The organism is Streptomyces sp. SID13726 (assembly GCF_010548375.1).
Lineage (GTDB): Bacteria > Actinomycetota > Actinomycetes > Streptomycetales > Streptomycetaceae > Streptomyces.
This window is the reverse complement of the sequence record NZ_JAAGLY010000038.1, coordinates 1-57,671: the sequence shown is the minus strand read 5'-3', so window position 1 is coordinate 57,671 and position 57,671 is coordinate 1. Positions and strand designations below refer to the sequence as shown.

The following is a 57,671-nucleotide window of genomic DNA, read 5'->3' as shown; positions in this document are numbered from 1 at the left end:
GGGTAAGAGTTCGGTGAGTCAGCGGGCGTCGACGAGTTCCTTCTCCTCCGCGGCCCGAGCGGCGGGCTCCGCGGGCTTGCGGCCCGGCAGCAGCACCGCGACCAGGACCGTGCCGACGCCGAGCACGATCGCCCCGATCAGGCTGGTGTGCGCGACCGCGTCGGAGAAGGACGAGCCGACAGCGTCCGCCATCTGCCGGGCCCCGGAGGCGAGTTGATCGGCCTGTGCCTTCAACTGGGCCACCTGCTGGGGGTCGGTGGCCTTCGCGGCCTGCGCGGCGACCTGCTGGGCCTTCTCGCCGATGCCCTGCGCCACGGTGTATCCGGCGCCGACGGAGTCCTGTGCCGTCTCCAGCGTCGACGCGGGCAGCTTGCTTCCGGCGGTGGCGTCGGACAGGTGGTCGGAGTAGGAGGTCGCCAGCAGCGAGCCGAGGATCGCGATGCCGAGCGAGCCGCCGAGTTCGATGGAGGTGTCGTTCACCGCGCCGCCGACGCCCAGTTCGGACTCGGGGAAGGCGCCCATGATCGAGTCCGTGGCGGGCGAGAGCGCGAGGCCGATCGCCAGGCCCAGGACGAGGAGGGGCGCGACGAGATCGCCGTACGACGAGCTCGCGTCGATCCGGGTCAGCAGCGCGAGGGCAGCCGTACCGCCGACCATGCCCGCGGTGACCGTCCACTTCATGCCGACCCGCGGGGTGAGGAAGCCGGTCAGGGCCGAGCCGGCGAAGACCGCGCCGGCGAGCGGGAGCATGCGCAGGCCGGTCTCCAGGGCGCTGTAGCCGAGGACGAACTGGAGGTGCTGGGTGAGGTAGTAGAAGGCGCCGAAGACCGAGAGGAAGAAGAGGGCCACGGCGAGGTTGGAGCCCGCGAAGGCGCGGTCGGTGAAGCGGCGGACGTCGACGAGGGGGCGCGGGTGGCGCAGCTCCCAGAGGACGAAGAGGACCAGGCCGACGGCCGCGACCACGGCGGCGGCCAGCGCCTTCGCGTGCCAGCCGAAGTGCGGGCCCTCGATGATCATGTAGACGAGCGAGCCGATCCAGACGACCGACAGCAGGCCGCCGACGTAGTCGATACGGCCGTGTCGCGCGGCCTTGGACGGCGGGACGAGGGCGAGGGCGGCGACGAGGGCGACGGCCGCGATCGGGACGTTGATCAGGAACGTCGACGTCCAGGCGTGGTTCTCCAGCAGCGCGCCCGCGACCAGCGGACCTGCCGCGATGGCGACGCCGGAGGTGGCGGTCCAGACGGTGATCGCCTTGGCGCGTTCGCCGCGCGGGAAGGTCGCGGCGAGCAGGGAGAGCGTGGCCGGCATGATCATGGCGGCGCCGATGCCCATCACCGCGCGGGCCGCGATGACCGTCGTAGCGCTGTCGGCGAAGGAGCCGAAGACCGCGCCGCCGCCGAAGACCCCGAGGCCGAGCAGGAGCGCGCCGCGGCGGCTGTACTTGTCGCCGATGGCGCCGAACAGCAGCATCAGGGCGGCGTACGGGACGGTGTAGCCGTCGATGACCCACTGGAGGTCGGCGCTGCTCAGGCCGAGGTCCTCGGTCATGGCGGGCGCCGCGACCGTGAGGGCGGTGTTCGCCATCACGATGATCAGCAGGCTGAGGCAGAGGACGAGGAGTGCCCACCAGCGGCGGGCGTAGGGGCGCTCCATCTTCTCGACCGGTTCGGTCATGACGAGTCGCATGGCAGGGGTGGCCTTCCTCAGCGGACTTGCACAGTGACGTGCATTTGCTCAACGATGAGCAATGTACGCCTGCTGCACAATGCTGTGCAAGTCAGTGCGGGAGGGGGCACAATGGCGGCCATGACCACGGGCCACTCCAGTCGCGCCGACGCCAACCGCCGCCGCATCCTCGAAGTCGCACTCGCCGAGCTGCTGCGCGACCCCGACGCGTCCATGGACCAGATCGCGCGCGCCGCGGGTGTCGTACGGCGGACCGTGTACGGCCACTTCCCGAACCGTGAGGCGCTGATCGGGACGCTCGTCGACGGGGCCGTGGAGGCGGTGGCGGCCGCGCACGCGGCGGGGCGCGAGGGCGCCGAGGACCTGGCGCAGGCCGTGGCGGGCTCGGTGCTCGCGGTCTGGGAGGTCGCCGACCGCTATCGCATCCTGGTCGCGCTCGCCCAGCGCAGCGTCACCGTGCAGGGCATCAGGGAACGGCTCGCCCCGGTGCGCGCGGCCTGCACGGAGCTGTTGCAGCGCGGCCTGGACGAGGGCGTCTTCGTCTCCCCACTGCCCGCGCCCGCACTGGCCTACGTCCACGAGCAGATGCTGTTCGCGGTCATGGAGGCGGTGAACGACGGGCTCCTGACAGCGGAAGAGGCGGGCCGCTCCGCCGCGGTCACGACTCTGACCGCGGCGGGCGTACCCGCCTCGCTGGCCACGGCGCTGGTGGCGAAGCTGAGCGATTGATCTTGGGGACTTCTTGGGGGGGCGGGGGGCTTCCGCGCGGGGCTTCCGGGGGCTTTCCGGGGGGCTCCGGGGGCTTTCCGGGGGGCTCCGGAGGCTTTCCGGGGGGCTTCCGCAGGAGTTCCCAGGTAGCTTCCGAGGACTTTCCGGGCGCCTCTCGGGTGCCTCCCGCGGGACCCCCCAAGCAACTTCCGAGGACCGCCCCGGATGCCCTCCGCGGGACTTTCCGGGCACCTCCCGGACGCCTTCCCCGGGACCCCCCAAGCAACTTCCGAAGACTCTCCCGAGACACCTTCCCCCGGGCCCCGGGACTTCCCGGGCAGCTTCCGAGGACTGTCCCAGGTGCCTACCGGGGCTTCCCGGGGGTTCCCAGGGCTTCCCGGGACCCCCCGGTGCCTCCCGGGACTCCCCTGGCGCCTTCCGCGGTCACGCGAGGCGTGGGGCCGGGCGGCCGAGCAACGGGGGAGTACTCGGCCGCCCGGGGTGGGTGAGCCGGGCCCGGGTTCAGGTCGGGCCCGGCCCTGCTCCGGGGGGCGCTCAGGCCTTGGTGAGTTCCTTCTCGCCGCCCTGCTCGGGGAGGTCGGCGACCGGGGCGCCGTCCTCGCCCTCGTCGAGGAGGGTCTTCTCGTCGAAGGGCAGGTGACCGGCGAGGACCTGGTCGACGCGCTCGCGGTCGATCTCCTTGGTCCAGGTGCCGATCAGGACCGTGGCGACGGCGTTGCCCGCGAAGTTGGTGAGGGCGCGGGCCTCGCTCATGAAGCGGTCGATGCCGACGATCAGGCCGATGCCGTCCACCAAGGCGGGCTTGTGCGACTGGAGACCGCCGGCCAGGGTCGCGAGACCGGCACCGGTGACACCGGCGGCGCCCTTCGAGGCGACGAACAGGAACAGCAGCAGCGGGATCTGCTCGCCGATCGACATCGGCGTACCCATGGCGTCGGCGATGAACAGCGAGGCCATGGTCATGTAGATCATGGTGCCGTCGAGGTTGAACGAGTAGCCGGTCGGGATGGTGATGCCGACCACCGGCTTGCTGACGCCCAGGTGCTCCATCTTCGCGATGACCCGCGGCAGCGCGGACTCGGAGGACGAGGTCGACAGGATCAGCAGGAACTCACGGCCCAGGTACTTGAAGAGCGACAGGATGTTGAGGCCCGCGACGAGCCGCAGCAGGGTGCCGAGCACGATGAAGACGAACAGCACACAGGTGGTGTAGAAGCCGACCATCAGGAGCGCGAGGTCCTTCAGGGCGTCCACACCCGCCGAACCCACCACGGCGGCCATCGCACCGAAGGCGCCGACCGGGGCAGCCCACATCACCATGCCGAGGACCCGGAAGACGAGCCGCTGGATGTGCTCCACACCGCGCAGGACCGGCTGCCCGATCGGGCCCATGGCCTGGAGCGCGAAGCCGACGAGCAGGGCGATCAGCAGGGTCTGGAGGACCTCGCCCTCGGTGAAGGCGGAGACGAAGGTCGTCGGGATGATGCCGAGCAGGAACTCGGTGGTGTCCTTGGCCTCCGCGTCGACCTGCGCGTGGCCCACGTCCTTGACCGCGTCGGTCACGGCGAGGCCGGTGCCCGGGTCCAGGATGTTGCCGACGACCAGGCCGATGCCCAGCGCGACCAGCGACATGATCGTGAAGTAGATCAGCGCGATACCGCCGACCGCTCCGACCTTGGCGGCCTTGCGGACCGAACCGATGCCGAGCACGATCGTGCAGAAGATGATCGGCGAGATCATCATCTTGATCAGGTTCACGAACCCGGTACCGATGGGCTTCAGCTCCACCGCGAAGTCCGGCGCGACCAGACCGACGGTGATACCGATGGCGACCGCGACGATCACCGCGATGTACAGGTAGTGAGTGCGGTCTTTTTTGACTGTGGGTGCCGTATCGGGGGTGCTGGCGGCCACGGCTGCCCTCCTTGACGTCTTCGTCGGTATGACCGGCGTGCGGCTCACGTCCGGGCTATGAGGAATGCCGTGACTATCTCCTGCCCTGTGAGGGCGGTCACCCTTCCGTTCATTTAGTTCACAATCGGCCATGGGGGCAGACTGACGACATGCGCATCCCCGTACCGAGACCCCGCAGCCTGGCCGCGCAGCTCTTCGCGATGCAGGCCGTGCTGATAGCCGTGGTCGTGGCTGGATACGCACTGTTCACGTATGTCAGTGACCGGGGGCAGGCGGAGGACGCGGCGCGCAGTCAGGCCAGGGCGGTGGCGCGGGCGGTCGCGGACTCGCCGTCGGTGCGGTCGGCCATACACACCGCGCGGCCGACGGCGGAGCTGCAGCCGTACGCGCTGCGGGTCATGGCCGACACGGACGTCGACTTCGTGACGATCATGAGCCCGCAGGGCATCCGCTGGACCCATCCGGACAAGGAGCAGATCGGCCGGCACTTCCTCGGCAACACCGAGCGCGCGCTGAAGGGCGACACCTTCACCGAGACGTACACCGGCACCCTGGGCTCCTCGGTCCGGGCGGTGACCCCGGTCGAGGAGGACGGGAAGGTCATCGGTCTGGTCAGCGCCGGGATCAAGGTGGAGGAGATCAGCAAGCGGGTGCAGGGGCAGCTGACGGCCCTGATCGCCGTCGCGGGCGGTGCGCTGGCGCTGGGCGCGGTCGGGACGTACGTCGTCAACGCCCGTCTGCGCCGCCACACCCACGGCATGAACGCGGCCGAGCTGAGCCGTATGCACGACTACCACCAGGCCGCCCTGCACGCCGTACGCGAGGGGCTGCTGATGCTGGACGGGCAGTACCGTGTCGCGCTGATCAACGACGGCGGACGGGAGTTGCTGGGTGTGTCGTCGCAGGACGAGGTGATCGGGCGGTCGGTGGCGGACCTCGGGCTGCCGGCGCCGCTGACGGGTGCGCTGCTCTCCTCGGAGCCGCGGGTCGACGAGGTGCATCTGACCGCGGACCGGGTGCTGGCTGTCAACACCTCACCGGTCTCCGGCGGGGAGCGGCGCGGCACCGTGGTGACCCTGCGCGATGTGACCGAACTCCAGTCCCTCATGGGAGAGTTGGACTCCGAGCGCGGCTTCACCCAGGCGCTGCGCTCGCAGGCCCACGAGGCGGCGAACCGGCTGCACACCGTCGTGTCGCTGATCGAACTGGGCCGCGCGGAACAGGCGGTGGACTTCGCGACCGCCGAACTGGAGCTGGCGCAGGCGCTGACGGACCAGGTGGTCGCCGCGGTGGGCGAGCCGGTGCTGGCGGCACTGCTCCTGGGCAAGACCGCCCAGGCCAACGAGCGGGGTGTGGAGCTGGTGGTGTCGGAGGACAGCCGCCTCGACGACGGACTGCTGCCGTCGTCCCTGCCCGCGCGGGATCTGGTGACGATCCTCGGCAACCTCATCGACAACGCGGTCGACGCGGCCCAGGGCAGTGTCCGGGCGCGCGTGACCGTGACGGCGTACGCCGACCCGGACCGCTCGGAGCTGGTGCTGCGGGTGTCCGACACCGGGTCCGGGGTGGACCCGGCGCACGCGGAGGCGGTTTTCGAGCGGGGCTTCTCGACGAAGCCGGCGGGTCCGGGTGGCCGGGGCCTCGGTCTCGCCCTGGCCCGCCAGGCGGTGCACCGACAGGACGGCACCCTCTCCGTGGCGGAGGCGGACGGGGGCGGGGCGCGGTTCGAGGTGCGGTTGCCCCTGAGCGGTACGGCCGTACGGTCCGCGGCGGTGCCGGGAGGCGGGGCATGAACGGCGTACAGCCCATTCGGGTCCTGGTCGTGGAGGACGACCCCGTCGCCGCGGACGCGCACGTCATGTACGTGGGGCGGGTGCCGGGCTTCACGGCGGTCGGCAAGGCGCACACCGGCGCGGAGGCGCGGCGGATTCTCGACCGTACGGCGGTGGATCTGCTGTTGCTCGATCTGCATCTGCCGGATGTGCACGGTTTGCAGTTCGCGCGGTCGCTGCGGGCCGCGGGGCATCACGCCGACGTCATCGCGGTGACCTCGGCCCGGGATCTGACCGTGGTGCGGGAGGGGGTGTCGCTCGGGGTCGTGCAGTACGTCCTGAAGCCGTTCACCTTCGCGACGCTGCGGGACCGGCTGGTGCGGTACGCGGAGTTCCGGGGCGCGGCGGGCGAGGCGAGCGGCCAGGACGAGGTGGACCGGGCACTGGCGGCCCTGCGCGCACCCTCACCGGCGGCGCTTCCGAAAGGGCTGAGCGGCCCGACGCTGGAACGGGTCACCGGAGCGCTGCGGGAGGCCGGGGAAGGGCTCACCGCGGCCGGGGTGGCCGAGGCGGTCGGGATCTCCCGGATCACCGCCCGGCGGTATCTGGAGCATCTGGTGGACGCGGGGCGGGCGGGACGCAGTCCGCTGTACGGGCAGGTGGGGCGGCCGGAGTTGGTCTACCGGTGGGTTCCGGGGCGGTGAGCGGGCCGGTGGGTTCCGGGCCGGTGAGCGTGCCGGTGGGTTCCGGGCCGGTGAGTGTCCCAACGCGACTCCGGGCCGGTGAGTGTCCCAACGCGACTCCGGGGCCGTGAGCGTGCCGGCGCGGCTCCTCGAACTCCCCGCGTTCACAAGCCAGTCGGCGCCGGTCTCGCGTACCGCACCACCTGCGAGGCGAGCCCGGTCACGGCCAGCGCCTCCAGCACCGACACCGCCACCAGCGCCACGCCTCCGTCGGTGTCCGCCCAGAACACCGTGAGCGCGGCCAGTGGCACCACGCAGAACGCGGTCAGGTCCACCAGCAGCTGGATCGCCTTGCGGGACCTCCGCCTCGGGTCCCCGCGGTGTCCGGTCTCCCAGGCGAACGCCTCGAAGGAGCCGTCCGGACGGGCCAGGGCGGCGAGCCGGGGGCCGAGTTCGTCGCGGACATAGGTGCCGATCGCGGAGATCTTGTCGTCGTTGACGAGATAGGTCCATCCGAGGACGACGCAGACCGGCGGGAGCGCGAGCAGCATCGACGTCCGCTCGGCCTGTGCCGCCGCAGCGATGACGGCGGCCACGACGGCGAGGGTCACGTACAGGAGGTTGTCCCGGAATCCGATCCTTGCCTTCTGCTCGTCCTTGAGGCTCTGGTACTCGGTGAGCAGCAACTGCCCTACGGTGACGTTCTGTTCCGGCACTCGGTCCCCTTTTCCCGGCGTACCTTGTGAGTGTGCCGGAGATTGATCCCGTGTCCGACCCTGTATCTGATCCCGTGTCCGACCCCGTGGTGGTGATCCTTACCGCCCTCGCGCTCGAATACGCGGCCGTGCGCACCCACCTCACCGGCCGAGAGGAGTTGGTCCACGCGGAGACCGGCACCCGTGTGGAGCGCGGTCGCCTGGCGGGGGCCGACTGGGCTGTCGCGCTGGCCGAGTTGGGCGAGGGAGCCCTGAACACCGCCGCGCTCACCACCCAGCTCGTCTCCTGGCTGCGCCCGCGGGCCGTGCTGTTCGTCGGGGTCGCCGGCAGCCTGAAGGAGGACATCGGGATCGGTGACGTGGTGGTGGGGACGAAGGTGTACTCCGTGCACGGCGGGAAGCAGACGCCCGAGGGTTTCCTGGTCCGGCCCGAGGCCTGGCCCGGTTCCAACGCCCTTGTGCAGGCGGCGCGTTCGGCAGTCCGTGAGCTGCCGGGCGTACGGGCGCACTTCAAGCCGATCGCCTCGGGAGACGTGGTCCTGGCGGACTCCGGGTCCGGCCTCGCCCGGCATCTGCGCGAGCACTACAACGACGCGGCGGCCATCGAGACGGAGGGCTCCGGTGCGGCCCACGCGGCCCACCTCGACGGCCGGGCCGAGGCCCTGGTGATCCGCGGCATCAGCGACCACGCCGACACCGGCAAGCCCGCCGCCGACGCCTCGGGCTCCCAGCACTGGGCCGCCGAGCAGGCCGCGGCGGTCGCGGCGGAGGTGCTGCGCAGGTACCGGGTGCGGAGGGATGCGACCGAGGGTCCCCACCGGGTCGGGTGGTACGGCGGCGACCACGTCGACCTGCGGAACGGCACCTTCTACGGGACCGTGATCGGCAAGCGGACCGGGCCACCGCGCTGACGTCTCGCGGGGGCCGGGACGCCTTGCGGGGGCCGGTTGGGCTTCGTCCAGGTCGCCGACACCGAAGGGCCCCCGCCGGCCAACCCGCGCACACGCATTGACCTGAGCAGACCACCCCTCCTACCTTCACCGGGCAACCACCCAGGCCACAACGACGTGCGCCCGCAGGAGGTCATGCCCGTGCGCCCCACCGCCGCAACAACCGCCCTGCTCACCACAGTTGTCACCGCCGCAGCGACCCTCACCGCCTGCGGCGGCGGTTCCGGAAGCGATCCGGACACCGTGAAGGTGTCGTTCAAGCAGTCCACGGACAACTCGATCCATGTGATGGACGCCTATCTCGCGGACATCAAGAAGCAGTTCGAGAAGGCGAACCCCGGCAAGAAGGTCGAACTCGTCCCGATCAAGGCGCCGGACTCGGAGTACTACACGAAGCTCCAGCAGATGCTCCGGTCCGCGAAGACGGCCCCCGACCTGGTCTACGAGGACACCTTCCTCATCAACTCCGACATCACCAGCGGGTACTTGAAGCCGCTCGACGCCTATCTCGCCAAGTGGCCCGACTGGGACCAGTTCATCGACACCGCGAAGGCCGCCGCGAAGGCCGAGGACGGGAAGACGTACGGCGTCCCGGACGGCACCGACACCCGTGGACTCTGGTTCGACAAGGGGATCTTCGCGAAGGCCGGGCTGCCCGCCGACTGGCAGCCGAAGACCTGGGACGAGGTCCTCGACGCGGCCCGCACCATCAAGCGGAGGGTCCCGGACGTCACGCCCCTGAACGTCTACACCGGCAAACCGGCGGGCGAGGCCGCCACCATGCAGGGCTTCGAGATGCTGCTGTACGGCACCGGGGACGGCCGGAGCGACCCCCTGTACGACGACTCGGCCAAGAAGTGGATCACCGGCGGCCAGGGCTTCGAGGACGCCCTCTCCTTCGTCGAGACGGTCTACCGGGAGAAGCTCGGCCCGGACGTCTCCACCGCCCTCGACCCCAACATCCAGACCATCGTCCGCGGCGACCTGCTCCCCCAGGGCAAGCTCGGCATCAACCTCGACGGCTCCTGGCTCCCGCAGGACTGGCTGGCGGGCAGCGGACACGAATGGCCCGAGTGGTCAAGTGAGTTGGGGCTCGCGTACATGCCGACCCAGCACGGCCAGGCCCCCGGCAAGGTGAGCATGTCCGGCGGCTGGACCTGGGCGGTGCCCGCGAAGGCGGCCAACCCGGACCTCGCGTTCGAGTTCGTCAGGACGATGCAGACCAAGGCCAACGCGCAGAAGTGGTACGTCGCCAACTCCGGTATCTCGGTACGGAAGGACGTCGCCGAGGACCCCGCGTACGCCGACGCGCAGCCCGGCATCCGGTTCTTCACCGACCTGGTCGCCAGCACCCACTACCGGCCCGCGTACCCGGCGTATCCGAAGGTGTCCACCGCGATCCAGGAGGCGATGGAGGGCGTGACCACCGGTGACACGTCGGTCGAGGACGCGGTGAGCGGCTACGACGACACGCTCAAGGAGGTCACCGACGGCCAAGTGACCGCCCGGTGAACGTCCGTGCCCTCACCCGCGCCCTCCCCGTCGCCCCCGCCCTCGTCCTGCTGCTCCTGTTCCTCGCCGGGCCCATCGCCTACTGCGCCTGGATCGCCTTCACCGACCTCCAGTTGACCGGTCAGGCGGAGTCGTCGTTCGTCGGCTTCGAGAACTTCCGTACGGCCTTCCGGGACGAGGAGTTCCTCAACGCCGTATGGCTGACGCTGGTGTTCACGGTCGTGTCGTCGCTGCTGGGGCAGAACACCCTGGGGCTGGCGCTCGCGTCCCTGATGCAGCGCGCCTCGAAGCCGGTCCGTACGCTCACCGGCGGGATCGTGATCACGGCGTGGGTGCTGCCGGAGGTGGTGGCGGGCTTCCTGCTCTACGCCTTCTTCCGCAAGGAGGGCACCTTGAACGCCATCCTGGACTGGCTCTGTCTCCCGTCCCAGAACTGGCTGTTCACCCTCCCCATCCTCGCGGTGTCCTTCGCGAACGTGTGGCGCGGCACCGCCTTCTCGATGCTGGTCTACACGGCGGCGCTGAACGAGATACCGAAGGAGATCACCGAGGCCGCGGAGGTCGACGGCGCGGGCGGCTGGCGGCGGATGTGGCACATCACGCTGCCGATGATCCGCCGTTCGATCGGCACGAACCTGATGCTGAACACCCTTCAGACGCTGTCGGTGTTCGGGCTGATCTGGGTGATGACGAGGGGCGGGCCGGGTGACAGGAGCCAGACGCTGCCCCTGTTCATGTACGAACAGGCCTTCCAGAACAGCATGATCGGCTACGGCACCGCGGTGGCCCTGCTGCTGCTCCTGGTCGGTTCGCTGTTCTCGTTGGTCTACATGCGGCTGCTGCGGACGGAGGTCTGAGGCCGTGTCCGACCGCCGCCGCAACCGCCGACTGGCCGCCGACGTGGGGCTGTTGGCGCTCGCCGCCACCTTCCTGCTGCCGCTCGCGTGGGTGGTCCTGTCGGCCCTTGACCCGCACGCCGACCTCAGGGTGAAGGTCCCCGACGGGCTCACCACCGCCAACTTCGACGCGATCCTGACCGACGAGATCACCTTCACCCCGCTGCTCAACAGCCTGATCCTGTGCGGTGGGGCGACGCTGCTGACGGTGGTGTGCGCGGCCCTCGCGGCCTACCCGCTGTCCCGCTTCCGCTCCCGCCTGAACCGTCCGTTCCTGCTGTCGATCCTCTTCGCGACCAGTCTGCCCATCACGGCGATCATGGTGCCGGTCTACGCCCTGTTCGTGCAGGTCGACCTGATCGACACCCTCCAGGGCACGATCCTGTTCTTCGCCGCCTCCCAACTCCCCTTCGCCATCTGGCTGATGAAGAACTTCATGGACGGCGTCCCGAAGGAACTGGAGGAGGCGGCCTGGACGGACGGCGCGGGCACCCTCCAGTCCCTGCTCCGCATCGTGCTCCCCCTCATGGGCCCCGGAGTCGCGGTAGTGACCGTCTTCTCCTTCGTCATGATGTGGGGCAACTTCTTCGTCCCCTTCATGCTGCTCCTCACCCCCGACCAGATGCCCGCCTCCGTCAGCATCAACGAGTTCTTCGGCAACCGCGGAATGGTGGCCTACGGCCAACTCGCCGCCTTCTCGATCATCTACTCGACCCCGGTGATCCTGCTGTACGTACTGATCGCACGGCGACTGGGAGGAGGGTTCGCACTGGGCGGGGCGGTCAAGGGGTGACTGGAGCCGGGTGCGCCGGCTGGACGGGCATGTGCGGAGCTACGGGGCCTCGCCTGGAAGGGCGCGTGCTGGGCGGGGCAGCCGAGGGGCACCGGATACCCCATCGCCCCGGACATCCCGGCGCACCCTTCGACGCCCGATCGGCCACCCTCGGGCAACACCGGCACCGGCACGGACGCCGTGACCGCCCGACCGGAGCCGGGTGCGCCTGTCGCACCGGTCGTTCACCGAGCGCCGACAAGATGAGCGCGGGCGAAGCTACGGGGCCCCGCCAAGAAGGGGGGCGCGCCCTCGGCGGGGCGGTCGAGGAACGACGGGTGCCCCTTCGCCCCTGATGCCCTGCCCCCCCCTCGGCGCCTGATCGTCCCTCCTGGCCCGCCGACGACGGCCACGCTCGGGCAACGGCACTGGCACGAACACCATGACCGTCCGGCCGAAGCCAGGTGTGCCTGCCGCATCGGTCGTCCGTCGAGCGCGGGCAGGGTGGGCGCCGGCGGAGCTACGCCCCCGCCTGAGAAAGGGCGGGGCAGTCACGGGGTGACGGTGCCCCTTCGGCCCGCGCATACCAACTCACCCCTCTGCGGGCGAGTCCGCCGATCACGGGCACGCGCGGGCGCCTTGGGCATCGGGCCGGACCAAGGGGCGCCTGCCGCGCCGGTAGTCCACCGAGCCCGGCGCAGCCCGCGAGGGCGGACAGGGTTACGAGGCCCCCGCCGCCGGCCTCCACCGCAGGCCCCCGCCGCCCCCGCCGCCCCGGCCAGCAGGCCCGCTCCCATCACCCGCGCGAGACCCTGTGTCCCTCCCACTCACGCGTCCGGCAACACCCCCACCACCCAGCGCGCGGCCGAACCCGAGGCGCTTGACCGTCCGCCGACCACTGAGGCGGGCACGCGCAGGGCTCCATGATCCCCGCCATGCCCCCCAACTCACCCGCCCAGCAGGCCACGCCCTACCCGACACCCCCGCTCACTCCCCCGGCAACAGCCCCGGCCGGAACGGCTCCACTCCCACCACCCTGCGTACCTTCACCGGCTCGATGAGCAGCATCACTCGCCGCTCCCCCGCCAGCAGCCACGGATACCGGTCCTCGCCGATGTACTTCTGGGTGAGGCGGTCCATGGAGCGTTCCGCCTCCTCGCCCTCGACGAAGCGGACGACCCGGCCCCGGATCTCGACGCGGTCGTAGGGGTTCTCGGGGTCGTGGTGGGAGAGGGAAACGTTCGGATTGCGCCGCAGGTTTTCCTCCTTCACGCGGCCGATCGCCGTGTTGACCATGACGTACTCACCTTCGAGATCCGCCCACATGGGCGAGACCTGCGGCGCTCCGTCCGGGCCGACGGTCGCGAGGTGCCAGAAGTTCGGCGCCTCCAGCCGCTCGCGAATATGCCCCTCTACCTTGCCATTCACTTCGTACACGAAGATCACACCTCTTTCCGGCCACCCGTCCGGGCACCCGGCGCCATCCTCGCCACCCCGCCCGCGCCACCGACAGACGATCTTCAGCCAGCCCGAATACGCGGTCGAAACCGTAGTTTCCTACAATCCGTGTTCCTGGCCGAACAGACCGTAGTCACCGGCTGTTCGCTTCCCTAACTTGTGGGCCGTGCGCCGACCCCCAGCTCTGCCGAACCAGCCCGGACCGCCCTTCGACAACCTCACCGCCCGCAGACTCCGTGTCGCTCTCGGCATGGGTCCCGAGCACGTGGCCTACGGGCTGCGCGTCTCCTACGGGCTCCCCTACGTCACGCCGGATCTCGTCGTCGCCTGGGAGCGCGGGATCGTCTGTCCGACGAGTCCTGAACTCACCGCTCTCGCGGGCGTGTTGTGGTGCTCCCCCGGCGAACTCATCGGCCGCCCCCGCACCTTGCGCGAGCACCGCGTCGCCCGGGGCGTCGCCCCCGAGGACGTCGCCCGCGTCGTAGGGCTCGAACTGCTCGTCTATCTCGGCATGGAGGAGCACGACGAGTGGCGCGGCACCGACCGCCAGTCCGCCCTCCTCGCCGACCTGCTGGAGCTGACCCTGCCGGACTTCGTCGCCGTCACCGGGCGGGAGACACGGCTCGCCGAAGCGCTGCGCGGCGCGGTCAGCACCCGTTGGCAGGCCTACGTCCGTCAGGTCGCGAAGATCGTGCCGCTGGACCGGCACCTCCTGGAGGACACCCTCCAGGAGCTGCACCGGCAGTACCAGGGGCAGATGGTGTCCACCCTGAGCTGGGGCGGCGGCGGCGAACACGCCGGCTCGGCCGGGCGGGACTTCCTGGACGAGATCGTGGAACGGTTCTGGGAAGCGGTGGAGAGACGGCCGTAGAGCCGCCCTCAGACCCTGGTAAGCCTTCGCCGACCGGCCTAGAAGACCGACTCCGCCTCGTCCATCCGGTCCTTCGGGACCGTCTTCAGCTCGGTGACCGCCTCCGCGAGCGGCACCATCACGATGTCGGTGCCCTTGAGCGAGGTCATCCTGCCGAACTCGCCCCGGTGCGCGGCCTCCACCGCGTGCCAGCCGAAGCGGGTGGCGAGAACACGGTCGTACGCGGTGGGTACGCCACCACGCTGGACGTGGCCGAGGATGACCGGCTTGGCCTCCTTGCCGAGGCGGCGCTCCAGCTCGTACGCCAGCGCGGTGCCGATGCCCTGGAAGCGCTCGTGGCCGAACTTGTCGATCTCGCCCTTGCCGTAGTCCATGCTGCCGTCGGCGGGGTGTGCGCCCTCCGCGACGCAGACCACGGCGAACTTCTTGCCGCGGGCGAAGCGCTCCTCGACCATCTTGACCAGGTCGGCCGGGTCGAAGGGCCGCTCGGGCAGGCAGATGCCGTGGGCGCCGGCGGCCATGCCGGACTCCAGGGCGATCCAGCCCGCGTGCCGGCCCATGACCTCGACGACCATCACGCGCTGATGGGACTCGGCGGTGGTCTTGAGGCGGTCCATCGCCTCGGTGGCGACGCCGACCGCGGTGTCGAAGCCGAAGGTGCGGTCGGTGGAGGAGATGTCGTTGTCGATCGTCTTCGGGACGCCGACGACCGGGAGACCGGCGTCGAACAGCATGCGGGCGGCCGTGAGGGTGCCCTCGCCGCCGATCGGGATCAGCGCGTCGATGCCGAACTGGTGGATCATGTCGGAGGCGCTCTCGCAGGCCTCGCGCAGCCGGTCCCGCTCCAGCCGGGAGGAGCCGAGGATGGTGCCGCCGCGGGCCAGGATGCCGCTGACGCTGTCCAGGTCGAGGGCGCGGTAGCGGCCGTCCAGGAGGCCGGAGTAGCCGTCCTCGAAGCCGATGACCTCGTCGCCGTAATGGTCGACCGCTCGGTGCACGACCGACCGGATCACTGCGTTCAGACCAGGGCAGTCGCCGCCTGCGGTGAGAACTCCGATGCGCATCGTGCTGTGTCTCCTGCTCGCTGTTGATACCGGTGAGCCGCTTCCGATTCTTTCACGTCCCGTACGCCCCGGCGCACCCGTGCTGACGGGCGCCTTGACCAGCGCCGGAGGTACTGTCAAGGGGATTCCGCTCACCCCGGTGGGCGCATCTGTGTCGCCAAGGACGTCACCGAGGAAACGGAGTGAGCAGCGTGACCCGCAGCGTGTACGTGACCGGGATCGACCGCGGCGACGGCCGCCAGGTCGTCGAGCTGGGGGTCATGGAGCTGCTGACCCGCCAGGTCGACCGGGTGGGGGTGTTCCGGCCGCTGGTGCACCACAGTCCCGACCGGCTCTTCGAGCTGCTGCGCGCCCGCTACCGGCTCTCCCAGGACCCGGCCACCGTCTACGGCCTCGACTACCACGAGGCGTCCGCGCTCCAGGCCGAGAGGGGCACCGACGAGCTGGTCTCCGAGCTGGTGGACCGCTTCCACGTGGTGGCCCGCGACTACGACGTCGTCCTGGTCCTCGGCACCGACTTCGCCGACACCCAGCTCCCGGACGAGCTCTCCCTGAACGCCCGGCTGGCCAACGAGTTCGGCGCCTCCGTGATCCCGGTGGTGGGCGGCCGCGCACAGTCCGCGGAGTCGGTGCTCGCCGAGACCCGCAACGCCCACCGGGCCTACGACAGCCTGGGCTGCGACGTCCTCGCCATGGTCACCAACCGGGTGGCCCGCGAGGACCGCGACGAGATCGCCGAGCGGCTCTCCGGCCGGATGCCGGTGCCCTGTTACGTCGTACCGGACGAGCCCGCGCTCGCCGCGCCCACCGTCGCGCAGATCGGACAGGCACTCGGTGCCCGGGTGATCCTCGGCGACGACTCCGGGCTCGCCCGGGACGCGCTGGACTTCGTCTTCGGCGGCGCGATGCTGCCGAACTTCCTCAATGCCCTCACCCCCGGCTGCCTGGTGGTGACGCCGGGCGACCGCGCGGACCTGGTCGTCGGCTCGCTCGCCGCGCACAGCGCCGGCACCCCGCCGATAGCCGGTGTGCTCCTCACCCTGAACGAGGTGCCGAGCGCCGAGGTGCTGACCCTCGCCGCCCGCCTCGCCCCCGGCACCCCGGTGCTCTCGGTGGCCGGCAACAGCTTCACCACGGCCACCGAACTCTTCTCCCTGGAGGGGAAGTTGAACGCGGCCACCCCGCGCAAGGCGGAGACCGCGCTCGGTCTCTTCGAGCGGTACGCCGACACCGCCGACCTCGCCCGCCGGGTCTCCGCGCCGAGCAACGACCGCCTCACCCCGATGATGTTCGAGCACAAGCTCCTGGAGACGGCCCGCTCCGACAAGCGCCGCGTCGTCCTGCCCGAGGGCACCGAGCCGCGCGTCCTGCACGCCGCCGAGGTGCTGCTGCGCCGGGGCGTCTGCGACCTCACCCTGCTCGGCCCGGTCGACCAGATCCGCAAGAAGGCCGCCGACCTCGGCATCGACCTCGGCGACTGCCAGTTGATCGACCCGGCGACCTCCGAGCTGCGCGACGCCTTCGCCGAGAAGTACGCGGCCATGAGGGCCCACAAGGGCGTCACCGTCGAACTCGCCTACGACGTCGTCTCCGACGTGAACTACTTCGGCACCCTGATGGTCCAGGAGGGCCTCGCCGACGGCATGGTGTCGGGGTCCGTGCACTCCACGGCGGCCACCATCCGGCCCGCCTTCGAGATCATCAAGACCAAGCCGGACGCTTCGATCGTGTCGTCCGTCTTCTTCATGTGCCTCGCCGACAAGGTGCTTGTCTACGGCGACTGCGCCGTCAACCCCGACCCGAACGCCGAGCAGTTGGCCGACATCGCCATCCAGTCGGCCGCGACCGCCGAGCAGTTCGGCGTGGAGCCGCGGATCGCGATGCTGTCGTACTCCACGGGTACGTCCGGCTCGGGCGCCGACGTCGACAAGGTGCGCGAGGCGACCGAGCTGGTGCGTTCCCGCAGGCCCGACCTCAAGATCGAGGGGCCGATCCAGTACGACGCCGCGGTCGAGCCGACCGTCGCGGAGACCAAGCTGCCGGGGTCCGAAGTCGCGGGCCAGGCCAGCGTGTTGATCTTCCCCGACCTCAACACCGGCAACAACACCTACAAGGCCGTGCAGCGTTCGGCCGGCGCCATCGCCGTCGGCCCGGTGCTCCAGGGTCTGCGCAAGCCCGTCAACGACCTGTCCCGGGGCGCGCTGGTCTCGGACATCGTCAACACCGTCGCCATCACGGCGATCCAGGCCCAGAACCCCAGTGAGAAGGCTTCCCAGCTGTGAGCGCCTCCCGCGTCCTCGTCCTCAACTCCGGCTCCTCCTCGGTGAAGTACCAGCTGCTCGACATGCGCGACAGCGGCAGGCTCGCGCAGGGGCTGGTCGAGCGGATCGGTGAGCAGTCCTCGCGGCTCAAGCACACCCCCCGGGGCGGCGAGTCGCGTGAGTGGACCGGCCCGATCGCCGATCACGACGCGGCGCTGAAGGCCGTAGCGGAAGAACTGGCGAGGGACGGGCTCGGTCTGGACTCCCCCGAGCTGGCCGCCATCGGGCACCGGGTCGTGCACGGCGGGCAGACCTTCACCGAGCCGACCGTGATCGACGATGCCGTGCTCGCCGAGATCGAGCGGCTGATCCCGGTCGCCCCGCTGCACAACCCGGCCAACCTCACCGGCATCCGCACCGCGCGGGCGCTGCGCCCGGACCTGCCGCAGGTCGCCGTGTTCGACACCGCGTTCCACACCACGATGCCGGAGTCGGCCGCGCGCTACGCGATCGACGTGGAGACCGCCGACGCGCACCGCATCCGGCGCTACGGCTTCCACGGCACCTCGCACGCGTATGTGTCCCGGGCGACGGCGGAACTGCTGGGGAAGGCGCCGGAGGACGTCAACGTGATCGTGCTGCACCTGGGCAACGGCGCGTCCGCCTCGGCGGTGCGCGGCGGGCGGTGTGTGGACACCTCCATGGGGCTGACGCCTTTGGAGGGGCTCGTGATGGGTACGCGCTCCGGTGACATGGACCCGGCCGTCATCTTCCATTTGATGCGTGTTGGCAAAATGTCCACGGACGAGATCGACACTCTTCTCAACAAGAAGAGCGGGCTGATCGGCCTGTGCGGAGACAACGACATGCGGGAGATCCGCCGCCGGATCGACGAGGGTGACGAAGACGCGAAGCTCGCTTTCGACATCTACATTCACCGGTTGAAGAAGTACATCGGCGCCTATTACGCGGTGCTCGGCCGGGTGGACGCGATCGCGTTCACGGCCGGGGTCGGGGAGAACGCGGCGCCGGTGCGGGAAGCCGCCGTGGCGGGCCTGGAGGAGCTGGGACTGCTCCTCGACCCGGAGCGGAACGCCGTACGCGCGGACGGGCCGCGACTGATCTCGCGGCCGAACTCGCGAGTAACAATCGCGGTGGTGCCGACCGACGAAGAATTGGAAATCGCGACCCAGACTTACGCGCTGGTCGAAGAGAACCAAGGGGACAACTGAGCACCCCTCCCCTCATTTGTTTCTTCCACCAGACGGAATATTCCGCAGCGAAACAAACCGATAGGATCGCCCCATGCGCCGTTCGAAAATCGTCTGTACTCTCGGCCCCGCGGTCGACTCCCACGAGATGCTGGTCTCGCTGATCGAAGCCGGCATGAACGTGGCCCGTTTCAACTTCAGCCACGGCACGCACGCCGAGCACCAGGGGCGGTACGACCGCGTCCGTGCCGCGTCCAAGGAGACCGGCCGGCCCATCGGGGTCCTCGCCGACCTCCAGGGCCCGAAGATCCGTCTCGAGACCTTCGCCGAGGGGCCGGTCGAGCTGGAGCGCGGTGACGAGTTCGTCATCACAGTCGAGGACGTCCCGGGCGACAAGACCATCTGCGGGACCACCTACAAGGGCCTGACCGGTGACGTCTCCCGCGGCGACCAGATCCTCATCAACGACGGCAACGTCGAGCTGAAGGTCCTGGACGTCGACGGGCCCCGGGTCAAGACGATCGTCATCGAGGGCGGTGTCGTCTCCGACCACAAGGGCATCAACCTGCCCGGCGCGGCGGTCAACGTCCCCGCGCTCTCCGAGAAGGACGTCGAGGACCTCCGTTTCGCGCTGCGCATGGGCTGCGACATGGTCGCGCTGTCCTTCGTGCGGGACGCCAAGGACGTCGACGACGTCCACAAGGTGATGGACGAGGAGGGCCGCCGGGTCCCCGTCATCGCCAAGGTGGAGAAGCCGCAGGCGGTGGAGAACATGGAGGGTGTCGTGATGGCGTTCGACGCCGTCATGGTGGCCCGCGGCGACCTGGCCGTCGAGTATCCGCTCGAGAAGGTCCCGATGGTGCAGAAGCGCCTCATCGAGCTGTGCCGCCGCAACGCCAAGCCGGTGATCGTGGCGACCCAGATGATGGAGTCGATGATCACCAACTCCCGCCCCACCCGCGCCGAGGCGTCCGACGTGGCCAACGCGATCCTGGACGGTGCGGACGCGGTCATGCTGTCGGCGGAGTCCTCGGTCGGCGCCTACCCGATCGAGACCGTCAAGACGATGTCGAAGATCGTCGTCGCCGCCGAGCAGGAGCTGATGTCGAAGGGCCTTCAGCCGCTGGTCCCCGGCAAGAAGCCCCGCACCCAGGGCGGTTCGGTGGCCCGCGCGGCCTGCGAGATCGCCGACTTCCTCGGCGGCCGCGGCCTGGTGGCCTTCACGCAGTCCGGTGACACGGCCCGCCGCCTCTCGCGCTACCGCGCGTCGCAGCCGATCATCGCCTTCACCACGGACGAGAACACCCGCAACCAGCTCACCCTCAGCTGGGGCGTCGAGTCCCACGTGGTCCCCTTCGTGAACACCACGGACGAGATGGTCGACATGGTCGACCAGGAGATCGCCAAGATCAACCGCTTCAACCCGAGCGAGATCGTCATCATCACCGCGGGCTCGCCCCCCGGCGTGGCGGGCACCACCAACATGCTCCGGGTGCACCACATCGGTGGCGCGGGGCAGTAGCGGGCACTTGTACGACACTGAGGGCGCTCCCTGCGGCAGGGGGCGCCCTTGGTTGTTGGCGGGGGCTACGGGGCAGTTCGTCGGGCGGTCCTCCGGCACGAGCGGAGTGACTCCCGGGCGGGCCCGTACGCTCCAGGGTCCAGGCCCTCAGGTCCGGATCCCGCGGCGGTCACCCGGGACGCCGCGGTGTGGAGCGCGTCGGCGGCGGCCTGTTCGTGGCAAGCCGCCGCCCGGGTGACTCGGCTCAGCCGGTCCCCGCGGTCGTGTACACCTGCATCCCCGGGATGGTCAGGTCCCCGCCGAACTGCGCGGCCTGGGTGACCTTCACGTTGGTGAAGTAGATCAGGGGGATGTTCAGCGGCGGCGGGCTGTCCGGGCTGAAGGTGATCGGGATCAGGCCGAAGAGGTTGCCGGAGATGCTCTCCGTGTACATGGTGACCTTGCCGCCGGTGAACGTCGACGTCGAGCCCTTGGCCGCCTGCACGTGGTACGTGTTGCCCTGCTCCTTGACCAGCTGGTGCAGGTCGACGATGTCCGTCTTGTCGACGACGTACTTCAGCACCTTCTTCGTCTTGCCGTTGGCGGTCCTGACCTGGACCACGCCCTGGTAGTCGGCGCCGGTCAGGGTCAGCGAACTGGCCTGGAGGTACCAGGGGTCGTTCGGCAGCGGCACCTTGTTGTCGACGTCGCCGACGTCGTCCGTGGCGACGGGGCAGTCGTCCGGGTCGGTGGTGGAGCTCGCACTCGCCGAGGGGCTCGGGGAGGACGTGGCGTCCGCGGCCGCCTTCGTGGCGTCCTCCACGGCCTTCTTGGTGTCCTCCGCCGCCTTGGACGCCTTGTCGGTCGTGTCCTTCACGGTGTCGTCGACCGTGTCGGTGACCTTCTTGGTCGTCTCCTTGACGGTGTCGCCCGCGGAGTCCCCCGAGCCGCCGGCCGCGCTCTCGGACGCCGAGGCCGAGGGGGTCGGAGTCGGGCTGGCACTGGACGAACCGCTCGAACCGGAGCCGCCCGTGAAGATGTCGCTGAGCGCGTCACCGATGTCGGTGAGGAGGTTGCCGTCGTCGCTCGCGGACGCCGAGGGGGTCGGCGTGGCCGTGGAGCCGGAGCTGGTCTCCTTGCTCGCCGAGGCGGACGGGGTCGGGGTGGGCGTGGCCTTGTCGTCGGAACCTGAATCCGACGAGGAGGAGCCGCTCGATCCCGAGCCCAAGTCGCTGCCCGAGGCCGAGTCGCCGGAGGCCGAGGGGGACGGCGTCGCCGTCGTGTCGTCGTCGGCGTCCGGGGAGGTGCTCGGCGAGGCGGACGGGGACTCGGTGCCCGTCAGCGCGGCGACACAGTCCTTGTACTCGTCGGCCGTCAGGCTCTTCGAGGTGGGCTGGTCGTCGGCCAGGGCGAGCGTCGGGGTGAACCCGATGCCCATGAGCACCGCCGTCGGCATGGCCGCCAGGGCTATCGCCTTGCCGGCCGGCACGTGGAACCTCGTGAAGAGCGGCTTCTTGGGCGCCGCGTGCCGAGGTCCCGTTCTGACCCCCGCGGCGGCCGCGGGGCTCTCTCCCTGAAGCTCGTCAGCCGACACGGGACCCCCCGTTCGCGTCCCCGGTGGCCCAGGCGCTCTCGGGCGTCCCGTCCGCCGCTCCGCCGCTTCCGTGCTCCGACGTCCGGTACGGCGCGTCCTTCTCGTCCAGCACCGGGCGGAGGATCGCGGTGTCCGGGTCGGCGGCCCGGGGGGCGTCGCCCACGTCCGTGCCGTCCTCCCGCGCGGGCTGCGGGTTCGGCGGCGCACCCGGCGCCCAGGAGACCGCGAGCGCTCCGCCGATCAGCGCGAACAGGAAGCCGAGGATGAAGCCGCCGATGTTGGAGACCACCAGGGACACCAGGGAGAGCACGATGGCCGCGACACCGGCGAAGATCCGCGTGGCCTGCTGGAACCACATGGTCAGGCCCAGCGTGAACAGCAGTACACCGATGATGAGGGAGCCGGCACCCGCCGTGGTCGCCATCGCGACCGACATGGTGCCCAACTTGAAGGTGGCGTACGGGAAGTAGGCGATCGGCACCCCGCCGAGCAGGGTGAACACGCCTGCCCAGAACGGCCGGTTGCCCCGCCAGGCACGGAATCGCAGACGCAGCCGGGTGAAGGTCCCGGTGGTCTGGACCGGAGTCTCGGCACTCATGGAAAAAGCTCCCTGGGTCCGGTTGAGGTACATACCGGCTCGGCCGTACGTGTGGAAAAGCCGGAAAGTCTGAGTTTGTTGTCCGCCGTCGGGGCGTCGGACCCGGCAGGCGGGGCGGAGAAGCACGGCTTCCCCGCCCCCCTTTGGTCAACTCACGGCCGAAGCCGTCAGAAGCACTCCATGTCGGCACTCGTGCCGAGCTTCATCGACAGACCGCTGAGCGCGAACGTGCCGGCCGAGGTCGCCCACGCCGTCTGATCGACATTCGTCAGGTCGGCCGACTCCGCCTGCTGGGCGAAGCCGCCCGGCAGCGTCGACGCCGTGTCCTTCACGGCAGGACCACGGGTCTTGTCCTTGAGGGCAACGCCGATGTCGATGTTCGTGAACTTCGCATCGGCGTCCAGCTGGGACATGTCGATGTAGAGGTTGTGCGCCGTGACCGGCTTGTTCGGGTCCCCGCCCGCGTCAAGACGAAGGTAGAACGTCTTGTTGATGACAGGGATCGTCGTCTTGACCGACTGACACATCTTGGTCAGGGTCGCGTCGTCGAACGACGAGATGGCGACCGGAACCTGCGTCTGCTTGTCACCCGCAGTCGAGGTGTAGACGGTGTCTATGCCGCCGTACTGGGCGAACCCGTCACCGTGCAGCTTGTCGACATGCACCTTGAACTGCTGGCCGGACACGCTGAACGACGCGGCGAGCGCACCCTGCGCCAGCCCCACGCCCACACATGCGGCCGCGGCGACGCTGGGCACCATGACCACAGCGAACCGCTTCCATCTGGTCCCGCCACGCACCTGGGACTCCATATTTCCTCCTTCTCGGACGTACATCTCCTGACCCTGACTGCCCTGTCGAAAGGACGGCTCAGCCGGGCAGGGATGGGAGAAGTGCTACGTCCTCGGGAAGGGGAGCGCCTGCACTCGGAGGCGCGAACCGCGCACCGATCACCGGCGATCACCCCCGAGCGACAACCACTGGTCGCGCCTGACACGCATCACGCACAACCTTGCTGGACAGGCTTCGCCGGATGGGCGAAGACCCCCCTGTCCAAGGGCCGGCGCACCTGCCGCCGTCCCTGCTCGGTGGGGACCCAGAGACTCCCGCGGCCCGACCGGCTGTCGGGGTACGGGAATGGACCGAGCGTCGCCGATCGTGGTGCATTCTCGCCGCCCGCACAAGGGGCTTCGTTACTCGGTAGTAACGGCCGGATAACCGAACAACGACCCGCTGGTCTCGGTCGGCGACGCTGGGTGGCAGTAGAGGGGAGGACAAAGCTGTTGATCGATGGACAGAATCCGACAGAACAACGCCTCTGACTTACTGCAAGTAACAGCGGCCACGATTACCAAGTTTTGGTAAAGCGCGGCCGCAGTGACCCTACTTCGGCAATTTTTTCACTCGGGCAACACATGCCGGCGTGTTTAACGACTGGTCAGAACCGGCTCCCCGCCCCGCTCGCCGCCGTGGCTCAGAACAGTGCCCGCGCCAGCGCCCTGCGCGCCGCGGCCACCCGCGGATCCTCGGCGCCGACCACCTCGAAGAGCTCCAGCAGCCGCAGCCGTACGGCGTCCCGGTCGTCGCCGGCCGTGCGCCGCACGGTGTCGATGAGCCGCCCGAACGCGTCCTCGACATGACCGCCCACCAGATCCAGGTCGGCGGCGGCGATCTGGGCCTGCGCGTCACCCGGCTTATCGGCGGCGTCCTGACGGGTGCGCGCGGGGTCCAGGTCCTGCACCCGGTGCAGCAACTCGGCCTGGGCGAGCCCCAGTTTGGCCTCGGAGTTGCCCGGGTCGTCGTTCAGTACGTTCTTGTACGCCTGCACCGCGCCACCGAAGTCCCCCGCGTCCAGGGCGCGTACGGCGGCCTCCAGGAGTGCGTCGTACGGTCCCGCCGGCACCGCGGCGGGCTGCTGCGGGGCGGCACCCGGGTCGGCGTCGGGGTCGACCGTGAGACCGGTCAGCCCGAAGCGCTCCTCGGCGACCTGCACCAGCTGGTCCAGGGTCTGCCGGATCTGCTCCTTGCCGGCGGCCCCCTGGAAGAGCGGCAGGGCCTGCCCGGCGACGACGGCGAAGACCGCCGGGATGCCCTGCACCCCGAACTGCTGCATCAGCATCTGGTTGGCGTCGACGTCGATCTTGGCGAGCAGGAAGCGCCCGTTGTACTCGACGGCGAGCTGTTCGAGGACCGGGCTCAGCTGCTTGCAGGGCTCGCACCACTCGGCCCAGAAGTCGATGACGACCGGGACCTCGGTGGACCGCTGCAGGACGTCGCGCTCGAACCCCGCCTCGTCGACGTCGATGACGAGATCGGCGGGCGAGACGGCACCGGTGCCACCGCCCTGCCGGGCGGCTTCGGCGCGTGCCTGCTCCGCCTTCGTCTTGGCCTCCTGGGCCGCCTTCACCGCGGCGAGGTCGACGACTCCGCTCATGGACATGTTCCGTGGCTGCATGCGTCTATCCTCCCCCGTACCCGCGCGTGTGTGAAAAGCGTTGTGAAAGCCGGTCGTGCTGCGCGGCGTTCGGCGCCGGGTCCCCACCCCACGCCGTGCGTGCCGTCACCCGCGTACGTCTGTCGCGAGCTTTCGCTACGAGTCGTAGCGTAATGGCACTGGGTGCCCACCCGGTACCCCACCCCGGTGATCTCCCTCACTGCCACACAACTACCGCCGGTTATGGTCAAGGGATGCAGAGCCGCACCCCCGCCCCACGCGCCACAGGACGCCCCCGCAGCGCCGCGGCGGACACCGCGATCCTCGCGGCGACGAGAGCGGCGCTGGTGGAACTGGGCTGGTCCAAACTCACCCTCGGCGACGTCGCCACCCGCGCCGGAGTCGCGAAGACCACCCTCTACCGCCGCTGGGCCGGCAAGAACGAACTGGTCGTCGACGCGGTGGCCGAACTCTTCGACGAACTCGAACTCCCCGACAGCGGCACCCTCGCCGCCGACATCGAGGGGGTGGTCCTGCAGTTCGCGGCGATCCTGGCGCGTCCGGAGGCGAAGAGCGGCCTGATGGCGGTGGTGGCCGAGTCGATCCGCGACGACGCCCTGCGCGAACGTATCCGGGCCTCGATCGTGACCCGCCAGAAACGCCTGGTCCTGGAGGGCCGGGCACGCGCCCAGGCACGCGGCGAGCTTCCCCCGGAGCCGGACTCCCAGCAGGCTGCCCGCACGGTCGACCTGATCTTCGACATGGTGGCGGGTGCGGTGGTCCACCGCACCCTGGTCAGCGCGGAACCGGCGGACGAGGACTGGGTACGCGGCTTCACCCAGATCCTGCTGACAGGGCTGGCGGGGGCGAGCGCCGCAGCCGCCACCGAGTAGGGGGGCGTCAATCCCCGCATTGGCCGGGCGCGAGGGTCTCCGGAGTCGCGGCCCATGAGGGGCGGCATACCGAAGGCCTGCCGGCGTCGGCGTCCATGCCTCCGAAATTACTAGGACGCCCTAGTAATGGTCGACGAACAACCGCCGTACGCGTGCCGTACGACGGTGGGGGCGACGGGGGACTACGAGGGGGCTACGCCTTGACGGGCGCCGGAGCCGAGTCCACGATCTTGTTCTCGAGCTCGTGGCTGATCCTCCGCTCCACGAAGAACGCGGCCGTCGGGACCGTGCCGGCGAGCAGGACCCAGAGCTGCTTCTTCACCGGCCACTTCGCCTTGGCGCCCAGGTCGAAGGCGACGACGAGGTAGACCACGTACAGCCAGCCGTGCGCGATGCCGATGGCCGTCGTGAAGCTGTCCGCGCCGTCCATCTTGAGCAGGTACTTGGCGATCACGCCGAGGGTCAGCAGGACCAGCAGCACACCGGTGACGTAGGCCATGACCCGGTAGCGGGTGAGCACGCTCTTTTTCATGCGTACGAGCGTAACGACCTGTTCCGGGAGATCTTGGGCCGGGTCGGCCCTCCGCCGAGGCGTCCGGTCAGTCCTCGTCGAAGTCCCGCGCGGCGACCCGCAGCGGGCGCAGCATCGCGAAGATCTCGCCGCACTCCTCGGCGTCGTAGACGCCGAGGCCGAAGTCCATCGCCATGAGGTCGCGGGTGGCGGCCTCGACGACCTCGCGGCCCTTGTCGGTGATGGAGGCGAGGGTGCCGCGGCCGTCGTTGGGGTTGGGGCGCTTGTCGACCAGGCCGGACCTGACCAGGCGGTCCACGGTGTTGGTGACCGACGTGGGGTGCACCATGAGCCGCTCGCCGATCTTCGACATGGTGAGCTCGCCGGCCTTGGAGAAGTTGAGCAGCACCAGTGCCTCGTAGCGCGCGAACGTCAGCCCGTACGGCTTGACCACCGCGTCGACCTCGCCGAGCAGGATCTGGTGTGCGCGCATGATCGAGGTGATCGCGGCCATGGACGGCACGTTTCCCCAGCGCTGCTTCCAGAGTTCGTCGGCGCGGGCGATGGGGTCGAAGGGAAGACTGAGCGGCTTCGGCACGGCATCGACCTTACCGGCCGGTCACATCGTGGTCAGCACCGTCTCGCCCATCAGACGGGAGCTTCGGACGGCGGCTCGGACCACCGCTTCCGACCGCGCGCGAGCCATGTCCCTTCCCTTACGAATGGCTCCCTTATGTCACGATTGCTCACTGACTGTCACCTACGCCCCAGGGAGCAGCATGTCCCGGCTGATCCACACCGTCGCCGCGCTCACGGTGCTCGGGCTCGCGGCGGGCTGTTCGTCCGCGTCCCGGGTCGACGAGGCCTCCGTCGCCGGTGCCGCGTCCAGGAAGGCGAGCGCCGCCCAGCCCTTCTGGGTCGACCCCGCGAGCTCCGCCGCCCAGCAGATCCAGATGTGGCGGCGGGAGGGCCGTACCCAGGACGCCGACCTGCTGAAGCGCATCGCCGACGAGCCGGTCGCGCTGTGGCCGGCCGGGGAGATCGACCCGGCCCCGGTGATCAAGGCCGCCACCGCGTCGGCGTCCCACGAGGGGCGTACGGCGCTGTTCGTGGCGTACAACATCCCGCACCGGGACTGCGGCCAGCACTCGGCGGGCGGGGCGGGCGACGCGGACGCCTACCGGGCCTGGATCGGGAAATTCGCCGAGGCGCTCGGCGACGCGAAGGCGCTGGTGGTCCTGGAGCCGGACGCGGTCGCGCACATCGTGGACGGCTGCACGCCCGCCGAGAACGCCACCGAGCGCGAGCAGCTGCTCGGCGAGGCGATCACCCGGCTGAAGCAGCAGCCGGGCACCAAGGTGTACCTGGACGCGGGCAACCCGTCCTGGATCCGGGAGCCGTGGAAGCTGGTCGAGCCGCTCAAGCGCTCCGGCATCGCGGACGCCGACGGCTTCTCCCTGAACGTCTCCAACTTCCAGACGGACGCCGCCACCAGGAAGTACGGCCTCCAGCTCTCCGGCGACCTCGGCGGCAAGCACTTCGTCGTCGACAGCAGCCGCAACGGCAACGGGCCGCTGCCGGGCGCCTGGTGCAACCCGCCCGGCAGGGCCCTCGGCACCCGCCCGACCACCGACACCGGCGAGCCCGCCCTGGACGCCTATCTGTGGATCAAGCGCCCCGGGGAGTCGGACGGCACCTGCGAGGGCGGCCCGGACGCCGGTCAGTGGTGGCCGGAGTACGCGCTGGGTCTCGCGGGCAACTCCCGGGGCTGACGGCTCACTTGACCTGGATCCACTTCGCCTCGGACGGCGTGCCGTCCGCGTCCGTCACGAACAGCATGTACCAGCCGGGCGGTACGAGGGCCCGGTCCCTCGGCACCTCCACGGTCACCGAGTGCGTGTCCTTGGTCAGCGCGAGTTCGATGGAGCGCTGCTCGACGTCGGTGGTGTGGGTGACCGCGCTGGGCCGCATCAGCCGGGCCTTGACGACCCGTTCGGGGTGGTCGGTCCGGTAGGTCGCCCGGTGCCGCGAGTCCAGCAGCGCCGAACCGTCCTCCAGGACCGGCCTGTTGGTGGCGTTGCGGTGCAGCGCGGGCGGGGTGAAGATCTCCATGCGCTGCTCGAAGTGGCCGAGCTTGGTGTTCTGCTGGTCGTCGAAGAGCGGGTCCGAGCCGAAGGTGGCCACCCGTCCGTCGGGCAACAGCAGTGCCTCGGAGTGGTAGTTGCGGCCGACCGACGGGGACGCGGCCTCGCGGAAGACATTGCCCTTGGGGTCGTAGAACTGGGCCTTGAGGATGTTGCTGGCGCTGCGGCCGCGGTAGTCCTCGGAGCCGTTCGAGGTGAAGACGGTGTCGTCCGGCATGATCACGCTGTTCAAGTACCGGGTGCCCTGCGGGAGGTTGGGGCCGTCCTCGAAGACCGGGTTGTCCTTCTTCAGGTCCACGACGGCCGTGCGCGGGGTCGACTTCTTGGACTCGCCGACGCCTCCGCCGCCCATGATCATCACCTTCTGGTCCTGCGCGGGAGGCAGCAGCAGGGACGCGGAGGTCTCGGTCTCCTCGGGGTCGCGCAGGCCCGGCACCTTCTGGAAGGTGTTGGTCTTCAGGTCCCACAGACCCGGCTCGCGGCCCTGGTCGGCGGGGCCGTAACCGGCGTTGGAGGCCGGGTAGAAGAGCTTGCCGCCCTTGGTGAGGAAGAGCGCGGGGTAGGTCGGGAAGTAGCGCTTGGGGCCCCGGGTCCACTTCTTGGTCCTGGGGTCGTAGATCTCGTTGTCGCCGGGGTCGATCACGCCGACGTCGTCGAGGCCGGAGACGGCGAGGACGCGGCCGTCGTCGAGGCCGACCAGGGTCGGGTACCAACGGGCCTTGTCCATCGGGGCGACCGGGATGTACCGCTCGGCGGTCGGGTCGAACTCGTAGGCGGCGCGGATCCCCTGGAAGTCCTGCTTGTCCATGGTGATCTTCTCGCTGAGCCCGTACGTGTTGTTCGCGTCCTTGCCCGTCAGGCCGACGACCTCGTACTGGGCCTGCTTCTCGGTGACCGACATCGGCCCCTTCTCGGCGGCCTCGACGAAGACCCGCACCTCGCTCGCGGTCACCTTGGTCTGCCAGGGCTGCATCACCCCGCGCCGGTTGTAGGTGATCTTCTGGGTGCGCTTGGCCCGGGGCACGGTGACGTCGAACTTGCTGACGTACTCGACCCCCGCCGGTGAGCGGAAGCGGGTGCCCTTCTTCAGGAACATCGCCTTGTCGGGGCTCTCGTTCTTGACCCGCATCCCGCCGCCGGCCCGGTCGACCTCGCCGTCGAGGAGTTCGTAGCGGGCGGTGCCGCCGGCCACCAGGAGCCTGCCGTCGGGGAGTTGGGCGTGTCCGGAGCAGAAGAAGTCGTCGGGGGTGGGGATCTTCTTGAAGGTGTTCTTCACCGGGTCCCACAGGACGGTGTCGAAGGAGCCCTGGTCGAACTTCTTCTGCTCGTTGCCCGATCCGGCGACGATCAGCACCTTGCCGGTGTGCAGCAGGGCCGCGTGGATGGCGTTGGTGCGGTACTGCTCGGGGATGTCGATCTTGCTCCAACTGCCGTACTTCGCCTGGTACTCGGGCTGGGCGATCTTGTAGGCGTGGTACTTCTCGCCCGCGAAGTCGAGTGCGGCCGGGGCGTTCAGTCCGGCGAGGATCGCGATACCGCCGATGCCGAGAACGGTCTTCTTGGTCTTCTGGGACGGCTGGTAGGCCATGGCCTAGTTGCCCCCTGTCGAGGTGCCGGAGACGGAAGAGGAGGTGGCGAGGGCCGGTTCGTCGACGACCCGCGGGGCCGTCGCGTGCAGGGTCTGGCGTTCCCGGCGCTCCTTGAGCAGCGAGGCGGCCCAGACCCCGGCCGGCGCCAGCGATATCGCCATGGCGAGGACCGCCCAGGTGCGCATGGCCACGTGCGTGTGGTCGAGGACCACCGAGGCGGCGAGCGAGGTCGCGAGGAGGACCGCCCAGAAGAGGTGGATCCGGAAGGTCAGCAGCCGGTCGGGGCTGGTGTCCCCGCCCTTGGGGGTGACGACGAACCGGCTGGGCCTTCTGACGATCGCCTCGCCGAAGGACTTGAGGTAGATCGGCGCGGACAGCGCCGACATCGCCATGCCCGCGAGTCCGCCGGAGCCCTCGGGCTCGTGCGGGGAGACGTTGTGGCGCCGGTTCCACAGGTAGAGCCCGATCTGGAGGGCGGCCGCGTCGCTGTAGAGCATCAGCCAGACGGAGGCGGCGACCTGGGTGCCGGAGGCTCCGAACCAGAGGAACAGGACACAACTGAGGATGCCCAGCAGCCAGTTGACGGCCGTCATCGGGTAGTAGACGAGCATCAGGGTGTACGAGAACAGCCGCCCGGGAGGCATGGTGAAGGGCGCCTTCCAGTACTGCTTGAAGAGCGTCTCGTACGTCCCCCTCGACCAGCGCATCTGCTGGGTGAAGAAGTCCGTCCAGGAGGCCGGGCCCTCCCCCACGGCCAGCACGTCCGGGGTGTAGACCGAGCGCCAGTGGTGCTTCGTGAGCGGGTTGCGGCGGCGGTGCAGCTCGAAGCCGGTGGCCATGTCCTCGGTGATGGAGTCGTACAGGCCGCCGATCTGCTTGACGGCGGCGATGCGTACGACGTTGTTGGTGCCGACGAACATGGGGGCGCGGTAGCGGTTGCCGGCCCGCTGGATCAGGGCGTGGAAGAGGAACTGCTGGGACTCGGCGGCCTTGGTGACGGGGTTGTGGTAGTTGCCGTACACCTGCGGTCCCACGACGAAGGCGATGTCCGGGTCCCTGAAGTAACCCATCATCCGCTCCAGGAAGTTGGGGAGCGGGACGTGGTCGGTGTCGACCGAGGCGAAGAAGTCGTACTCGTCGCCGTGCATCGCGATCCACGCGTTGTAGTTGCCGTGCTTGGTGCGGGCCTTGTGGACGCCCTTGTCCCTGTTCCACTCCGGGACGCCGTGCCGGGTGAAGTGCCGGACGCCGAGTTCCGCGCACAGGGCCTTGGCCTGTTCGTCGTCGCCCTCGTCGAGGAGCCAGACGTCCAGGGGGCCGGTGTGGACGATCCTCGTGGCGCCTTCCAGGGTGGCGCGGACCATCGAGAGGGGTTCCTTGCCGGGGACGTACGTCGTGAGGAAGGCGACGCGGGTGCCGGTCTGGGGGGTGACGGGTACGGGGTCGCGGGCGACGAGGGTGGCGTGGGCGACGGATGCCACGTTGACCACCATGAACAGCTCGATGAGGCCGATGGCTATGAGCATCACGACGTCGAGGTGGACCATCCACTCCGAGCCGCCCTCGCGCTCCACCCAGTGGGTGGGCCAGACGAGGTAGACGAGGAGGGCGGCCGTGAGCAGCGGCGCGAGGCTCATGAGGAGGACGGCGCGTATTCGGCGGGGTTCCCTCGAGAGCAGCGAGGTGTACTGCACCTGGTACGCCGCGTCGGTGTCCGGCTCCGTGAGCGGGCCGGCGAGTCGGCTGTAGGTGTCGTAGTCGTAGCCCTCCGGCCGCACAGCGCCCTCCAGTTGAGTGAGGAGTTCTCGAACCTTGCGAGGGGTTCGATATCCACACAAAAGTGGAGATTCTTGGACATTGCTAGTTAGGGGGGTCCAGCCGAGTGCCGGTGCCTCCGGCGGTGGGGCCGTTGTTTGGCTGCGGGTTCGGTGGGGGCGGGCGTTTTTGCGCAGTTCCCCGCGCCCCTGGATGCCTGCGGCGGCCCGCTCGGCATCGGTGGGGGCTTGTGTAGCGCGTGCGGGTGTGTTGTGGGTCGGGGCCGGGGTGGGGGGTATCCGTCCTCGGTCCGGCGGCTCGGTCCATCGAAACAGGGCTCGGTAACGGACGCCGGCCGCTGCGGGCGGACACCCCCCACCCCGTCCCCTGCGCACCGTACGCGGCCAACGGCCCGTCGTGGCGCACGTTGGGCGCCGCGGTCGAGGGGGGTCGGGTATCGGCGCAGGCCGGCTGCAACTCCTCAGGGGCGCGGGGAACTGCGCGACCAGCCACGACGCACCCGCACCCGCCCCACAACCGAACCCGGCACCCCCTTAGGCACCCAACTCACCACCCCGCCAGTCGCCCGTCCCCCGGAGCCGGATAACCGCCTTACCCGAGGCGAGGTCCACCGTCGAGTGGGGCGGGGTTACGCCAGGGGAGGGCGGTGGAGCGGCCCGTGCGGAGGAGGAGTTGGTCGATGAAGGCGAGGAGTGTGAGAAGGACCACGAGGCCCGGCAGGGTCATGAAGAAAAACGAACTGCACAGGGGCTCCCGGAGGGCTTAGGAGGGTGACCCCCCAGACTCGCCTGCCCGGACTGTTTGTCACAATGGGCGAACGCTTGTGCGTTCGTTCACAAACTGAACCGAAGGTGACCCGTGGACCTCAAGACAGCCTCCGCCATCCGACGCCTCCGCCTGGTCTCCGGCCCCGAGGCGATCTCGTTCCTCCTCCTGCTCGTCTGCTCGGTGCTGAAGCGGACCACGGACTTCAATGCCGTGCCGGTGATGGGCATGGTCCACGGCGTTCTCTTCATCCTCTACGTGATCTTCTGGCTCGACGCCTGGAACCGCACCAAGTGGTCCACGAAGACCGGTATCTGGTACTTCGTCCTCTCCGTACTGCCCACCGGCGGCTTCTTCGCCGAGCGCAGGCTCAAGCGGGAGGCCGAAGACGCCGTGATCGCCTCCCGCGCCCGCAAGGAAGGGGCCGTCAGCGCATGATCGTCGCCTTTTCCGTGACCCCGCTGGGGGTCGGCGAGGACGTGGGTGAGTACGTCGCCGACGCGGTGCGTGTCGTGCGTGAGTCGGGGCTGCCCAACCGGACCGACGCGATGTTCACCTCGATCGAGGGGGAGTGGGACGAGGTCATGGACGTCGTCAGGCGTGCCGTGGCCGCCGTGGAGGCGCGGGCGCCGCGGGTGTCCCTCGTGCTCAAGGCGGACATCCGTCCCGGAGTCACGGACGGACTGACGTCCAAGGTGGAGACGGTGGAGCGGCACCTCGCCGGCTGACGGACGGCGTCCCGACCGGCGAAACCCCGGCCCGCGCGGGCCGGGGTTTTCTCGTGCCCCGATATTGAGCGGTCGCTCAAAATGCTGTACGTTCCTGCCCAGATTGTTTGAGCAGTTGCTCAAATAGCTGTCTCACCTGGGGGAATCAATGGGGCTCTACATCGAGACACGCATCCGCGCCGATCTCGAAGACCTCTGGAACCGGACGCAGGACCCCTCCCAGCACCAGCGCTGGGACCTCCGCTTCACCCGCATCACCTACCTCCCGCGCGCGGAGGGCGAGCCGCAGCGCTTCCGGTACGCCACCCGCGTGCTGCCCGGTCTCACCGTCGCCGGCACCGGTGTCTCCGCCGGCGAACGCGAACGCCCCGACGGCACCCGCACCTCCGCCCTGCGCTTCTCCTCCCCGCACCCCCTCTCCCTCCTCGCCGAGGGCAGCGGCTACTGGCGTTACGTCCCCGACGGCGACGGCGTCACCTTCCTCACCGGCTACGACTACCGCCCCCGCTGGGGCCGCGCCGGCGCGCTCGCCGACCGGCTGCTCTTCCGCCCGCTCATGGGCTGGGCGACGGCCTGGTCCTTCGACCGGCTGCGGCTGTGGCTGGAGCGCGGGATCACCCCGGAGCGGGCGCTGTACAACTGGCTCGCCGAACTCGTCGTCCGCGCCCTCGTCATCACCGTCGCCTGCACGGGCCTCGGCCTGGAAGGCCTCCTGCGCCTCTTCGGTCCCCTGGCCGCGTCGATGGCCTACGCCTCGCCCCTCCTCCTCGCCCTCACCATCTCCCTGGCCCTCTTCAAGTCCCCCCTCCCCTGCACCCCGGCGGCCCGCCGCTGCGTACGACAGCCCCCGGTCCGGGCACGGGCACCGCGGGTGCTGGGAGCCCTGAAGGAGCTGAGGTGACGGCGGGGCCCCGCTCCTCCCACCTCCCTCACGATCCCCGACCGACAGCCCCCGGAGACCGGCCATGACCTCGATCTTCCGTACGGCGATGGGCCCTGCCTTCGACCGTCTGCACCCCCAGCTCCAGCGCCGCTTCTCGGTCGGTCTCGTCAGCGGTGAGGCGTGCACCGGGCACGGTGTGATGGACCGCGTCTGGCACGGGCGGGCGTTCGTGAAGCCGTTTCTGGCGCTCGGGGCGACCCGGAACATCCTGGTGCCGAGGGCGGGGCGGGGTGTGCCGTTCGTGATCGAGAACGTGCCGTACCTGGACAGCTTCGGCCGTGAGACGGTGACCTTCGTGCGTACCTTCCAGCTCCCCGGCCGCCCTCGCCGCTTCGACGCCCAGATGGTCCTGGGCCCCAAGGGCGACCGTGTCCTCGACTACCTGGGCACCCACCAGCACCTGGCGAGCGACCTCCACTTCCACGCCGAGCCCGACGGCTCGCTACTGATCCGTTCCGGGGAGCACCGGTTCCGGGAGGGGGCGGTGGACGTGCGGGTGCCGGAGCTGGCCGGGGCGACGGCGGAGGTGAGGGAGTCGTACGACGAAGGGGCCGACCGGTTCTGTATCCAGGTACGGGTCGTGAACAGGTACTTCGGCCCGCTCTTCGGCTACGAAGGCTCGTTCCGGGCGACGTACAGCGACGTCGCGGCATGCGGGGTCCGCCCCGGTCTGCGCCCCGTGCGCGAGGAGGCCCGCGCGTGAGCCCCGAGACGGCCAAGTCGCTGGAGACGAAGACCAAGCTCCTGGAGGGCGCCCTGCGCACCCTCACCGACCAGGGCATCGCGAAGGTGTCGGCCCGCACGGTGGCCGCGGCGGCGGGGGTCAACCAGGCGCTGGTCTTCTATCACTTCGGCTCGGTGGACGAACTCCTCGCCGCGACCTGCCGGTACGGCGCGGAGCAGTCCGTGGCGCGCTACCGGACCCGCTTCGACGAGGTGCGGTCGCTGTCCGAACTCCTCGAAGTGGGCCGGGAGATCCACGAACAGGAGCGGGGCCTGGGCCATGTGGCACGCCTCGGCCAGCTGCTGGCCGGAGCCCAGACCCGCGAGAGCCTCGGCGCGGCGACGGCGGCGGGACTCGAACTGTGGATCGTCGAGATCGAGAAGGTCCTCAGGAGGGTCCTCGCGGGCACGCCGTTCGGGGAGTTCACCGACCCGGCCGGCCTGGCACGGGCGGTGGCCGCGTCATTCGTGGGCATCGAGTTGTACGAGGGGGTCGACGCCGCCGGGGCCACGGCCGCGTTGGACGCCCTGGAGCAACTGGGTGTGCTCGTCGCCGCGTTGGAGGACCTGGGCCCGGTCGCCCAGCGCGCGGTGCGCCACCGTCTCCGCAAGACCGGCCGCCGCTGACCCGCACCCCGGAGGACCCCGTGCCCGACAGCCTCTACGAGATCCTGGACGACCGCTTCCTTCCCTGCACCAAGGGCGACAGCAGACTGGAGGTCCTCCACGACGGCTGCCGCTGGGCCGAGGGCCCCCTGTACCTGCCCGCCTGGCGCCAGCTGATCTGGAGCGACATCCCCAACGACCGCATCCTGCGCTGGGACGAGGCCACGGGCGCGGTCGGCGTCTTCCGCTCCCCGGCCGGCAACAGCAACGGCAACACCCTCGACCGGCAGGGCCGCCTGGTCACCTGCGAGCAGGGCAACCGCCGCGTCACCCGCACCGAGCCCGACGGCACGGTGACCGTCCTGGCCACGCACCACGCCGGCAAGCGCCTGAACAGCCCGAACGACTCCGTCGTACGCTCCGACGGCACGATCTGGTTCACCGACCCCGACTTCGGCATCCTCAGCGACTACGAAGGGCACCGGGCGGACTCCGAGATCGGCGCGTGCCACGTGTACCGCATCGACCCCGGGACCGGCGAAGTCCACCTCGCCGCGGAGGGCTTCGACGGCCCCAACGGCGTCATCCTCTCCCCGGACGAGCGACAGCTCTACGTCTCCGACTCCCGGGCCGCCCGCATCCACACGTACGACGTCCACCCCGACGGCACGCTGTCCTCCGGCCGCGTCTTCGCGCAGGCCCCCTCCGGCGTCCACTTCGACAACATCCGCCTGGACGACGAGGGCCGCCTCTGGGCCGCCGCCCTCTCCGACGGCCTCCACTGCTACGCCCCCGACGGCACCCTGATCGGCCGCGTACGGGTACCGGAACCGGTGGCCAACGTGACCTTCGGAGGCGCGAAGGGGAACCGCCTGTTCATCGCGGCGACCAGTTCCCTGTACTCCCTGATGATGTCCGTGACGGGAGCGCCGAGGGTGTAGCGGTTGTGGCGTGCCCCGTCGGCAACGCTCTCGGCCGATGGTCACCCACCGCGTGACCAAGCCCAGCCGCACTCGCTCGGACATCCCGCTCTCGTAGGCGCATCGGCAGCCGCCTCCTGGACTTCGGGCCCGGTTGCGACGGGCTTTGATTGTGGTGCGGGTGGCGAACGGCGCTCCGGATGTTACTACCGCCGGAGTAACGTCGTGCTGTTTGTCTCCCGGGGGATGACGACCGCAGTACGACGAAACAGAACGGAATTTGGCCTAGCGTTGAGGCCATGCCGGAAACGGACGGGTGCCGCACCACACAAACGCCTGAGGAGAGACTGACGTGAATTCCATGGGACGCCGCAGTTTTCTGTCCGCCACGGCAGTCGGCATTGGTGCCGGCTTGTCCGCGCCTGCCATTGTCTCCTGCACGGCAGCGAACGAGAAAAAGACCTCGGACATAGCGCAACGAGACAAAGACCTGCCCTTCATCGGCACGGAGGAGACCTTTTCCACTCGCGAGTTGATGGTGCTGAACGACAGGCTGTTCCTTGAGGACACCGGTCTTGCCGAGATCGGCCCGCGCCGCATCGGTGCGATGGACGAGGCGGGGCTCAACGTTCAAATCCTCTCCGCACACACGCCAGGCGTGCAGAACGTCCCAGGTCAGAAGGGAATCGATTTTGCTTACCGTCTCAACAGGATGCTTGTCGAGGGACCGATGGGGATCTATCCGCGACGGTTCGAGGCATTTGCCACCTTGCCGCTGCAGAGTCCGGAAGCCTCGGCGGACGAGCTGGAGCGCGCGGTTCGGGAAGACGGATTCCTGGGATGTCTGACCAATGGGATCATCGGCAAGAAGTTCCTCGACCATCCCGACTTCGAGCCCGTACTGGCGCGCGCCGAATCCCTTGACGTGCCGATATACATCCATCCGGGTCTGCCGCCCGACGAGGTTTTCGAAATCTACTACAGCAATATGCGGCCGGAGTATCAGAAAGAGTTCCAGGACCAGGTCCTCAGCATCTCCGCATATGGATGGCACCAGGAAGTCGTCACCCAGTGCCTCCGAATGATCACCTCAGGGGTGTTCGACAGGCATCCCAAGCTGCAGATCATCATCGGCCACATGGGAGAGGGTCTTCCGTTCTTCTACGAACGCGTGGTGGAGAAGATGAGCGAAGTGACCAGGAAGAGCCTGGACAAGCCGTTCGAGCAGTATTTCCATGACAATTTCTGGTTCACCACCAGTGCATTCTTCCAGGATGACCTGCTCGATCTCCTGCTGAAGTACATCAGCGTGGATCGAGTGATGTTCGCAACCGACTACCCGTTTGCAGACATGAAGGACGGAACCGACTGGTTCCGGGCAGTCGATCTGCCACGCGAAACCAAGGAGAAAATCGCGTTCCGAAATGCGGAAAAACTGTTCGGAATGAAGGTCTGACCGCTGGACATCCCCCGCCGACACCGCCCCCTCCCCGGCGGTGGGGGTCGCCTCCGGCCATGCGTGACGATCGTCGCGGCCGGCGGTCTCCCGCAGGCGAACAGCGGCCCCACCGCCGGAGGCACTGTCGGCAAGGGCTTTCAGCCAGCTAAATTCACCCCGTGGCGATGTTTCGACTCCAAGGCAGCAAGGTGCTCGCCGTCGACATGACCGGAGACGCCGTGAAGGCGAAGAACGGCTCGATGGTCGCGTACGACGGACAGATGCAGTTCAAGAAGCTCAGCGGCGGCGGCGAGGGCATCCGAGGCATGGTGACCCGCCGCATCACCGGTGAGCAGATGACCGTGATGGAGGTACAGGGGCACGGCACGTGCTGGTTCGCGGACCGTGCCTCGGAGATCAACCTCGTGAGTCTCCAGGGGGACAAGCTGTACGTGGAGTCGAGCAACCTGCTCGCGACCGACGCCGGCCTCAGGACCGGCACCCAGTTCACCGGCCTGCGCGGCGCGACCCAGGGCAACGGTCTCTTCACGACGACCGTCGAAGGGCACGGCCAGGCCGCGATCATGTCCGACGGCCCCGCCGTGGTGCTGCGCGTGAGCCGCCAGTACCCCCTCACCGTCGACCCCGGCGCGTACATCGCCCACCAGGGCAACCTCAACCAGTCCTTCCAGTCCGGCGTGACCTTCCGCACCTTCATGGGCGAGGGCGGCGGCGAGGCCTTCCAGATCCGCTTCGAGGGCGACGGCCTGGTGTACGTCCAGCCCAGCGAGCGGAACACGATCGCGGGGGATGTGTGACATGGCGTTCCGCGAGATCAACTCGAAGATGGTCGAGGCGACCGTGCTGCCCGGCCAGCGCCTGTTCAGCCAGCGCGGCGCGATGCTGGCGTACAAGGGCGAGGTGTCCTTCACCCCCAACATCCAGGGCGGCCAGGGCGGCGTCATGTCGATGATCGGCCGCCGGGTGGCCAACGAGGACACGCCCCTGATGACCGTCGAGGGCAGCGGCACCGTGCTCTTCGGGCACGGCGGCCACCACGTCACGGTCATCAACCTCACCGGCGACACCCTGTACGTCGAGGCGGACCGGCTGCTCGCCTTCGAGGGCACCCTCCAGCAGGGCACCATGTTCATGGGCTCGCAGGGCGGGGTGATGGGCATGGTGCGCGGCCAGATCAGCGGCCAGGGGCTCTTCACGACCACGCTCAAGGGCCACGGCTCGGTGGCGGTCATGGCCCACGGCGGTGTCTTCGAGGTCCCCATCACGCCCCAGCGGCCCGTCCACGTGGACCCGCAGGCCTACGTCGCCCACCACGGCGACGTCCGCAACAAGCTGTCGACTGCGCTCGGCTGGCGCGACATGGTGGGCCGGGGCTCCGGCGAGGCCTTCCAGCTGGAGCTCAGCGGGAACGGCGCGGTGTACGTCCAGGCCTCGGAGGAGAAGCTGTGAGCCACTACCCGGGCGCGGGCCCCACCGTGTACGACCCGATGACTTTGCCGTCGGACGACAACGTCAACAACTACACCTTCTGCGTGGAGCTCAAGGGGAGCCAGTGGTTCCTGCAGAAGGGGAAGATGATCGCCTACTACGGCCAGATGGATTTCAACGGCATCGGACACGGCCGTCTCGACGGTCTCGTCCGTACGTCGTTCCATTCGCCTCTGCACGCGAGCGACTGGGTGGTGGCGCAGGGCTCCGGCAAGATGCTCCTCGCCGACCGGGCCTTCGACGTGAACTCGTACGACCTCGAAGACGGCAACCTGACCATTCGCTCGGGCAACCTGCTCGCTTTTCAGCCAAGTCTCGCGCTGAAGCAGTCGATCGTGCCGGGTTTTCTGACCCTCATCGGAACCGGAAAGTTCGTGGCCGCCTCCAACGGCCCGGTGGTGTTCATGGAGCCCCCGATCCGGGTGGACCCGCAAGCGCTTGTGGGCTGGGCCGACTGCCCCTCCCCGTGCCACCACTACGACCACGGGTACATGACCGGCCTGATGGGCGGTCTACGTGCGATGACGGGCCTCGGCGGGGCCTCCGGGGAGGAGCACCAGTTCGAGTTCGTGGGGGCCGGCACCGTACTGCTCCAGTCGACCGAGGTCCTGATGGCCGAGCAGGCCACGGGGGTGGTTCCGACCGAGCCCGGAGTACCCGGCGGTCATGGGGCGCCCACAGGGCATCCACAGCAGCCGGGGGTACCGCGCCTTCCCGGACAGCTGGGCGACCTCCAGCGTCGCTTCGGGCTGTGAGCGGTAGTCTGCGGAGTGTGACATCGAACGCGTGCGCACCGTCACACCACCCTCATTAGTTCGCCTTTCAACATTTTAGGTAGACTTCATTCATGGAGACCGAGACGGCCACGCGCTGGCTGACCGATGCGGAGCAGTGCGCCTGGCGCACCCACCTGGAGGTCAACAGGCTGTTGACGTATCAGCTCGAGAAGGACCTCCAGCCGTTCGGCCTGACGATGAACGACTACGAGATCCTGGTGAACCTCTCCGAGTCGGAGGGTGTGCGTATGCGAATGAGCGATCTCGCCTCCGCCACCCTCCAGTCCAAGAGCCGCCTCTCGCACCAGATCACCCGCATGGAGAACGCGGACCTGGTCCGGCGCGAGAACTGCGAGTCCGACCGCCGCGGCCTGTACGCGGTCCTGACCGAGCACGGCATGGAGACGATGAAGAAGGTCGCGCCCCACCACGTGGCGTCCGTGCGGAGGCACTTCATCGACCTGGTGCCGACCGATTCCCTGCCCGAGCTGGACAAGGCCCTGAAGCCGATCGCGGAGCACTTGCGAGGTCACAGGGGGCGCCCGTAAGGGCCTTCGGACAGACCGAGGCACCCCGACAGGTGTCACACGACCGGCAGGCGGAGCTCGAAAAGGGCCCCGCCTGCCGGCGCGTCACGCACCGTCAGCGTCCCCCCGTGCCGCACCGCGACATCCCGGGCGATGGCCAGACCGAGCCCCGCTCCCCCGTCGTCCCGGGCCCGCGCCTCGTCCAGCCGCACGAACCGCTCGAAGATCCGCTCCCGGTCCCCCGCGGGCACCCCGTCCCCGTCGTCGGCGACCTCCACCACGCCCCACGCCCCGTCCCGCCGCACGGTCACGGCGACCGCGGACCGGGCGTGCCGCTGCGCGTTGTCGAGCAGGTTGCCCAGCACCCGCTCCAACTGCCCCGGGGACCCGGCCACTTCCACCATCGCCGTCCCGACCGTGACCCCGTCCCGCCCCCGGCTCTCCCGAACGGCCAGCGCCCCCAGGTCGATCCGCCGGTCACCGGGCCCCTCCCCCGCGTCCAGCCGGGCCAGCAGCAGCAGATCCGCCGCGAGCCGCTGCAACCGCACCGTGTCCTCCACCGCCCCCTCCAGGTCCAGCAACTCCGGATGCGCGGCGGCGACCTCCAGCTGCGTCCGCAGCGAGGCGATGGGGCTGCGCAGCTCGTGGGAGGCGTCGGCGACGAACCTCCGCTGGCGCTCGACGGAGGTCTCCAGCGCGGCCAGCGTCTCGTTGGTGGTGCGGGCGAGCCGGGCGACCTCGTCGTGGGTGTCCGGCACCGGCACCCGGCGGGCGAGGTCCTCGGACGCGGTGATCGCGGCCATCTCGGCGCGGATGCCCTCGACCGGCCTGAGAGCCCGTCGGGTGACCAGCCAGGTCACCGCCGCGACGACACCGATCAGCAGCGGGAACCCGATCAGCATCACCGTCTGCGCGGTGCCCACGGCCCCCTGCTCGGCGTCCAGGGAGGCGCCCGCGTACACGGTCAGCGTGCCCTTGTCGGAGACCTCGACCTTCAGCGCGGCGAAACGGTAGTCCGCGGACTCGCCGTCGATCGTGGCGGAGCCGTCGGTGAGGGTGACGTCGTCGTCGATCTCGCCGGGTTCGAGGGACGAGTCGTCATCGTCGTCGTCCTCGGAGCCGGTCCCGCCCGCAGGCGCCTCCGGCTTCACCGCGCCGACGCCGGTGCCGCTGATCCGCTGGAGGTCCTCGCTGGCCGCGACCAGCCTGCCCCTCGCGTCGACGACCTGGACCGGCTCCTCGTCGTCGTCCAGCTTGAGTTCGCCGTACGGCGTCCCGGCGGCGAGGTTGGCGGCCACCTTGCGCGCGGTCCGCTCGGCCTGGGTGCCGGCCTGGTCGATGAGGTTGGAGCGCAGCGAGAGCAGTACGGCGGCCCCGGCGGCGAGCGGCGCGACGGCGACGACCAGCGTGGCGCCGAGCGTCGCCCGCGCCCTGACCGACCCGAACAGGCGGCTCATCTGCGGGCCTCCAGCCGGTACCCGGCGCCCCGGACCGTGCGGATCAGGCCCGCGTCCAGCTTCCGGCGCAGCGTGCTGACGTACACCTCGACGATGTTGGGGTCGCCGTCGTACGCGAAGTCCCAGACGTGCTCCAGGATCTGCGCCTTGGAGACGACCTCGCCGGCCCGCACCGCGAGCTGCTCCAGGACGGAGAACTCCTTGGCGGTGAGGGTGACCTCGGCGCCGTCGAGGAAGACCCGTCGGGCCGCGGTGTCGATGCGCAGCGGCCCGGTCTCCAGGACCGGCGAGGCCCCGGCGCCCTGGCCGCGGCGGCGCAGCAGGGCCTTGACGCGGGCGACGAGGACGACGTACGAGAAGGGCTTGGTCAGGTAGTCGTCGGCGCCGGTGTCCAGGCCCTCGGCCTCGTCGTACTCGCCGTCCTTGGCGGTGAGCATCAGGATCGGCACCTCGTGGCCCGCGGCGCGCAGGGCGGCGCAGATCCGGTAGCCGTTGAGGCCGGGCAGCATGATGTCGAGGATCACCAGGTCGTACGACCCCTCGCCGGCCCGGTGCAGTCCCTCCCGGCCGTCGTGGACGACGTCGACGGCATAGCCCTCGGCGGTGAGTCCCTTGGCAAGGGACACGGCGAGTCGTTTCTCGTCCTCGACGATCAGCAGGCGCATGTGTACAGCGTCGCAAAGCGAACCTGAAGACGCCTTCAGGGGCCTTCAGGTCCGCTTCAGCTGTCCTCCGGCAACTTGGTTCCCGTCGAAAGCGAACGAAGCAGACAGGCTCTGGAGGAATCCCCATGAAGCGCAACATCGTCATCGCCACCCTCACCGCCGCCGCGCTGGCCGCCGGGGGCACGGTCGCCGCCTTCGCGGCGGGGAACGACGACGCGACGGCGACGCAGCGCCAGGCGCACACCACCACCCAGGTGACCGCCGACCGCGACGACTCCGCGGACGACCGGGACGACGACTCGGACGACCGTACGGCGGTCTCCGGCACCGGCGTCACCGCCGCCGACGCCATCGCCGCCGCCCTGAAGCACACCCCGGGCACCGCCGTCTCCGCCGACCTGGACGACGACGGCGCCGACGTCTGGGAGGTGACCGTCGTCAAGGGCGACGGCACCGAGTACGACGTGCGGGTCGCCCCGGACTCCGGCAAGGTGCTCGGCGCCCAGCGTGACGCCGACGACGACAACGACGGCGACGACCGCGCCGAGCTGGCCGCGGTGAAGGGTGCGAAGACCGACGCCCGCGAGGCCGCGCTGGCCGCCGCCGCGAAGGGCACGGTGACCGAGGTCGGCCTCGACGACGACCGCGGCACGGTGGCCTGGTCCGTGGACACCGTGAAGGACGGCAAGCAGGGCGAGTGGAAGGTCGCCCTCGACTCGGGCAAGGTCACCCAGGACCGCGAGGACGACTGACCCGACCGTCACACCACAGCCACCTCCTCACGAAGGGCGCCCCTCCCCCGGGCGCCCTTCGTCATGCCCAGGACCGCCGTCACCACGACCACCGCGCCCGTCACCGCGAAGCACCCAGCCACCGGCAGCCGCCCCGCCAGGACCCCGGCCGCCGCCGTCCCGCCCGTACTGCCCGCGTTGACAGCCGTGTTGACCCACGCTCCGGCCCGGGTACGGGCCTCGGGAGCGACCGTCGCGTCGGCGATGAGATAGGCCGTGGTGACGGCGGGCGACACGAAGAACCCGGCGCCCGCCATGACCAGGGCGAGGGTGCCGAGGCCGGGCGCGAGTCCGGCGCCGACCAGGGCCGCGCCCAAGCAGGCCGTCAGCAGGGTCAGCCGGGTCCGCGCGGGGAGGCTCCAGTTCACCGACCCGTTGAGCAGCCCGCCGACCGCGCTCCCGGCGGACAGCGCGGCCAGCACCCAGGCCACGCTCGCGGCGCCGTGGTGGTGCCGCTCGGCGAACACCACGACGAGCAGGTCGAGCACGCCCAGCGCGAGGCCCACGGCCGCGGCGGCGCCCACGGGACGGGCGATCCGGCGCAGTACCCGCCGACCGCCGCTGTCCCGCCGTACGGAGGAAGGAGCGGCGGGAGGCACCGCCCGCACCGCAGGCGACCGTACGAATCCGGTCGTCCCCGCCACCATCAGGGCCGCTCCGACGACGATCCCGGCGGTCGGCGCTACGACCCCGACGAGGACGCCCACCAGCAGCGGGCCCGAGACGAAGAGCAGTTCCTCGGCCACTCCGTCGAGGCTGTACGCCCGTTGGAGCAGCGCCTTGTCGTCCTGGGCGAGGCGGGACCACACGGTCCGCATGGTCGGCCCGAGCGGCGGCACGCAGGCCCCCGCGAGGGCGGTGAGGATGCCGAGGAGGACGGGCGAGGCGCCGGGGCGCCACACGGCGGCGGTGAGCAGGGCGAGCAGCACGACGTACGCGGTGAGCAGGGGGACGAGCGCCCGGCGCGGCCCGTACCGGTCGATGAGGGCGGCCCTCGCGGGGGCCAGGAGGACAACGGTGGCGCCGAAGAGCGCCATCGCCGCGCCCGCCACGGCGTACGAGCCCGAGGCCCGGTTCACGGCGAGCATCACGGACAGCGGGACGACGCCGTAGGAGAGCCGCCCGAGCAGGGCGGTGGCGAAGGTGCGGCGGGCGTGCGGAATGCGCAGCACGAGCGCGTAGGACGCGGACATGGCGGGTTCCTCGAAGCAGGCGTGGGAGGGGACACCGAGGAGCCACGGGAGCGGTGTGCTCGGACCGTGGCTCGGGGGCGCCTGCTAGGCCAAGAGGAGGAACATGCGGATCAACGTACCAGCGGATCAGCCCTGGGTCAGGCCCTCCACCAGTTCGTCCGCGGCCCGGTAGGGGTCGAGTGCGCCGGCGACGATCCGCTCGGCGAGGGCGTCCAGGCGGCGGTCGCCCCGGAGGTCGCCGATGCGTTCGCGCAGGGCGGTGACGGCGATCGCCTCGACCTCGGTGGCGGCGCGGGCGCGGCGGCGCTCGGCGAGGACGCCGTGCTCCTCCATCCACGCGCGGTGCTTCTCCAGGGCCTCCACGACCTCGTCGACGCCCTCCGCGCGCGAGGCGACGGTCTTGACGATCGGCGGCCGCCAGTCGCCGGGTTTGCGGGACTCGCCGAGGCCCAGCATGTGGTTGAGCTCGCGGGCGGTGGAGTCGGCGCCGTCGCGGTCGGCCTTGTTGACGACGTAGACGTCGCCGATCTCCAGGATCCCGGCCTTGGCGGCCTGGATGCCGTCGCCCATGCCGGGGGCGAGCAGCACCATGGAGGTGTCCGCCTGGGCGGCGATCTCCACCTCGGACTGGCCCACCCCGACCGTCTCGACGAGGATCACCTCGCAGCCGGCCGCGTCCAGGACCCGGACGGCCTGCGGGGCGGACCGGGCGAGGCCGCCGAGGTGGCCGCGGGTCGCCATGGAGCGGATGTAGACGCCGGGGTCGGAGGCGTGGTCCGACATGCGCACCCGGTCGCCGAGCAGGGCTCCGCCCGAGAAGGGGGACGACGGGTCGACGGCGAGGACGCCGACGCGTCTGCCCTGCTTGCGGTACGCGGTGACCAGGGCGGAGGTGGACGTGGACTTGCCGACGCCGGGTGAGCCGGTCAGGCCCACCACATAGGCGTGGCCCGTCAGCGGGGCCAGCGCCGCCATGACCTCCCTGAGCTGCGGGGACGCCCCCTCCACCAGGGAGATCAGCCGGGCCACGGCTCGCGGCCGGCCTTCCCTGGCCTGGGCGACCAGGGTGGAGACGTCCTGCATCACAGCTCCGTTCACCAAGAGGGACTCAGGCCTTGGGTACCCGCACGACCAGTGCGTCACCCTGACCGCCGCCACCGCACAGGGCGGCCGCGCCGATCCCGCCGCCGCGCCGCTTCAGCTCCAGGGCGAGGTGCAGGACGAGCCGGGCGCCGGACATGCCGATGGGGTGGCCGAGGGCGATGGCGCCACCGTTCACGTTCACCTTTTCGGTGGACACGCCGAGGTCCTTCATCGACTGGACGGCTACGGCCGCGAACGCCTCGTTGATCTCGATGAGGTCGAGGTCGGAGACCTCCAGGCCCTCCTTCTTGAGGGCGTGCAGGATCGCGTTGGACGGCTGGGACTGGAGGCTGTTGTCCGGTCCGGCCACATTGCCGTGGGCGCCGATCTCGGCGATCCACGCGAGGCCCAGCTCCTGCGCCTTGGCCTTGCTCATCACGACCACGGCGGCGGCGCCGTCGGAGATCTGCGAGGCGGAGCCGGCGGTGATGGTGCCGTCCCTGGTGAAGGCCGGGCGGAGCTTGCCGAGGGACTCGGCGGTGGTGTCGCCGCGGATGCCCTCGTCCTTGCTGAAGAGGACCGGGTCGCCCTTGCGCTGCGGGATCTCGACCGGGGTGATCTCGGCCTCGAAGACGCCGTTCTTCTGGGCGGCGGCGGCCCGCTGGTGGGACAGGGCGGCGATCTCGTCCTGCTCGGGACGGAGGATGCCGAGGCGGCCGTTGTGCTTCTCCGTGGACTCGCCCATGGGGATGTTCTCGTAGGCGTCGGTGAGGCCGTCGTACGCCATGGCGTCGAGCATCTCGATCGCGCCGTACTTGAAGCCCTCGCGGGACTTCGGGAGCAGGTGTGGGGCGTTGGTCATGGACTCCTGGCCGCCCGCGACGACCACGTCGAACTCACCGGCGCGGATCAGCTGGTCGGCGAGCGCGATGGCGTCGAGGCCGGAGAGACAGACCTTGTTGATGGTGAGCGCCGGGACGTTCATCGGGATGCCGGCCTTGACGGCGGCCTGGCGGGCCGGGATCTGGCCCGCGCCGGCCTGGAGGACCTGGCCCATGATGACGTACTGCACCTGGTCGCCGCCGATCCCCGCACGGTCGAGGGCGGCCTTGATCGCGAAGCCGCCGAGGTCGGCTCCGGAGAAGGACTTCAGCGAGCCCAGCAGCCGTCCCATGGGCGTACGGGCGCCCGCGACGATCACCGAGGTCGTGCTGTTCGATCCAGACATGAGCTGCGATCCCCTTACCGGCTGCACTGCCGAGGAGTGAACGAGGGTTTACTTCAAATGTAGTGAGTGGCACTCCGTGCCGTCATCGGGCCGTCGGTGTGATCGCGCGCACGTTGCGTAACCACCGCGCGAGCGATGCACTAACAGCATGCTGACGCGAATCGACCACATCGGGATCGCCTGTTTCGACCTCGACAAGACTGTCGAGTTCTACCGTGCCACCTACGGCTTCGAGGTGTTCCACTCCGAGGTCAACGAGGAGCAGGGCGTGCGCGAGGCCATGCTCAAGATCAACGAGACCTCCGACGGCGGGGCCTCCTACCTGCAGCTCCTGGAGCCCACCCGCCCCGACTCGACCGTCGCCAAGTGGCTCGACAAGAACGGCGAGGGTGTCCACCACATCGCTTTCGGTACGGCGGATGTGGACGGGGAGGCGGCCGACATCAAGGAAAAGGGCGTACGCGTTCTGTACGAGGAGCCGCGACGCGGCTCCATGGGGTCACGGATCACCTTCCTGCACCCAAAGGATTGCCATGGCGTACTGACAGAACTGGTCACTTCGGCGCCTGTTGAGTCACCTGAGCACTGACCCTCGTACATATGGGCCGGTAGGGTTGGGGGCGGTCGCTCCCGGAACGGGGGTGATCGCTTTCCGGGGTCCGGGTTTCGGGGGACGAGCAGTGGGCGGCAGCCCATGCTCCGCCGTTGATCTGACACCATTCCCCGGGGGCCCCGTTCGGCGGATGGACAGGGCTCGTTCGGAAAGACTTGCGACCAGGGGACGGATGGGACCGCGCAGTGCGGGGCTACGAACGCCAGGAGCGAGAGCCGGCGGCTGACGTCGACCACCTCTCTCGGTTCGAGGCCGAGATGGACCGGCTGAAGACCGAGCGGGAAAAGGCGATCCAGCACGCCGAGGACCTCGGCTACCAGGTCGAGGTGCTGCGCGCCAAGTTGCACGAGGCGCGGCGCACCCTCATGTCCCGGCCGTCCTACGACGGCGGTGACATCGGCTACCAGGCCGAGCAGTTGCTGCGCAACGCCCAGGTCCAGGCCGACCAGTTGCGGCAGGACGCCGAGCGCGAGCTGAGCCAGGTCCGCGCTCAGACCCAGCGCATCCTCCAGGAGCACGCCGAGCAGGCCGCGCGCCTCCAGGCGGAGCTGCACCAGGAGGCGGTCACCCGCCGGCAGCAGCTCGACCAGGAGCTGGCCGAGCGCCGGCAGACCGTCGAGTCGCACGTCAACGAGAACGTGGCGTGGGCCGAGCAGCTGCGCGCCCGCAGCGAGTCGCAGGCCCGCCGGCTCCTGGAGGAGTCCCGCGCGGAGGCCGAGCAGGCCATGGCGGCCGCCCGTGCCGAGGCCGAGCGGGTCACCACCGAGGCCCGCCAGCGTCTGACGAGCGACGCCGAGACGGCCCGCGCGGAGGCCGAGCAACTGCTGCGCCGGGCCCGCACGGACGCCGAGCGGCTGATCGAGAGCGCCTCCACGCAGGCGCAGGAGGCCACCGACCACGCCGAGCAGCTGCGCACCTCCACGGCGACCGAGTCGGACTCCGCCCGCCGTCAGGCCACCGAGCTGAGCCGGGCCGCCGAGCAGCGCATCGCGGAGGCCGACGAGGCGCTGCGCAAGGCGCAGGCCGAGGCCGAGAAGCTGCTCACCGAGGCGAAGTCGTCCGCCGAGAAGACGCTCGCGAGCGCCGAGTCGGCCAACGAACAGCGCACCCGTACGGCCAAGGAGCAGGTCGCCCGGCTGGTCAGTGAGGCCAGCCAGGAGGCCGAGGCGACCAAGGAGTCCGCCGAGCAGATCGTCGCGGACGCCCGCGCCGAGGCCGAGAAGATCCTCGCCGAGGCCTCCGAGAAGGCCCGCACGCTCACCGCCGAGGAGAGCGCGACCCAGCTGTCGAAGGCGGCCAAGACCGCCGAGGACGTCCTCAACAAGGCGCAGGAGGACGCGCAGAACACCACCAAGGCCGCCGCCGAGGAGGCCGAGCGGATCCGCCGCGAGGCCGAGACCGAGGCGGACCGGCTGCGGGCCGAGGCGCACGACATCGCCGAGCAGCTCAAGGGCTCCGCGAAGGACGACACCAAGGAGTACCGGGCCAAGACGGTCGAGCTCCAGGAGGAGGCCCGCAGGCTGCGCGGCGAGGCCGAGCAGCTGCGCGCCGACGCGGTCGCCGAGGGCGAGAAGATCCGCGCGGAGGCCCGCAAGGAGGCCGTCCAGCAGATCGAGGAGGCCGCCAAGACCGCCGAGGAGCTGCTCTCCAAGGCCAAGGCGGACGCCGACGAGCTGCGCCAGAGCGCGACCACGGACAGCGAGAAGGTCCGCACCGAGGCCATCGAGCGCGCGACCACGCTGCGCCGGCAGGCCGAGGAGACCCTCCAGCGCACCCGTCAGGAGGCCGAGCGGCACCGCGAGGAGGTCGTCGAGCAGTCCGAGGGCATCAAGGCGGACGCCGAGCAGGCCGTCCGGGAGCTGCGCGAGGAGACCGAGCGGGCCATAGAGGTCCGGCGCGCCGAGGCCGCCGACGAGCTGACCCGGCTGCACACCGAGGCCGAGGAGCGCCTGACCGCCGCCGAGCAGTCGCTCACCGAGGCCCGTGAGGAGGCCTCGCGCATCCGCCGTGAGGCCGGCGAGGAGACCGAGCGGCTGCGCGGCGAGGCCGCCGAGCGGATCCGCACCCTCCAGCAGCAGGCCGAGGCCGAGGCCGACCGGCTGCGCGACGAGGCCGCGTCCGACGCGTCCGCGTCCCGGGCCGAGGGCGAGGCCGTCGCCGTACGGCTGCGGTCCGAGGCCGCCACCGAGGCGGAGCGGCTCAAGTCCGAGGCGCAGGACACCGCGGACCGGCTCCGGACGGAGGCGCGGGCCGCCGCCGAGCGGCTCGCCACCGAGGCGTCCGAGACGCTGGCCGCAGCCCAGGAGGAGGCCGACCGGCGCCGCCGCGAGGCCGAGGAGTACCTCGGCGCGGCCCGCCAGGAGGCCGACCAGGAGCGTGAGCGGGCCCGCGAGCAGAGCGAGGAGCTGCTGGCCTCCGCGCGCAACCGGGTCGAGGAGGCCCAGGCCGAGGCCGTACGGCTGGTCGAGGAGGCGGACCGGCGGGCCGGCGAGATGGTGTCGGCCGCCGAGCAGCACGCCCAGCAGGTGCGCGACTCGGTCGCCGGGCTGCACGAGCAGGCGCAGGAGGAGATCACCGGGCTGCGCTCCGCCGCCGAGCACGCGTCGGACCGTACCCGGCGCGAGGCGCAGGAGGAGGCCGACCGGGTCCGCGGGGACGCCTACTCCGAGCGGGAGCGGGCCAGCGAGGACGCGGCCCGGATCCGGCGCGAGGCGGCCGAGGAGACGGACGCCGCCAAGTCCCTCGCCGAGCGCACCGTCTCGGAGGCGATCGCGGAGGCGGAGCGGCTGCGCTCGGACTCCTCCGAGCACGCCCAGCGGGTGCGTACGGAGGCCTCGGACACCATCGCGCAGGCCGACCAGGACGCCTCCCGCACCCGGGCGGACGCCCGTGAGGACGCCAACCGCATCCGCTCGGACGCGGCGACCCAGGCCGACACCCTCATCACCGAGGCGCGCAACGAAGCCGAGCGGCTCACCACGGAGACCCTCACCGACACCGACCGGCTGCGCACCGAGACGGTCGCGGAGGCCGAGCGGGTGCGCGCCGAGTCGGTCGCCAAGGCGGAGCGGCTCATCGGGGAGGCCACCGGGGACGCGGAGCGGCTGCGTGCCGAGGCCGCGGACACCGTCGGGCAGGCCCAGCAGCACGCCGAGCGGATCCGGAGCGAGTCCCAGCGGGTCAAGGCGGACGCGGCGGCCGAGGCCGAGCAGCTGGTCAACTCCGCGCGCGCGGAGGCCGATCGGACCCTGGACGAGGCCCGCAAGGACGCCAACAAGCGGCGTTCCGAGGCGGCCGAGCAGGTCGACACGCTCATCACGGAGACCGCCGCCGAGGCGGACAAGCTCCTCACCGAGGCTCAGCAGCAGGCGCTCAAGACCACCGCGGACGCGGAGGGCCAGGCCGACACCATGGTGGGCGCGGCCCGCAAGGAGGCCGACCGGCTGGTGGCCGAGGCCACGGTCGAGGGCAACTCCACGGTGGAGAAGGCCCGTACGGACGCGGACGAACTGCTCGTCGGCGCCCGCCGGGACGCGACCGCCATAAGGGAGCGCGCGGAGGAGCTGCGCGACCGGATCACCGGCGAGATCGAGGCGCTGCACGAGCGGGCCCGGCGGGAGGCCGCGGAGACCATGAAGTCGACCGGCGACCGCTGCGACGCGCTCATCAAGGCGTCCGAGGAGCAGCTCGCGAAGGCGCAGGCGAAGGCCAAGGAGCTGGTCTCGGAGGCCAATTCGGAGGCCGGCAAGGTGCGCATCGCCGCGGTCAAGAAGGCCGAGGGGCTCCTCAAGGAGGCCGAGCAGAAGAAGGCCACGCTGGTCCGGGAGGCCGAGGAGCTGAAGGCCGAGGCGATCCGCGAGGCGAGGCGCACGGTCGAGGAGGGCAAGCGCGAGCTCGAAGTGCTCGTCCGCCGCCGCGAGGACATCAACACCGAGATCTCCCGTGTCCAGGACGTCCTGGAGGCGTTGGAGTCTTTTGAGGCTCCAACGGCGGGCAAGGACGGTGGCGTCAAGGCGGGCGCGGCGGTCGGCGCCCCTCGTTCGGGTAAGCCGTCGGACAGCTGACTGACAGGTTCGATCCGGTGCCGTCTGGGGCCTTTGACCAAGTTTTTGGCAAGCCGTCCAAGGGTTAGCCACTCAAAAGGGGTGTCATTCTCCAGATCAAACACGTATCCGCTCGATGACACACCGCTTCGGCCCCTAGGATTCCCTCTATCACCTCACCGGTCTCATTTGACAGGAACCCCATGAGCGACACTTCCCCCTACGGCTTCGAGCTTGTGCGGCGTGGGTACGACCGCGCTCAGGTGGACGAACGGATCTCCAAGCTCGTCTCCGACCGTGACAGCGCTCTCTCCCGCATCACCGCCCTGGAAAAGCGCATCGAGGAGCTCCACCTCGAGACGCAGAACGCCCAGGCCCAGGTAAGCGACGCCGAGCCGTCGTACGCCGGTCTCGGCGCGCGTGTCGAGAAGATCCTCCGCCTCGCCGAGGAGGAGGCCAAGGATCTGCGCGAGGAGGCCCGTCGCGCGGCCGAACAGCACCGCGAGCTGGCCGAGTCGGCGGCCCAGCAGGTCCGCAACGACGCAGAATCGTTCGCTGCGGAGCGCAAGGCCAAGGCCGAGGACGAAGGCGTCCGGATCGTCGAGAAGGCGAAGAGCGACGCCTCTCAGCTGCGTTCCGAGGCCCAGAAGGACGCGCAGTCCAAGCGCGAGGAGGCGGACGCCCTCTTCGAGGAGACCCGCGCCAAGGCCGCGCAGGCCGCCGCCGACTTCGAGACGAACCTCGCCAAGCGCCGGGAGCAGTCCGAGCGCGACCTGGCGTCCCGTCAGCAGAAGGCGGAGAAGCGCCTCGCGGAGATCGAGCACCGCGCGGAGCAGCTTCGCCTGGAGGCCGAGAAGCTGCGCACCGACGCGGAGCGCCGTGCGCGTCAGACCGTCGAGACGGCTCAGCGTCAGGCCGAGGACATCGTGGCGGACGCCAACGCCAAGGCGGACCGGATCCGTTCGGAATCCGAGCGCGAGCTGGCGGCCCTGACGAACCGTCGCGACAGCATCAACGCTCAGCTGACGAACGTCCGCGAGATGCTGGCGACGCTCACCGGTGCGGCCGTAGCCGCGGCCGGCTCCCCCATCGAGGACGAGCCGGTCTCTCGCGGGGTTCCGGCCCAGCAGTCCCGGTAACACCGCCTGAAGGCAGCACGAGGGCCCGTACCGTCTCCCCCGGAGGTACGGGCCTTCGCCGTTCGCCGGGCGCGGTCAGCCCCTGCTGACAAGGGGCAGGAACACCTCGTCCACGATCTCTTCCAGCACCCCCTCGGAGAGCGGCTCCCGGCTCAGCAGGACCTCCTGCCGCAGCAGATCCGTCGGCACCGTCAGCACCCGCCGGGGCAGGTCCGCGGTCGGGATCTCCCCCCGCTCGGCGGCCCGTTCGACCACGGTCCGCAGCACTCCGCGCATGATCCCGAAGAACGCCGGATCGACGTCCCGCGCCTCGGCCAGCAGCCCGTGCAGGGTGTCCGGGCCGATCTGGCGCTGGCGTTCCGCGCCCGCCCGGAGCACCTCCAGCACGTCCTCCCGCAGTGACCCCGTGTCCGGCACCCGGTCGGCGATGGACCCCGTGCGGTGCCGCATGGCGGCGATGACCAGTTCCGCCCGGTTGCCCCAGCGCCGGTACAGGACCTGTTTCCCGGTCCGGGCCCGTGCGGCGACCCCCTCCATGGTCAGCCGGGCGTAGCCGACCGCCTCCAGCTCGGCCCAGGCCGCGTCGAGCAGGTCGGCCTCCAGAGCGGCACCGCGCCGCCGTGCGGTCATCCGTACACCTCCCTTTAAGAGACCTTGCGTCTCTTACGAGGGTGAGCCTATCGTTTACTTAAGAGACGTTGCGTCTCCAAAGGGAGTGTCATGACCACCCGTCTCGACCCCGCCGTACTCAAACTCGCCGGCATCCTCGTCCTCGGAGCGGTGACGCCCCTCCTGGACAGCACGATCGTCTCCATAGCCCTCCACACCCTCGGCACCGACCTCGACACGTCCACGACTGCTGTGCAGTGGGTGAGCACGGCGTATCTGCTCGCCCTCGCGACCGTCGTCCCGGTCTCCGCGTGGGCCGTCGAACGCCACGGCGCCCGCCGTGTGTGGCTCGGCTCGCTCGCTCTCTTCCTCGTCGGGTCGATGCTGTGCGGGCTCGCCTGGAACATCGGCTCGCTGGTGGCCTTCCGGGTCGTCCAGGGAGTCGGCGGCGGTCTGCTGCTGCCCGTCCTCCAGACCCTCGTGATGCGGGCCGCGGGCGGCCGCGACCTCGGCCGGCTGATGGCGGTGATCACCCTGCCCGCACTCCTCGGACCGATCCTCGGCCCCGTCCTCGGCGGTCTGATCGTCGGTCACCTCAGCTGGCGCTGGATCTTCTACGTCAACCTGCCGCTCGGCCTGCTCGCCCCCGCCCTGGCCCACCGGGGCGTCCCGAAGGACACGCCCCGCCCCGGCCACCGCCTCGACGTGACCGGGCTGCTGCTCCTCTCCCCCGGCCTGGCCGCGCTGATCTACGGCCTCACGGAGACCGGCGCCGCCAGGGCCGGGGCGCTCGCCGTGGGCGCCGTACTCGTCGCCGCGTTCGCCGCGCACGCCCTGCGCTCCCCGCGGCCCCTCGTCGAACTGCGGCTGTTCCGCGACCGCGCCTTCGCCGTCTCCTCGGCGCTGATGTTCCTGAACGGACTCGCGCTGTACGGCGGGATGTTCCTGCTGCCCCTCTACTACCAGCAGGCGCGCGGCGAGAGCGTGGTCGCCGCCGGACTGCTGCTCGCGCCGCAGGGCCTCGGCAGTCTGCTGGCCCGGGTGACGGGTTCGCTCACCGACCGGGTCGGCCCCCGCCCGGTCGCCCTCGGTGGCCTGCTGCTGGCGGCGCTCGGCACCCTCCCCTTCGCCCTCTCGCACCCCTCGGCCGCGCTGCTGCCCGTCGCCCTCGTCGTGCGGGGGCTCGGCATGAGCGCCGCCAACCTCGCCGTCAACGTGGGCGCCTACCAGGACCTCGACCACGCGCGTGTGCCGCACGCCAGCGCCGCCGTCCGGATCGTGCAGCAGCTCGGTGGTTCCTTCGGCACCGCGGTGCTGGCCGCCGTACTCACCCACGGCGGGTTCCCGTACGCGTTCGCATGGTCCACGGCTTTCACGTTTCTTGCCGCTCTCGTCGGTCTCCGTTTGCCCATACGAGTGGCATCCGCCGAGGCACACCCCTAGCGTGGTCGGCATGATCGAGCTGGAGGGGCTGACCAAGCGGTACGGCGAGAAAGTGGCGGTCAACAACCTGACCTTCGCCGTCAGACCGGGCATCGTCACGGGCTTCCTCGGGCCCAACGGCGCCGGCAAGTCGACGACCATGCGCATGATGCTGGGCCTGGACCGGCCCACCGCCGGGGACGTGCGCATCGACGGCAAGCACTACGACCAGCTCAAGGACCCGCTGACGTACATCGGGGCCCTGCTGGACGCCAAGGCCATGCACGGCGGGCGCAGCGCCTTCAACCACCTGCTGTGTCTCGCGCAGAGCAACGGCATCCCGCGCAAGCGGGTCGACGAAGTGCTGGACACCGTCGGTCTGACCGCCGTGGCGAAGAAGAAGGCCAAGGGGTTCTCGCTCGGCATGGGCCAGCGGCTCGGCATCGCGGGCGCGCTGCTCGGCGATCCGCGCATCCTGATGTTCGACGAGCCGGTCAACGGACTGGACCCCGAGGGCATCCACTGGATCCGCAATCTGATGAAGTCGCTGGCCTCGCAGGGCCGTACGGTCTTCGTCTCCTCCCACCTGATGAGCGAGATGGCGCTGACCGCCGACCACCTCGTCGTCATCGGCCAGGGGCGGCTGCTCGCCGACACCTCCATGGCGGACTTCATCGCGCAGAACTCGCGGTCGTACGTGCGCATCCGCACCCCGCAGCGCGAGCGGCTGCTCGACGTCCTGCACTCGGCCGGGGTCACCGTCGTGGAGACGGGCAACGGCTCGCTGGAGGTCGACGGCAGCAAGTCGGAGCACATCGGTGAGCTGGCCGCGCAGCACCAGATCGTGCTGCACGAGCTGAGCCCCCAACAGGCCTCCCTGGAGGAGGCGTTCATGCAGCTCACCGCGGAGTCGGTCGAGTACCACGCCCACAGCGACACACCCGTCGACGCACCGCTGCCGCCCCAGCAGCAGTGGGGCGACGGCTGGAAGGGGAACTGACCATGGCGGCGACCCAGGTCATCCGCTCCGAGTGGACCAAGATCCGCTCGGTGGCCTCCACGGTGTGGACGCTCTCCCTCGCCGTGGTCGTCACCATCGGGCTCGGCATCCTGATCTCGGCCCTGTCGAAGAACGAGTTCGACAACATGAGCCGCAAGGACCAGCTCTCCTTCGACCCCACCTTCATCAGCTTCGCCGGGATGAGCCTCGGCCAGCTCGCGATGATCGTGTTCGGGGTGCTGGTGGTGTCGAACGAATACAGCACCGGCATGATCCGCACCTCGCTGGCCGCCGTGCCGCGGCGCGGTGCCTTCCTGGCCGGGAAGATCACGGTGGCGACCGGACTCTGCCTCGTCGTGGGCCTGGTCACCAGCTTCGTCACCTTCTTCCTCGGGCAGGCGATGCTCGGCTCGCACAAGGCGGAGATCGGCGACCCGGGCGTGCTGCGCGCGGTGATCGGCGGCGGCCTCTACATGACCCTCATCGCGATGTTCTCGATGGGCGTCGCCGCGATGCTGCGCTCTCCGATGCTGTCGCTGGGCATCCTGATGCCGTTCTTCTTCCTGATCTCCAACATCCTCGGCAATGTCTCGGCCACCAAGAAGATCGGCCGGTTCCTGCCCGACCAGGCCGGAAGCAAGATCATGCAGGTGGTCACCCCGATCGACGACGACACCCCCTACGGCCCCTGGGGCGGGCTCGGGATCATGGCGCTGTGGGTGGCGGCCGCGCTCATCGGCGGCTACGTCCTGTTGAAGAAGCGGGACGCGTGACGCGAAGAGCCTTTGCTTTCATTTGAGCGGAACCGTCAGCGCCCCGATAAGCTCCTAACCCTTACGGGGGGCGTGTGCCCCGCTGTCCTGAACCTTGCGATGGGTGCGGAGCATGATCGAGGCAGTCGGCCTGACCAAGCGCTACGGCGACAAGACCGCTGTGTACAACCTTTCCTTCCAGGTGCGTCCCGGTGCCGTCACCGGCTTCCTGGGCCCCAACGGCTCGGGCAAGTCGACGACCATGCGGATGATCCTGGGGCTGGACAATCCCACGTCCGGGCAGGTCACGATCGGCGGCTACCCCTATCGCAGGCTGCCCAACGCGGCCCGGCAGGTCGGTGCGCTGCTCGACGCGAAGGCCGTGCACGGCGGCCGGGCGGCCCGTAACCACCTGCTGTGCCTGGCCCAGCTGTCCGGCATCCCGGCCCGCCGGGTGGACGAGGTGCTCGGGGTCGTCGGCCTCCAGGACGTGGCCACAAAGCGCTCCAAGGGCTTCTCGCTGGGCATGGGCCAGCGGCTCGGCATCGCGGCCGCGCTGCTCGGCGACCCGCAGGTGCTGCTCTTCGACGAGCCGGTCAACGGACTGGACCCCGAGGGCATCCTGTGGGTGCGCAACCTGATGAAGGCGCTGGCGGCCGAGGGCCGTACGGTCTTCGTCTCCTCCCATCTGATGAGCGAGATGGCGCTGACCGCGGACCACCTCATCGTGATCGGGCGCGGGCAGCTGCTGGCCGACATGGGGGTGCGGGACTTCATCGCCGCGAACTCCGCCGGCTTCGCACGGGTGCGTACGCCGGACACCGAGCCGCAGCTCCGCGAGAAGCTGTCGGCCGCGATCACCGAGGCGGGCGGGCACGTCCTGCCGGAGCAGGACGGCGCGCTGCGGGTCACGGGGCTGCCGCTCCCCCGCATCAGCGACATCGCCCACGACACGGACGTACGCCTGTGGGAGCTGTCGCCGCACCAGGCCTCCCTGGAGGAGGCGTACATGCGGATGACGCAGGGCGCCGTGGACTACCGCTCCACGATCGACCAGAAGCAGGGCCTCATGCAGCCCCTGCCGCCGGGCGCCCCGGCCCCCATGCCGGTCCCCGGCCAGGGCCAGCCCGACTGGTACGCCCCGCCGCCCCCGCAGCAGGGCGGCCAGCCCTTCGCGGGCGCACCGGGCGGACCGGCGCCCTA

The 57,671-nt window shown here is 70.2% G+C and carries 51 protein-coding genes; 32 read left to right on the top strand and 19 right to left on the bottom strand.

Annotation, left to right across the window (positions count from 1 at the left end):
• Nucleotides 1-18 precede the first annotated feature (18 nt).
• The gene (locus tag G3I78_RS44660; protein ID WP_164435841.1) at nt 19-1,689 is read right to left on the bottom strand and encodes an MFS transporter; all 1,671 of its coding nucleotides are present in this window, start codon (nt 1,687-1,689) and stop codon (nt 19-21) included.
• Nucleotides 1,690-1,809: 120 nt separating this feature from the next.
• Between G3I78_RS44660 and G3I78_RS44655 the strand changes: the two genes are divergently transcribed.
• Nucleotides 1,810-2,418: a TetR/AcrR family transcriptional regulator gene (locus G3I78_RS44655; RefSeq protein WP_203616388.1), complete on the top strand. Its 609-nt coding sequence runs from the start codon at nt 1,810-1,812 to the stop codon at nt 2,416-2,418.
• Between the two features lie 534 nt (nt 2,419-2,952).
• Here the strand turns inward: G3I78_RS44655 and G3I78_RS44650 are convergent.
• Entirely contained in the window at nt 2,953-4,332 is a 1,380-nt protein-coding gene (locus tag G3I78_RS44650; protein ID WP_164435837.1) for a cation:dicarboxylase symporter family transporter, read from the bottom strand.
• A 149-nt stretch (nt 4,333-4,481) separates the two neighbouring features.
• Here G3I78_RS44650 and G3I78_RS44645 point away from each other — a divergent pair, with 149 nt between their 5' ends.
• Both G3I78_RS44645 and G3I78_RS44640 read left to right on the top strand, forming a co-directional pair.
• Nucleotides 4,482-6,125: a sensor histidine kinase gene (locus tag G3I78_RS44645; protein WP_164435835.1), complete on the top strand. Its 1,644-nt coding sequence runs from the start codon at nt 4,482-4,484 to the stop codon at nt 6,123-6,125.
• Nucleotides 6,122-6,808 (top strand): response regulator, encoded by a 687-nt coding sequence (locus G3I78_RS44640; protein ID WP_164435833.1) that lies wholly within the window; start codon nt 6,122-6,124, stop codon nt 6,806-6,808. Before G3I78_RS44645 ends, G3I78_RS44640 begins: the two co-directional genes overlap by 4 nt.
• 143 nt (nt 6,809-6,951) lie before the next feature.
• Here G3I78_RS44640 and G3I78_RS44635 read toward each other — a convergent pair whose 3' ends face one another.
• Complete coding sequence (locus tag G3I78_RS44635) at nt 6,952-7,503, bottom strand: hypothetical protein (protein ID WP_164435831.1); 552 nt, start codon at nt 7,501-7,503, stop codon at nt 6,952-6,954.
• A 74-nt stretch (nt 7,504-7,577) separates the two neighbouring features.
• Here G3I78_RS44635 and G3I78_RS44630 point away from each other — a divergent pair, with 74 nt between their 5' ends.
• From G3I78_RS44630 to G3I78_RS44615, 4 genes are all read left to right on the top strand, one after another.
• Nucleotides 7,578-8,414: a 5'-methylthioadenosine/S-adenosylhomocysteine nucleosidase gene (locus G3I78_RS44630; protein WP_343244003.1), complete on the top strand. Its 837-nt coding sequence runs from the start codon at nt 7,578-7,580 to the stop codon at nt 8,412-8,414.
• A 174-nt stretch (nt 8,415-8,588) separates the two neighbouring features.
• On the top strand, nt 8,589-9,965 hold the full coding sequence (locus G3I78_RS44625; protein WP_203616387.1) for an extracellular solute-binding protein: 1,377 nt from the start codon (nt 8,589-8,591) through the stop codon (nt 9,963-9,965).
• Nucleotides 9,962-10,822, top strand: a complete 861-nt coding sequence (locus tag G3I78_RS44620) for a sugar ABC transporter permease (protein WP_164435827.1) — start codon at nt 9,962-9,964, stop codon at nt 10,820-10,822. Before G3I78_RS44625 ends, G3I78_RS44620 begins: the two co-directional genes overlap by 4 nt.
• A 4-nt stretch (nt 10,823-10,826) precedes the next feature.
• Entirely contained in the window at nt 10,827-11,654 is an 828-nt protein-coding gene (locus tag G3I78_RS44615) for a carbohydrate ABC transporter permease (protein ID WP_164435825.1), read from the top strand.
• A gap of 966 nt (nt 11,655-12,620) precedes the next feature.
• Here the strand turns inward: G3I78_RS44615 and G3I78_RS44610 are convergent.
• A complete protein-coding gene (locus G3I78_RS44610) occupies nt 12,621-13,079 on the bottom strand; it encodes a PPOX class F420-dependent oxidoreductase (RefSeq protein WP_164435823.1) in 459 nt (152 codons plus the stop codon).
• Between the two features lie 178 nt (nt 13,080-13,257).
• On the opposite strand from G3I78_RS44610, the gene G3I78_RS44605 reads away from it, so the two are divergent.
• Nucleotides 13,258-13,962, top strand: a complete 705-nt coding sequence (locus G3I78_RS44605; protein WP_343244002.1) for a helix-turn-helix transcriptional regulator — start codon at nt 13,258-13,260, stop codon at nt 13,960-13,962.
• A 38-nt stretch (nt 13,963-14,000) separates the two neighbouring features.
• Here the strand turns inward: G3I78_RS44605 and G3I78_RS44600 are convergent, their stop codons facing one another.
• Nucleotides 14,001-15,026, bottom strand: a complete 1,026-nt coding sequence (locus G3I78_RS44600) for an ATP-dependent 6-phosphofructokinase (protein ID WP_164435819.1) — start codon at nt 15,024-15,026, stop codon at nt 14,001-14,003.
• A gap of 191 nt (nt 15,027-15,217) precedes the next feature.
• Here G3I78_RS44600 and pta point away from each other — a divergent pair, with 191 nt between their 5' ends.
• The 3 genes from pta (at nt 15,218) to pyk (ending at nt 20,020) form a co-directional block, all read left to right on the top strand.
• Nucleotides 15,218-17,308: a phosphate acetyltransferase gene (pta, locus tag G3I78_RS44595; protein ID WP_164435852.1), complete on the top strand. Its 2,091-nt coding sequence runs from the start codon at nt 15,218-15,220 to the stop codon at nt 17,306-17,308.
• Nucleotides 17,305-18,519: an acetate kinase gene (locus G3I78_RS44590; protein WP_164435817.1), complete on the top strand. Its 1,215-nt coding sequence runs from the start codon at nt 17,305-17,307 to the stop codon at nt 18,517-18,519. Before pta ends, G3I78_RS44590 begins: the two co-directional genes overlap by 4 nt.
• A gap of 73 nt (nt 18,520-18,592) precedes the next feature.
• Entirely contained in the window at nt 18,593-20,020 is a 1,428-nt protein-coding gene (pyk, locus tag G3I78_RS44585) for a pyruvate kinase (RefSeq protein ID WP_164435815.1), read from the top strand.
• A gap of 244 nt (nt 20,021-20,264) precedes the next feature.
• Here the strand turns inward: pyk and G3I78_RS44580 are convergent, their stop codons facing one another.
• The 4 genes from G3I78_RS44580 to G3I78_RS44565 all read right to left on the bottom strand — a co-directional run bounded on the left by G3I78_RS44580 (nt 20,265) and on the right by G3I78_RS44565 (nt 24,646).
• Complete coding sequence (locus G3I78_RS44580) at nt 20,265-21,488, bottom strand: hypothetical protein (RefSeq protein WP_343244001.1); 1,224 nt, start codon at nt 21,486-21,488, stop codon at nt 20,265-20,267.
• 94 nt (nt 21,489-21,582) lie between these two features.
• Nucleotides 21,583-22,191, bottom strand: a complete 609-nt coding sequence (locus G3I78_RS44575; RefSeq protein WP_164435811.1) for a DUF6114 domain-containing protein — start codon at nt 22,189-22,191, stop codon at nt 21,583-21,585.
• A 167-nt stretch (nt 22,192-22,358) separates the two neighbouring features.
• Nucleotides 22,359-23,003: a DUF6230 family protein gene (locus tag G3I78_RS44570; protein ID WP_164435809.1), complete on the bottom strand. Its 645-nt coding sequence runs from the start codon at nt 23,001-23,003 to the stop codon at nt 22,359-22,361.
• Nucleotides 23,004-23,665: 662 nt separating this feature from the next.
• On the bottom strand, nt 23,666-24,646 hold the full coding sequence (locus G3I78_RS44565; protein WP_164435808.1) for a tetratricopeptide repeat protein: 981 nt from the start codon (nt 24,644-24,646) through the stop codon (nt 23,666-23,668).
• 233 nt (nt 24,647-24,879) lie between these two features.
• On the opposite strand from G3I78_RS44565, the gene G3I78_RS44560 reads away from it, so the two are divergent.
• Nucleotides 24,880-25,518 carry a TetR/AcrR family transcriptional regulator gene (locus G3I78_RS44560; RefSeq protein WP_164435806.1) on the top strand — a complete coding sequence of 213 codons (639 nt, stop codon included), beginning with the start codon at nt 24,880-24,882 and terminating at the stop codon, nt 25,516-25,518.
• A 193-nt stretch (nt 25,519-25,711) separates the two neighbouring features.
• On the opposite strand, the gene G3I78_RS44555 is transcribed toward G3I78_RS44560, so the two are convergent.
• Together G3I78_RS44555 and G3I78_RS44550 are read right to left on the bottom strand one after the other, a co-directional pair.
• A complete protein-coding gene (locus G3I78_RS44555) occupies nt 25,712-26,050 on the bottom strand; it encodes a DUF3817 domain-containing protein (protein WP_164435804.1) in 339 nt (112 codons plus the stop codon).
• Between the two features lie 67 nt (nt 26,051-26,117).
• The gene (locus G3I78_RS44550; protein ID WP_164435802.1) at nt 26,118-26,627 is read right to left on the bottom strand and encodes a MarR family transcriptional regulator; all 510 of its coding nucleotides are present in this window, start codon (nt 26,625-26,627) and stop codon (nt 26,118-26,120) included.
• Nucleotides 26,628-26,808: 181 nt separating this feature from the next.
• On the opposite strand from G3I78_RS44550, the gene G3I78_RS44545 reads away from it, so the two are divergent.
• Nucleotides 26,809-27,801 carry a glycoside hydrolase family 6 protein gene (locus G3I78_RS44545; protein WP_164435800.1) on the top strand — a complete coding sequence of 331 codons (993 nt, stop codon included), beginning with the start codon at nt 26,809-26,811 and terminating at the stop codon, nt 27,799-27,801.
• A 4-nt stretch (nt 27,802-27,805) separates the two neighbouring features.
• On the opposite strand, the gene G3I78_RS44540 is transcribed toward G3I78_RS44545, so the two are convergent.
• Both G3I78_RS44540 and G3I78_RS44535 read right to left on the bottom strand, forming a co-directional pair.
• Nucleotides 27,806-29,761, bottom strand: a complete 1,956-nt coding sequence (locus G3I78_RS44540) for a kelch motif-containing protein (RefSeq protein ID WP_164435798.1) — start codon at nt 29,759-29,761, stop codon at nt 27,806-27,808.
• Nucleotides 29,762-29,764: 3 nt separating this feature from the next.
• A complete protein-coding gene (locus G3I78_RS44535; RefSeq protein ID WP_164435796.1) occupies nt 29,765-31,540 on the bottom strand; it encodes a cellulose synthase catalytic subunit in 1,776 nt (591 codons plus the stop codon).
• Nucleotides 31,541-32,396: 856 nt separating this feature from the next.
• Here G3I78_RS44535 and G3I78_RS44530 point away from each other — a divergent pair.
• From G3I78_RS44530 to G3I78_RS44480, 11 genes are all read left to right on the top strand, one after another.
• Nucleotides 32,397-32,741, top strand: coding sequence for a DUF3817 domain-containing protein (locus G3I78_RS44530; protein WP_164435794.1), 345 nt, complete (start codon nt 32,397-32,399; stop codon nt 32,739-32,741).
• Complete coding sequence (locus G3I78_RS44525; protein WP_052840632.1) at nt 32,738-33,031, top strand: MTH1187 family thiamine-binding protein; 294 nt, start codon at nt 32,738-32,740, stop codon at nt 33,029-33,031. The genes G3I78_RS44530 and G3I78_RS44525 overlap by 4 nt, the downstream gene beginning before the upstream one ends.
• A 148-nt stretch (nt 33,032-33,179) precedes the next feature.
• Complete coding sequence (locus G3I78_RS44520; protein ID WP_164435791.1) at nt 33,180-33,932, top strand: hypothetical protein; 753 nt, start codon at nt 33,180-33,182, stop codon at nt 33,930-33,932.
• Nucleotides 33,933-33,996: 64 nt separating this feature from the next.
• Complete coding sequence (locus tag G3I78_RS44515) at nt 33,997-34,677, top strand: DUF4166 domain-containing protein (protein ID WP_164435789.1); 681 nt, start codon at nt 33,997-33,999, stop codon at nt 34,675-34,677.
• Nucleotides 34,674-35,324, top strand: a complete 651-nt coding sequence (locus tag G3I78_RS44510) for a TetR/AcrR family transcriptional regulator (RefSeq protein WP_164435787.1) — start codon at nt 34,674-34,676, stop codon at nt 35,322-35,324. The genes G3I78_RS44515 and G3I78_RS44510 overlap by 4 nt, the downstream gene beginning before the upstream one ends.
• A 20-nt stretch (nt 35,325-35,344) precedes the next feature.
• Nucleotides 35,345-36,244, top strand: coding sequence for an SMP-30/gluconolactonase/LRE family protein (locus tag G3I78_RS44505; protein WP_164435785.1), 900 nt, complete (start codon nt 35,345-35,347; stop codon nt 36,242-36,244).
• Between the two features lie 340 nt (nt 36,245-36,584).
• A complete protein-coding gene (locus G3I78_RS44500; RefSeq protein ID WP_164435850.1) occupies nt 36,585-37,679 on the top strand; it encodes an amidohydrolase family protein in 1,095 nt (364 codons plus the stop codon).
• Nucleotides 37,680-37,846: 167 nt separating this feature from the next.
• Entirely contained in the window at nt 37,847-38,479 is a 633-nt protein-coding gene (locus tag G3I78_RS44495; RefSeq protein WP_164435848.1) for an AIM24 family protein, read from the top strand.
• A gap of 1 nt (nt 38,480) precedes the next feature.
• On the top strand, nt 38,481-39,131 hold the full coding sequence (locus G3I78_RS44490) for an AIM24 family protein (protein WP_164435783.1): 651 nt from the start codon (nt 38,481-38,483) through the stop codon (nt 39,129-39,131).
• Nucleotides 39,128-39,925: an AIM24 family protein gene (locus G3I78_RS44485; protein ID WP_164435781.1), complete on the top strand. Its 798-nt coding sequence runs from the start codon at nt 39,128-39,130 to the stop codon at nt 39,923-39,925. The genes G3I78_RS44490 and G3I78_RS44485 overlap by 4 nt, the downstream gene beginning before the upstream one ends.
• 92 nt (nt 39,926-40,017) lie before the next feature.
• Entirely contained in the window at nt 40,018-40,494 is a 477-nt protein-coding gene (locus G3I78_RS44480) for a MarR family transcriptional regulator (protein WP_164435778.1), read from the top strand.
• A gap of 35 nt (nt 40,495-40,529) precedes the next feature.
• Here G3I78_RS44480 and G3I78_RS44475 read toward each other — a convergent pair whose 3' ends face one another.
• Nucleotides 40,530-41,930, bottom strand: coding sequence for a HAMP domain-containing sensor histidine kinase (locus tag G3I78_RS44475; protein WP_164435776.1), 1,401 nt, complete (start codon nt 41,928-41,930; stop codon nt 40,530-40,532).
• Nucleotides 41,927-42,595, bottom strand: coding sequence for a response regulator transcription factor (locus G3I78_RS44470; RefSeq protein ID WP_164435774.1), 669 nt, complete (start codon nt 42,593-42,595; stop codon nt 41,927-41,929). The genes G3I78_RS44475 and G3I78_RS44470 overlap by 4 nt, the downstream gene beginning before the upstream one ends.
• 125 nt (nt 42,596-42,720) lie before the next feature.
• Here G3I78_RS44470 and G3I78_RS44465 point away from each other — a divergent pair, with 125 nt between their 5' ends.
• Nucleotides 42,721-43,347, top strand: coding sequence for a PepSY domain-containing protein (locus G3I78_RS44465; protein WP_164435772.1), 627 nt, complete (start codon nt 42,721-42,723; stop codon nt 43,345-43,347).
• Nucleotides 43,348-43,355: 8 nt separating this feature from the next.
• Here G3I78_RS44465 and G3I78_RS44460 read toward each other — a convergent pair whose 3' ends face one another.
• From G3I78_RS44460 to G3I78_RS44450, 3 genes are all read right to left on the bottom strand, one after another.
• The gene (locus G3I78_RS44460; RefSeq protein WP_164435770.1) at nt 43,356-44,579 is read right to left on the bottom strand and encodes an MFS transporter; all 1,224 of its coding nucleotides are present in this window, start codon (nt 44,577-44,579) and stop codon (nt 43,356-43,358) included.
• A 126-nt stretch (nt 44,580-44,705) separates the two neighbouring features.
• Entirely contained in the window at nt 44,706-45,662 is a 957-nt protein-coding gene (meaB, locus tag G3I78_RS44455) for a methylmalonyl Co-A mutase-associated GTPase MeaB (RefSeq protein WP_164435768.1), read from the bottom strand.
• A gap of 25 nt (nt 45,663-45,687) precedes the next feature.
• Entirely contained in the window at nt 45,688-46,890 is a 1,203-nt protein-coding gene (locus tag G3I78_RS44450) for an acetyl-CoA C-acetyltransferase (protein WP_164435766.1), read from the bottom strand.
• Between the two features lie 148 nt (nt 46,891-47,038).
• Between G3I78_RS44450 and mce the strand changes: the two genes are divergently transcribed.
• From mce to G3I78_RS44435, 3 genes are all read left to right on the top strand, one after another.
• Nucleotides 47,039-47,479, top strand: a complete 441-nt coding sequence (mce, locus tag G3I78_RS44445; protein WP_164435764.1) for a methylmalonyl-CoA epimerase — start codon at nt 47,039-47,041, stop codon at nt 47,477-47,479.
• Between the two features lie 209 nt (nt 47,480-47,688).
• Nucleotides 47,689-51,567: a polarized growth protein Scy gene (scy, locus tag G3I78_RS44440; RefSeq protein WP_164435763.1), complete on the top strand. Its 3,879-nt coding sequence runs from the start codon at nt 47,689-47,691 to the stop codon at nt 51,565-51,567.
• A 182-nt stretch (nt 51,568-51,749) separates the two neighbouring features.
• Nucleotides 51,750-52,685, top strand: a complete 936-nt coding sequence (locus G3I78_RS44435; protein WP_164435761.1) for a cellulose-binding protein — start codon at nt 51,750-51,752, stop codon at nt 52,683-52,685.
• Nucleotides 52,686-52,760: 75 nt separating this feature from the next.
• On the opposite strand, the gene G3I78_RS44430 is transcribed toward G3I78_RS44435, so the two are convergent.
• A complete protein-coding gene (locus tag G3I78_RS44430) occupies nt 52,761-53,315 on the bottom strand; it encodes a TetR/AcrR family transcriptional regulator (protein ID WP_164435759.1) in 555 nt (184 codons plus the stop codon).
• A 90-nt stretch (nt 53,316-53,405) separates the two neighbouring features.
• Here G3I78_RS44430 and G3I78_RS44425 point away from each other — a divergent pair, with 90 nt between their 5' ends.
• From G3I78_RS44425 to G3I78_RS44410, 4 genes are all read left to right on the top strand, one after another.
• Nucleotides 53,406-54,737 (top strand): MDR family MFS transporter, encoded by a 1,332-nt coding sequence (locus G3I78_RS44425; protein ID WP_164435758.1) that lies wholly within the window; start codon nt 53,406-53,408, stop codon nt 54,735-54,737.
• Nucleotides 54,738-54,747: 10 nt separating this feature from the next.
• On the top strand, nt 54,748-55,716 hold the full coding sequence (locus G3I78_RS44420) for an ABC transporter ATP-binding protein (protein WP_164435757.1): 969 nt from the start codon (nt 54,748-54,750) through the stop codon (nt 55,714-55,716).
• A 2-nt stretch (nt 55,717-55,718) separates the two neighbouring features.
• Nucleotides 55,719-56,489, top strand: a complete 771-nt coding sequence (locus G3I78_RS44415; RefSeq protein ID WP_203616384.1) for an ABC transporter permease — start codon at nt 55,719-55,721, stop codon at nt 56,487-56,489.
• 112 nt (nt 56,490-56,601) lie between these two features.
• Nucleotides 56,602-57,671, top strand: a 1,070-nt coding sequence (locus G3I78_RS44410) for an ABC transporter ATP-binding protein (RefSeq protein ID WP_164435756.1), incomplete at its 3' end; no start/stop codon positions are given.

Coding starts and splice junctions, on each gene's coding strand:
- G3I78_RS44660 (WP_164435841.1), bottom strand. CDS start 1,689: ATGCGACTCGTCATGACCGAACCGGTCGAGAAGATGGAGCGCCCCTAC.
- G3I78_RS44655 (WP_203616388.1), top strand. CDS start 1,810: ATGACCACGGGCCACTCCAGTCGCGCCGACGCCAACCGCCGCCGCATC.
- G3I78_RS44645 (WP_164435835.1), top strand. CDS start 4,482: ATGCGCATCCCCGTACCGAGACCCCGCAGCCTGGCCGCGCAGCTCTTC.
- G3I78_RS44640 (WP_164435833.1), top strand. CDS start 6,122: ATGAACGGCGTACAGCCCATTCGGGTCCTGGTCGTGGAGGACGACCCC.
- G3I78_RS44625 (WP_203616387.1), top strand. CDS start 8,589: ATGCCCGTGCGCCCCACCGCCGCAACAACCGCCCTGCTCACCACAGTT.
- G3I78_RS44600 (WP_164435819.1), bottom strand. CDS start 15,026: ATGCGCATCGGAGTTCTCACCGCAGGCGGCGACTGCCCTGGTCTGAAC.
- pyk (WP_164435815.1), top strand. CDS start 18,593: ATGCGCCGTTCGAAAATCGTCTGTACTCTCGGCCCCGCGGTCGACTCC.
- G3I78_RS44575 (WP_164435811.1), bottom strand. CDS start 22,191: ATGAGTGCCGAGACTCCGGTCCAGACCACCGGGACCTTCACCCGGCTG.
- G3I78_RS44570 (WP_164435809.1), bottom strand. CDS start 23,003: ATGGAGTCCCAGGTGCGTGGCGGGACCAGATGGAAGCGGTTCGCTGTG.
- G3I78_RS44565 (WP_164435808.1), bottom strand. CDS start 24,646: ATGCAGCCACGGAACATGTCCATGAGCGGAGTCGTCGACCTCGCCGCG.
- G3I78_RS44560 (WP_164435806.1), top strand. CDS start 24,880: ATGCAGAGCCGCACCCCCGCCCCACGCGCCACAGGACGCCCCCGCAGC.
- G3I78_RS44555 (WP_164435804.1), bottom strand. CDS start 26,050: ATGAAAAAGAGCGTGCTCACCCGCTACCGGGTCATGGCCTACGTCACC.
- G3I78_RS44545 (WP_164435800.1), top strand. CDS start 26,809: ATGTCCCGGCTGATCCACACCGTCGCCGCGCTCACGGTGCTCGGGCTC.
- G3I78_RS44540 (WP_164435798.1), bottom strand. CDS start 29,761: ATGGCCTACCAGCCGTCCCAGAAGACCAAGAAGACCGTTCTCGGCATC.
- G3I78_RS44525 (WP_052840632.1), top strand. CDS start 32,738: ATGATCGTCGCCTTTTCCGTGACCCCGCTGGGGGTCGGCGAGGACGTG.
- G3I78_RS44520 (WP_164435791.1), top strand. CDS start 33,180: ATGGGGCTCTACATCGAGACACGCATCCGCGCCGATCTCGAAGACCTC.
- G3I78_RS44515 (WP_164435789.1), top strand. CDS start 33,997: ATGACCTCGATCTTCCGTACGGCGATGGGCCCTGCCTTCGACCGTCTG.
- G3I78_RS44500 (WP_164435850.1), top strand. CDS start 36,585: ATGGGACGCCGCAGTTTTCTGTCCGCCACGGCAGTCGGCATTGGTGCC.
- G3I78_RS44495 (WP_164435848.1), top strand. CDS start 37,847: ATGTTTCGACTCCAAGGCAGCAAGGTGCTCGCCGTCGACATGACCGGA.
- G3I78_RS44490 (WP_164435783.1), top strand. CDS start 38,481: ATGGCGTTCCGCGAGATCAACTCGAAGATGGTCGAGGCGACCGTGCTG.
- G3I78_RS44480 (WP_164435778.1), top strand. CDS start 40,018: ATGGAGACCGAGACGGCCACGCGCTGGCTGACCGATGCGGAGCAGTGC.
- G3I78_RS44475 (WP_164435776.1), bottom strand. CDS start 41,930: ATGAGCCGCCTGTTCGGGTCGGTCAGGGCGCGGGCGACGCTCGGCGCC.
- G3I78_RS44470 (WP_164435774.1), bottom strand. CDS start 42,595: ATGCGCCTGCTGATCGTCGAGGACGAGAAACGACTCGCCGTGTCCCTT.
- G3I78_RS44465 (WP_164435772.1), top strand. CDS start 42,721: ATGAAGCGCAACATCGTCATCGCCACCCTCACCGCCGCCGCGCTGGCC.
- G3I78_RS44460 (WP_164435770.1), bottom strand. CDS start 44,579: ATGTCCGCGTCCTACGCGCTCGTGCTGCGCATTCCGCACGCCCGCCGC.
- meaB (WP_164435768.1), bottom strand. CDS start 45,662: ATGCAGGACGTCTCCACCCTGGTCGCCCAGGCCAGGGAAGGCCGGCCG.
- G3I78_RS44450 (WP_164435766.1), bottom strand. CDS start 46,890: ATGTCTGGATCGAACAGCACGACCTCGGTGATCGTCGCGGGCGCCCGT.
- mce (WP_164435764.1), top strand. CDS start 47,039: ATGCTGACGCGAATCGACCACATCGGGATCGCCTGTTTCGACCTCGAC.
- G3I78_RS44435 (WP_164435761.1), top strand. CDS start 51,750: ATGAGCGACACTTCCCCCTACGGCTTCGAGCTTGTGCGGCGTGGGTAC.
- G3I78_RS44430 (WP_164435759.1), bottom strand. CDS start 53,315: ATGACCGCACGGCGGCGCGGTGCCGCTCTGGAGGCCGACCTGCTCGAC.
- G3I78_RS44425 (WP_164435758.1), top strand. CDS start 53,406: ATGACCACCCGTCTCGACCCCGCCGTACTCAAACTCGCCGGCATCCTC.
- G3I78_RS44420 (WP_164435757.1), top strand. CDS start 54,748: ATGATCGAGCTGGAGGGGCTGACCAAGCGGTACGGCGAGAAAGTGGCG.
- G3I78_RS44415 (WP_203616384.1), top strand. CDS start 55,719: ATGGCGGCGACCCAGGTCATCCGCTCCGAGTGGACCAAGATCCGCTCG.